At 51.6% G+C, this 57671-nt stretch carries 51 protein-coding genes and 3 pseudogenes (1 of these 54 running past the window's edge); 11 read left to right on the forward strand and 43 right to left on the reverse strand.

The window, feature by feature from the left end; translation table 11 throughout:
- Positions 1 to 126: 126 nt before the first annotated feature.
- From HOY33_RS18670 to HOY33_RS20720, 16 genes and pseudogenes are all read right to left on the reverse strand, one after another.
- Positions 127 to 591: a hypothetical protein gene (locus HOY33_RS18670; protein WP_172291638.1), complete on the reverse strand. Its 465-nt coding sequence runs from the start codon at positions 589 to 591 to the stop codon at positions 127 to 129.
- A 169-nt stretch (positions 592 to 760) separates the two neighbouring features.
- Complete coding sequence (locus HOY33_RS18675; protein ID WP_253906996.1) at positions 761 to 1195, reverse strand: hypothetical protein; 435 nt, start codon at positions 1193 to 1195, stop codon at positions 761 to 763.
- Between the two features lie 107 nt (positions 1196 to 1302).
- Positions 1303 to 1530, reverse strand: coding sequence for an AMP-binding protein (locus HOY33_RS20860; protein ID WP_370541774.1), 228 nt, complete (start codon positions 1528 to 1530; stop codon positions 1303 to 1305).
- 286 nt (positions 1531 to 1816) lie between these two features.
- On the reverse strand, positions 1817 to 3100 hold the full coding sequence (locus tag HOY33_RS18680; protein WP_172291636.1) for a condensation domain-containing protein: 1284 nt from the start codon (positions 3098 to 3100) through the stop codon (positions 1817 to 1819).
- A 10-nt stretch (positions 3101 to 3110) separates the two neighbouring features.
- Complete coding sequence (locus HOY33_RS18685) at positions 3111 to 4529, reverse strand: MFS transporter (RefSeq protein WP_172291635.1); 1419 nt, start codon at positions 4527 to 4529, stop codon at positions 3111 to 3113.
- 52 nt (positions 4530 to 4581) lie between these two features.
- Positions 4582 to 5166 carry an aminodeoxychorismate/anthranilate synthase component II gene (locus HOY33_RS18690; protein WP_172291634.1) on the reverse strand — a complete coding sequence of 195 codons (585 nt, stop codon included), beginning with the start codon at positions 5164 to 5166 and terminating at the stop codon, positions 4582 to 4584.
- Positions 5163 to 6560, reverse strand: a complete 1398-nt coding sequence (locus HOY33_RS18695; protein ID WP_172291633.1) for an anthranilate synthase component I family protein — start codon at positions 6558 to 6560, stop codon at positions 5163 to 5165. Before HOY33_RS18695 ends, HOY33_RS18690 begins: the two co-directional genes overlap by 4 nt.
- Positions 6557 to 7885 (reverse strand): phenylacetate--CoA ligase family protein, encoded by a 1329-nt coding sequence (locus HOY33_RS18700; protein ID WP_172291632.1) that lies wholly within the window; start codon positions 7883 to 7885, stop codon positions 6557 to 6559. Before HOY33_RS18700 ends, HOY33_RS18695 begins: the two co-directional genes overlap by 4 nt.
- A complete protein-coding gene (locus tag HOY33_RS18705) occupies positions 7878 to 13430 on the reverse strand; it encodes a non-ribosomal peptide synthetase (protein WP_216660578.1) in 5553 nt (1850 codons plus the stop codon). Before HOY33_RS18705 ends, HOY33_RS18700 begins: the two co-directional genes overlap by 8 nt.
- Positions 13431 to 13465: 35 nt before the next feature.
- Complete coding sequence (locus tag HOY33_RS18710; protein ID WP_172291631.1) at positions 13466 to 14575, reverse strand: DNA glycosylase AlkZ-like family protein; 1110 nt, start codon at positions 14573 to 14575, stop codon at positions 13466 to 13468.
- 173 nt (positions 14576 to 14748) lie between these two features.
- Positions 14749 to 15456, reverse strand: coding sequence for a flavodoxin family protein (locus tag HOY33_RS18715; RefSeq protein ID WP_172291630.1), 708 nt, complete (start codon positions 15454 to 15456; stop codon positions 14749 to 14751).
- A 47-nt stretch (positions 15457 to 15503) separates the two neighbouring features.
- Entirely contained in the window at positions 15504 to 16859 is a 1356-nt protein-coding gene (gene glyA / locus HOY33_RS18720) for a serine hydroxymethyltransferase (RefSeq protein ID WP_172291629.1), read from the reverse strand.
- An 11-nt stretch (positions 16860 to 16870) separates the two neighbouring features.
- Positions 16871 to 17875, reverse strand: coding sequence for an alpha/beta fold hydrolase (locus HOY33_RS18725; RefSeq protein ID WP_172291628.1), 1005 nt, complete (start codon positions 17873 to 17875; stop codon positions 16871 to 16873).
- Between the two features lies 1 nt (position 17876).
- Complete coding sequence (locus HOY33_RS18730) at positions 17877 to 18941, reverse strand: hypothetical protein (RefSeq protein WP_172291627.1); 1065 nt, start codon at positions 18939 to 18941, stop codon at positions 17877 to 17879.
- Between the two features lie 459 nt (positions 18942 to 19400).
- Positions 19401 to 19738 (reverse strand): annotated as a pseudogene (locus HOY33_RS18735) (Tn3 family transposase); the annotation flags it as partial.
- Between the two features lie 141 nt (positions 19739 to 19879).
- Positions 19880 to 20420 (reverse strand): annotated as a pseudogene (locus HOY33_RS20720) (transposase); the annotation flags it as partial.
- 221 nt (positions 20421 to 20641) lie between these two features.
- Between HOY33_RS20720 and HOY33_RS20525 the strand changes: the two are divergent.
- Positions 20642 to 20848 (forward strand): helix-turn-helix transcriptional regulator, encoded by a 207-nt coding sequence (locus tag HOY33_RS20525; RefSeq protein WP_370541775.1) that lies wholly within the window; start codon positions 20642 to 20644, stop codon positions 20846 to 20848.
- On the opposite strand, the pseudogene HOY33_RS20530 reads toward HOY33_RS20525, so the two are convergent.
- The 3 genes and pseudogenes from HOY33_RS20530 to guaB all read right to left on the reverse strand — a co-directional run.
- Positions 20847 to 20942: pseudogene (locus tag HOY33_RS20530) on the reverse strand (DUF4102 domain-containing protein); the annotation flags it as partial. The gene HOY33_RS20525 and the pseudogene HOY33_RS20530 overlap by 2 nt on opposite strands.
- A gap of 299 nt (positions 20943 to 21241) precedes the next feature.
- The gene (guaA, locus tag HOY33_RS18745) at positions 21242 to 22819 is read right to left on the reverse strand and encodes a glutamine-hydrolyzing GMP synthase (RefSeq protein WP_172291626.1); all 1578 of its coding nucleotides are present in this window, start codon (positions 22817 to 22819) and stop codon (positions 21242 to 21244) included.
- Between the two features lie 99 nt (positions 22820 to 22918).
- Positions 22919 to 24385, reverse strand: a complete 1467-nt coding sequence (gene guaB, locus HOY33_RS18750) for an IMP dehydrogenase (RefSeq protein ID WP_172291625.1) — start codon at positions 24383 to 24385, stop codon at positions 22919 to 22921.
- Between the two features lie 173 nt (positions 24386 to 24558).
- On the opposite strand from guaB, the gene xseA reads away from it, so the two are divergent.
- The 3 genes from xseA (at position 24559) to HOY33_RS18765 (ending at position 27432) form a co-directional block, all read left to right on the forward strand.
- Complete coding sequence (xseA, locus tag HOY33_RS18755) at positions 24559 to 25941, forward strand: exodeoxyribonuclease VII large subunit (RefSeq protein WP_172291624.1); 1383 nt, start codon at positions 24559 to 24561, stop codon at positions 25939 to 25941.
- 79 nt (positions 25942 to 26020) lie between these two features.
- A complete protein-coding gene (locus HOY33_RS18760; RefSeq protein ID WP_172291623.1) occupies positions 26021 to 27064 on the forward strand; it encodes a M4 family metallopeptidase in 1044 nt (347 codons plus the stop codon).
- On the forward strand, positions 27061 to 27432 hold the full coding sequence (locus HOY33_RS18765; RefSeq protein WP_172291622.1) for a protealysin inhibitor emfourin: 372 nt from the start codon (positions 27061 to 27063) through the stop codon (positions 27430 to 27432). The genes HOY33_RS18760 and HOY33_RS18765 overlap by 4 nt, the downstream gene beginning before the upstream one ends.
- On the opposite strand, the gene HOY33_RS18770 is transcribed toward HOY33_RS18765, so the two are convergent.
- The 11 genes from HOY33_RS18770 to ndk form a co-directional block, all read right to left on the reverse strand.
- Positions 27401 to 27631: a zinc ribbon domain-containing protein gene (locus HOY33_RS18770; protein WP_172291621.1), complete on the reverse strand. Its 231-nt coding sequence runs from the start codon at positions 27629 to 27631 to the stop codon at positions 27401 to 27403. The genes HOY33_RS18765 and HOY33_RS18770 overlap by 32 nt on opposite strands.
- Positions 27632 to 27652: 21 nt before the next feature.
- Positions 27653 to 28612: an AEC family transporter gene (locus tag HOY33_RS18775; protein WP_172291620.1), complete on the reverse strand. Its 960-nt coding sequence runs from the start codon at positions 28610 to 28612 to the stop codon at positions 27653 to 27655.
- 92 nt (positions 28613 to 28704) lie between these two features.
- A complete protein-coding gene (gene der / locus HOY33_RS18780; protein ID WP_172291619.1) occupies positions 28705 to 30198 on the reverse strand; it encodes a ribosome biogenesis GTPase Der in 1494 nt (497 codons plus the stop codon).
- 146 nt (positions 30199 to 30344) lie between these two features.
- The gene (bamB, locus tag HOY33_RS18785) at positions 30345 to 31526 is read right to left on the reverse strand and encodes an outer membrane protein assembly factor BamB (RefSeq protein WP_172291618.1); all 1182 of its coding nucleotides are present in this window, start codon (positions 31524 to 31526) and stop codon (positions 30345 to 30347) included.
- Between the two features lie 10 nt (positions 31527 to 31536).
- Positions 31537 to 32157 carry a YfgM family protein gene (locus HOY33_RS18790; RefSeq protein WP_172291617.1) on the reverse strand — a complete coding sequence of 207 codons (621 nt, stop codon included), beginning with the start codon at positions 32155 to 32157 and terminating at the stop codon, positions 31537 to 31539.
- A 13-nt stretch (positions 32158 to 32170) separates the two neighbouring features.
- Positions 32171 to 33445 carry a histidine--tRNA ligase gene (gene hisS / locus HOY33_RS18795; protein ID WP_172291616.1) on the reverse strand — a complete coding sequence of 425 codons (1275 nt, stop codon included), beginning with the start codon at positions 33443 to 33445 and terminating at the stop codon, positions 32171 to 32173.
- A gap of 136 nt (positions 33446 to 33581) precedes the next feature.
- Entirely contained in the window at positions 33582 to 34703 is a 1122-nt protein-coding gene (ispG, locus tag HOY33_RS18800; RefSeq protein ID WP_172291615.1) for a flavodoxin-dependent (E)-4-hydroxy-3-methylbut-2-enyl-diphosphate synthase, read from the reverse strand.
- 48 nt (positions 34704 to 34751) lie between these two features.
- A complete protein-coding gene (gene rodZ, locus HOY33_RS18805) occupies positions 34752 to 35756 on the reverse strand; it encodes a cytoskeleton protein RodZ (protein ID WP_172291614.1) in 1005 nt (334 codons plus the stop codon).
- Complete coding sequence (gene pilW / locus HOY33_RS18810) at positions 35746 to 36504, reverse strand: type IV pilus biogenesis/stability protein PilW (RefSeq protein ID WP_172291613.1); 759 nt, start codon at positions 36502 to 36504, stop codon at positions 35746 to 35748. Before pilW ends, rodZ begins: the two co-directional genes overlap by 11 nt.
- A 149-nt stretch (positions 36505 to 36653) precedes the next feature.
- Positions 36654 to 37850 (reverse strand): bifunctional tRNA (adenosine(37)-C2)-methyltransferase TrmG/ribosomal RNA large subunit methyltransferase RlmN, encoded by a 1197-nt coding sequence (locus tag HOY33_RS18815; protein WP_172291612.1) that lies wholly within the window; start codon positions 37848 to 37850, stop codon positions 36654 to 36656.
- A gap of 131 nt (positions 37851 to 37981) precedes the next feature.
- Positions 37982 to 38407 carry a nucleoside-diphosphate kinase gene (gene ndk, locus HOY33_RS18820; RefSeq protein WP_172291611.1) on the reverse strand — a complete coding sequence of 142 codons (426 nt, stop codon included), beginning with the start codon at positions 38405 to 38407 and terminating at the stop codon, positions 37982 to 37984.
- 358 nt (positions 38408 to 38765) lie between these two features.
- Here ndk and HOY33_RS18825 point away from each other — a divergent pair, with 358 nt between their 5' ends.
- The 4 genes from HOY33_RS18825 (at position 38766) to HOY33_RS18840 (ending at position 43471) form a co-directional block, all read left to right on the forward strand.
- Entirely contained in the window at positions 38766 to 40328 is a 1563-nt protein-coding gene (locus HOY33_RS18825) for a PTS transporter subunit EIIC (RefSeq protein ID WP_172291610.1), read from the forward strand.
- Positions 40329 to 40341: 13 nt separating this feature from the next.
- Positions 40342 to 41703, forward strand: coding sequence for a 6-phospho-alpha-glucosidase (locus HOY33_RS18830; protein ID WP_172291609.1), 1362 nt, complete (start codon positions 40342 to 40344; stop codon positions 41701 to 41703).
- A gap of 92 nt (positions 41704 to 41795) precedes the next feature.
- Entirely contained in the window at positions 41796 to 42647 is an 852-nt protein-coding gene (gene sseA, locus HOY33_RS18835) for a 3-mercaptopyruvate sulfurtransferase (protein WP_172291608.1), read from the forward strand.
- A gap of 35 nt (positions 42648 to 42682) precedes the next feature.
- Complete coding sequence (locus HOY33_RS18840; RefSeq protein ID WP_172291607.1) at positions 42683 to 43471, forward strand: MurR/RpiR family transcriptional regulator; 789 nt, start codon at positions 42683 to 42685, stop codon at positions 43469 to 43471.
- A 37-nt stretch (positions 43472 to 43508) separates the two neighbouring features.
- On the opposite strand, the gene sseB is transcribed toward HOY33_RS18840, so the two are convergent.
- The 11 genes from sseB to trmJ form a co-directional block, all read right to left on the reverse strand.
- Positions 43509 to 44306: an enhanced serine sensitivity protein SseB gene (gene sseB, locus HOY33_RS18845; RefSeq protein ID WP_172291606.1), complete on the reverse strand. Its 798-nt coding sequence runs from the start codon at positions 44304 to 44306 to the stop codon at positions 43509 to 43511.
- Between the two features lie 95 nt (positions 44307 to 44401).
- Positions 44402 to 45697, reverse strand: a complete 1296-nt coding sequence (gene pepB / locus HOY33_RS18850) for an aminopeptidase PepB (protein WP_172291605.1) — start codon at positions 45695 to 45697, stop codon at positions 44402 to 44404.
- 79 nt (positions 45698 to 45776) lie between these two features.
- Entirely contained in the window at positions 45777 to 45977 is a 201-nt protein-coding gene (gene iscX / locus HOY33_RS18855; protein ID WP_172291604.1) for a Fe-S cluster assembly protein IscX, read from the reverse strand.
- An 11-nt stretch (positions 45978 to 45988) separates the two neighbouring features.
- Positions 45989 to 46324 carry an ISC system 2Fe-2S type ferredoxin gene (gene fdx, locus HOY33_RS18860; RefSeq protein ID WP_172291603.1) on the reverse strand — a complete coding sequence of 112 codons (336 nt, stop codon included), beginning with the start codon at positions 46322 to 46324 and terminating at the stop codon, positions 45989 to 45991.
- A 2-nt stretch (positions 46325 to 46326) separates the two neighbouring features.
- Positions 46327 to 48177, reverse strand: coding sequence for a Fe-S protein assembly chaperone HscA (gene hscA / locus HOY33_RS18865; protein WP_172291602.1), 1851 nt, complete (start codon positions 48175 to 48177; stop codon positions 46327 to 46329).
- Positions 48178 to 48258: 81 nt separating this feature from the next.
- Positions 48259 to 48777: a co-chaperone HscB gene (gene hscB, locus HOY33_RS18870; protein ID WP_172291601.1), complete on the reverse strand. Its 519-nt coding sequence runs from the start codon at positions 48775 to 48777 to the stop codon at positions 48259 to 48261.
- A gap of 104 nt (positions 48778 to 48881) precedes the next feature.
- Positions 48882 to 49205 (reverse strand): iron-sulfur cluster assembly protein IscA, encoded by a 324-nt coding sequence (gene iscA, locus HOY33_RS18875; RefSeq protein WP_172291600.1) that lies wholly within the window; start codon positions 49203 to 49205, stop codon positions 48882 to 48884.
- 25 nt (positions 49206 to 49230) lie between these two features.
- Positions 49231 to 49617, reverse strand: coding sequence for a Fe-S cluster assembly scaffold IscU (gene iscU / locus HOY33_RS18880; protein WP_172291599.1), 387 nt, complete (start codon positions 49615 to 49617; stop codon positions 49231 to 49233).
- A 24-nt stretch (positions 49618 to 49641) separates the two neighbouring features.
- A complete protein-coding gene (locus HOY33_RS18885) occupies positions 49642 to 50856 on the reverse strand; it encodes an IscS subfamily cysteine desulfurase (RefSeq protein ID WP_172291598.1) in 1215 nt (404 codons plus the stop codon).
- Between the two features lie 113 nt (positions 50857 to 50969).
- Complete coding sequence (gene iscR, locus HOY33_RS18890) at positions 50970 to 51464, reverse strand: Fe-S cluster assembly transcriptional regulator IscR (RefSeq protein ID WP_172291597.1); 495 nt, start codon at positions 51462 to 51464, stop codon at positions 50970 to 50972.
- Positions 51465 to 51583: 119 nt separating this feature from the next.
- Positions 51584 to 52309 carry a tRNA (cytosine(32)/uridine(32)-2'-O)-methyltransferase TrmJ gene (gene trmJ / locus HOY33_RS18895; RefSeq protein WP_172291596.1) on the reverse strand — a complete coding sequence of 242 codons (726 nt, stop codon included), beginning with the start codon at positions 52307 to 52309 and terminating at the stop codon, positions 51584 to 51586.
- 119 nt (positions 52310 to 52428) lie between these two features.
- Here trmJ and suhB point away from each other — a divergent pair, with 119 nt between their 5' ends.
- The 3 genes from suhB (at position 52429) to HOY33_RS18910 (ending at position 55343) form a co-directional block, all read left to right on the forward strand.
- A complete protein-coding gene (gene suhB, locus HOY33_RS18900; RefSeq protein WP_172291595.1) occupies positions 52429 to 53232 on the forward strand; it encodes an inositol-1-monophosphatase in 804 nt (267 codons plus the stop codon).
- Between the two features lie 231 nt (positions 53233 to 53463).
- Complete coding sequence (locus HOY33_RS18905; RefSeq protein WP_172291594.1) at positions 53464 to 54546, forward strand: iron ABC transporter permease; 1083 nt, start codon at positions 53464 to 53466, stop codon at positions 54544 to 54546.
- Positions 54543 to 55343, forward strand: a complete 801-nt coding sequence (locus HOY33_RS18910; RefSeq protein ID WP_172291593.1) for an ABC transporter ATP-binding protein — start codon at positions 54543 to 54545, stop codon at positions 55341 to 55343. The genes HOY33_RS18905 and HOY33_RS18910 overlap by 4 nt, the downstream gene beginning before the upstream one ends.
- 67 nt (positions 55344 to 55410) lie before the next feature.
- Here the strand turns inward: HOY33_RS18910 and HOY33_RS18915 are convergent, their stop codons facing one another.
- Both HOY33_RS18915 and HOY33_RS18920 read right to left on the reverse strand, forming a co-directional pair.
- Complete coding sequence (locus HOY33_RS18915; RefSeq protein ID WP_172291592.1) at positions 55411 to 56538, reverse strand: ABC transporter substrate-binding protein; 1128 nt, start codon at positions 56536 to 56538, stop codon at positions 55411 to 55413.
- Between the two features lie 118 nt (positions 56539 to 56656).
- On the reverse strand, positions 56657 to 57671 hold the 3' portion of the coding sequence (locus HOY33_RS18920; protein WP_172291591.1) for a nickel/cobalt transporter. Its footprint extends 35 nt past the window's final position; only the last 1015 of its 1050 coding nucleotides appear in the window; its start codon lies beyond the right edge, outside the window — the gene reads right to left on this strand; it ends in the stop codon at positions 56657 to 56659.

A 57671-nucleotide genomic window follows, 5' to 3' on the forward strand; every position in this document is an offset into this window, starting at 1 on the left:
CAGGGCAAAAGCAATTTGCTCTTCAGTACAGCGGATCTTTTTCATGGCCGGATTGCCTCTTTTTTAAGGAAAAGAAGGGCAGAAAACTCCAGTTTAGCCTGGTCCTGTTTAATGGGAAGAGATCACTCAACCATAATAGTATTTATCATCAGACCTGAGCCAAACAGCAACTTGTATGGCCCCCATTCGCAGATCTGTATATTTTATCTCATCAAGTTCAATCTCCCATATGCATTTCACTTTATTTTTAAAAAAAGGGAATTTCTTCAGGTATTCTCCTTTTGCTATACTTAGCTGCTTACCATCCAATTTAGAAATACGACCTTTATATTGCACCCCTCTTTTAAATGGAAGGAATAAAGATGTTGAATTTATAGTACCAACAACACTATTATTTACAGTCATGATCTTTGAGTGCCTGGTATTTTCATTGGTTGACACCCAAAGACTCATGCTCTTTTCATTGAATTTAAAAAGGCAACTTGCAGGCCAAAAATCATCCTGACTATAAGTGCAAAGTGAAAGAAGGCTATTGCGATGAAGAAATTTACTAATTTTTCTATTGTTAACACCATTAGATATTAAACCCACTCCGCCACTCCTTTTTTAACAATTAAATTACAAAAACAAATGATTTTGACTAAGTCACTTTCCTATGAATGCCAATAACAACCTGTTCTCAAATGTTGTTGGATTACAATAATAATCATAGGTGACAAAAATTATAAATTTTTATCTTTCCCAAAGTACTATAAAACCATTAAACAAACAACTTGGCTATTTCTCTTCTATTACACTTACCATTTTCTAGTCTGAGGAATTGAGTTTCCACAAAAATAATTTTAGAAGGAATAATATAATTAGGTAACACCCTGGATAACTCCGTGCGAAACTGTTTTAATTCAATAAAATGAGAGGATTTAACGACCATACCAATAAATGAGTTTAAATTAACATTCGATTCATTATAGATAGCAACAGCCTCATCAATAAAATCAAGACGTAAAACTCCCGTCTCAATCTCCCTTAACTCAATACGATATCCGAAATATTTTATTTGGTTATCAACTCTACCTGAATAATAAAAACCGGCATCATCAGTAAATACTAAATAACCTGTTTTATACATAGTATCAGAATATTTATCATTCATAGGGTTTTGGATGAATTTTTCTTGCGTTTTTCCTTTACTCATCAAATACCCTTGAGAAACAGATGTCCCTCTGACTGACAAATCTCCACAACTTTAGGCTCTAGAGTGATACTCCCTTCATCCGTCAATATATACATTTCCATGTTAGTTCAAGGCAAACCAATTAGGACGTATTTATCTTCAGGTGATGGGATACTTTCAATGATATGATAGCAACAATCCACTGTAATTTTGGTAGGTCCATACATATTAGTGAACCGTACATGAGGGAAAAAATTCATCCATTTTCTTAGCACACTAACTGATAACACTTCGCCAGCACACAATATTTTCTTCAGTCTGAAAAGAAGGCGACCATGTCGCCTTTCTGTACCCAAATTTTTTGAAGATGATGATCAAATTCATCACTAAACCTATCCAACTAACTATATGTAATCGATTCATTAATGGAACCAATTTTATATTTAACTACAATCTTATGGGGATAATGTTTCATTGTTTCACGTAGATAATGTTGGACTGCACTAATCATAAAATCCCTCTTAAAAATATGATAATGACATAAGCTCCTACCAATTTTCATAAAAAAACTGAACATCAATATATGTACTGAACAGAGTTTATTCTGCCGATTGGAGGAGCCATCTTATTAAATAAGAACACTCATGTTTTTTTTAATATGATATCATCTAAAATAATAATCATCTGACTTAATATCTCTTTTGTATACTTACCATAGGAGTTAATATCGAGATCAAAACGACCTGATATATACTCCGTGTGTTCATCAAGGGTAATCTCGAACCCCACACGACATGTATCATTAGGTAACAGGTGAAGAACCATAAACTCAGACTCATCCAGTGCTATGGGAACCCCCTCTCGTTGTGAGTTCCAAGCATTGAACAACTGAGGATAAGGTAGTTCATACGCGGCAGTTCGTGCCGAAACCCCTTCAGGATACAGTGCCGAGGGTTCAATATCTTGCCGTCCTGCTGCGTCAATTACCGCACGTTGAAACTGATTAAGCTTAGTTACAAACGGTTCATCTGGTATATGGAGAGTTGTGACGGGGACTGTTGTAGACACTGGGCCAACAATAGTATGTTCATGCTGTCGCTGCCGATTAATAAATGGAACACCTGTAACAATAGTTGTTACTCCACTGACTACACTTATTGCGTGTTGAAAGGCAGAAAACAACAGCACAAATGGTGTAATACGACAGGCTTTTGCACTTGCATAGAGCTTTCTACGCGCTATTTTAGAATTGAATCTTATGCTCTGCATTTGCCCTATGGTACCAGGCGAAGTAGCCCGCAGCGCATCTATTCCATATGGACCAGCCTCAGGATAAGCAGCCAACTTATCCCGATTGCTTATCACTCTCTTTGACGTAAGGAATATTTCCTTCCTGGCATATTCCTGCCAATACCGGGATGAACTGGCTGGTTCTCCACGATAGAAATGAGCAATATCTTCAACCAGCAAGTCTATTGATGCGCCATCACAGGTAAAGACCCAAAAACCTATCCAGACATGTAATCCTTCATCATCCATCGTTGAAGCTATTCTGAGTCCCGGTTCACTTGCACGCTTTGAACGGTATGCAAGAAACGATTCGTCTGTAATTCCAGATTGTGTCGTACATAAATGCAGTTGCAGTATCTCATATAACATAGACTCACTCGGTGCCCGCCCAACGAGAGTGTCGCATTCAATATCGAATCGAGCGGCCAAAACAGGATGTCTGGCAAACGTTTCAACAACAGCGCTCAATACTTTTTCCGGCTTGCATCCAGAGGAAAAATCGAGGCGAAATGCACCAGAATAAGCCCGACCAGTTTGATCCAACATAGCTCCTATCCATTTTTCACGTAATCCTGTCGTGCATGGAATATCTATGAGTGGACCACTAACCGATGGGATTAAATAATTTTGAGTCATCGATTTTATCCTAATCTTTAAGATGTGAATAATCCGTTTCAAGTATCAGGGCGCTACGTGTAGTTCCGATAAAAATAGCTCCAACGCTCAACATTACAGCACCCAGCGCAAACGCAACGATGAATCCGTTTGCTCCAATGGTAGAAGCTTCATTAGTGAAAGCAATGGCGACAGTGGTCAATAACGTCACCCCTCCCACTTGAAATAACTGTTGTATTGTTGTTGCCATGCCTGATCCAGCACCCGCGTCATTATCGGAAAGTCCATTAGTCGCGAGTGATTGTGCGACAGGAGCAACACAACCAAAACCAATGGAGGTGACGAGCATGGCAGGCATCATTCCTATCCAATAGCTCTGAGTCGTTACTCCAATTGCAAATAACACAAAACCAATAGCTGAAATAGCGAGTCCTGTGATAGCGGCAATCCGTGCTCCCTTTTGCTTTGTGACTGACTGAGACATAAAAATACCAGGGAAAAAACCAAAACAGAAAGGTAGCCAGGCAAACCCAGTTTGCATAGGTGTCATACCGAGATAGTCTTGCAATAATAAAACACCAAGATAAAAAAGAGCTCCTGATGTACCAGCTTGAATCGCAACGATGGCATACCCTAAAAGCCGCGGTGAACGAGTCATCAACCGAGCAGGGATGATGCCATCTTCTGAGAACTTACAACGCTTAAGCACCAACATTATGCCCAATAGGCCTAATACAAATAGCATAAAACGGAGCCAATATAACTGTTCAATACCAGAACCGATCACACCTAAAACTATCGAGGATACAGCCGCTACTAGTGTTAATGCATTACCGAGATCTAAATGCGAACGTATCCGCTCGGAGAATTTTGGAATCAATATTACTGTTGCTACGGCAAGGAGTATAACTATTGGTACATTTATCCCAAAAACCCAACGCCATGAAAGATGTTCAGTGAGTATACCAGATAGCAGAACGCCTATAATTGACCCCATACCACCAAGTGCGGTCCAGATTGAAAAAGCCTTCCCACGCTCAGGGCCTGAGGGAAATAACAAAGAAACCATGGCTAACCCAGTCGCAGCAGCAAGAGCCTCGCCAACCCCCTGGCCAGTACGTCCTAAAATAAGTACAGAAACATTAGGTGCAACAGTTGCGACAAGAGAGAACAAACCAAAGATGGAGATGCCTATCTGGAATGTACGTAACACACCAAAAGCATCACCAATCTTCCCGCCAAGCAATAATAGTGATCCTGCCGCAATAAGATAAGCATTCACCACCCATGTTAAAGATCCATCGCTAAACCCTAGATCAGACTTGATTTGAGGTAATGCCACATTTACTACTGTGGCATCAAGCAGTAGTATGAATTGTATAATTGAAATAACACTTAACGCTTTCCATCTATTTCTATTCATTATTCCATTCTCTAATTTTTGAGTCATAATTTTGCTACTTATTCTATTACCTTAAAAAACTATCACCTATCTAATATAATTACGTAACAACATGATTGACTAATGACAATGAGTTTTCGACTATCCTTAATCCGTGATCTGTTCCGATACTTTCAGGATGAAACTGTACGCTTTCAATTGGACGTGTGCGGTGTCGTACCGCCATATTTACATTATCCTCCTCAGAATAGGCAGTAGGTAACAAGTCCCTCACCATCGCAAAGTTGGTAATAGCCAATGAGTGATAACGGACTACGTTTATTGGCGTCGGAATATTACGGAAAACACCTTGTCCATCGTGTTGTACTCGCGCGTACTTACCGTGTTCAACAGTAGGTGCGTGAAAGAGCTCCCCGCCAAAAAATTCCCCGATCGCTTGATGCCCCAAACATACACCAAAAATAGCTTGCTGTTTTTTCACTCTCAGGAGTATGTCCAAATAACCATGCTCCTGAGGTGTGCCTGGCCCGGGTCCCAAGACCAAGAGATCTGGCCTCCATTGCTCGTAATAGCTAATTGGGTCATTGTTGACTCGGATTACTTTCGTCTTTGCTCCGACCATCAGGTAATATTGTTCGATGACAAACACAAAACTGTCAAAAGCATCCACCAATAATACTTTCATGCGTTCACCACCATTGTTCGAGAAAACGAGTCAATCTTCGCACCTGTTTCATCCCACTCTGCCGCCGCTTGTGAGTCAGTAACAATTCCAGCGGCAGATTGCAATATATACCGGCCAGGATTTCCAATGATCGTCCGAATTGTCAGAGCGAAAACCCCGCTGTTCAAGCCCGTAATATATCCCGCACATCCGGTATATAATCCACGAGGCGCCCCTTCGAGCTCAGAAATGATTTCCATAGCACGAACCTTGGGAGCTCCTGTCATCGTACCTGCTGGGAAGTTTGCTATAATCAGATCCCATATATCGCACCCAGTGCGAATCTTAGTCTCAATCGTCGAAACTAAATGAAGGAGAGGTCCATAGGAGGTTACTTGCATAAAAGACGTTACTGCTACTCCGCCGGGAATAGCGCAACGAGCCAAATCATTACGTGCCAAGTCGACCAGCATCAGGTGTTCAGCGGCCTCTTTAGGGATGTTGTTTAAGCTCTCTCCTCTTTGATCCTTTTGCCTCATCGTCCCTGCTATCGGACGAACCTGGGCAACACCGTCTTGTACCCGAATCATGAGTTCTGGGCTGGAAGACACAATATGTTGGTTACCAATATCCAGGTAATACATGTAGGGCGCTGGATTAATTGACGCAAGACGCTCATAGAGATCTATCGGCGGAATAGTTGCACTCAATACAGCACGTCGACATAACTGCACCTGGTAGATATCACCAGCACGGATATACTCTTTCGCCCGCTCAACAGCCGCACTAAACACACTTTTCTCTGTCAGATCACGTATACAGCCCAAGTCCCAGTCCTTGACAGGCGGCGAACTCTCATTTTTTGTCAGGGCATCAAGTAACGTGGCAACATTCGAAACATCATTGGGGCTAAACTTCAATATATCGATTAGTGCCCCATTTTGCGCATCGTCATAACGAATCGTATATCGATAAACACGAAACAGGACTTCGGGGATCCCCTCTTCGATGTCCATGTCTGGTAGGTTCTCAATAAATCGAGCAGCGCTATATCCCAAGAGCAGTACCAACGGGTAGCCATCAGGCAATGCGAGACAGCGCATCACCTGTCGCAGGCGTTCCCACAAAGTTTGGGTCATATCATTCACGATTGCCCGATATGTATTGACATCACCCTCAAAAGGGCCACAGGTGTGTACATGCCAATTGCCATCTATCAACTTCAACTCGAATAACAGATCGACCATAAAGAGAGTTTGATTACCATCTACAGCCTGAGAACTTTCCCCTGTCTCAAACAAGGCAGGTTGAGGATAGAGGGAGAGTATGCGTCGCCGCGCATGAACTTTCGTCATCGCGTCGGGAACATTGCGGCGCTCCACAACCCACGAACTTTCTGATTGTGCCTCGCTCATGACGTTGATTCTTTCCTGTTGTCCTGAACCCTGGCATGCTTCCAGGAAATGTAAGCACCGGTCTCTGTTCTTGAATCTAAACGTTCGACCAACTGCAATCTGACCGGAACGCCAAAAAAATCTGCTAGCAGTTTCTGGACTTCATCCACCGATCTCGAACCAATATTTGCCGTCATCAAAACGTCAATCTCGTCAGTGCCATCTTTCGCCCTACTAACGTTGACCTGATACCCCCAAACCCAATCAGCTGATGTTAAAATAATCGACTCAATTGCGGCTGGGTAAACTTTACGACCCCCAATAGCCATAACATCATCAGCTCTACCGTATACTCGTAAGCAGCGGGAGTGATTACCGCAGCTGCAATGAGTTGCTGGCTGAAGACTAACCAAATCGCCGGTACAGAAGCGAATCAACGGTTTGGCCCCCGGAACCAACATTGTCAGACATAATTCACCCAATTCGCTGCCGAGTTCAGGTATAGGAAGTATTTCCGCCAGATAGTTCGTTTCAGATAAATGCAAGTTACCTTCAGGGCAACCCGTGGCGACCGCATGTGCTTCCTGTGATCCATACAGACCGTGAGTACATTGCGCCCCCCAAATCTTGCCAATGTTCACCAGCATCTCCGGTGTACATAACTCACCAAGAACAAGGATTTGTTTTACTGCTGTCTCACGTGGCTCGATACCGAGACTTACATACAACCGTGCAAGGGCAAGCGCTACTGCGGGGGAACAGATTAATGAGCGCACACCGAGATCCTTTATCAGTTGAGCTGCCTTATCCAACCCAACGCGGGGGCTCTCTGGCCACAGTCGAACAAATGGGATACCAAGATTCCGACAAGCTTCCCCATAGGTGTCCCCGAAGGCATACAACTCTGATGGCCCCATGATGGCAGTGAGCGCCTTCATCGTTCCGAAAGTTGATTGATACAACTTATTCATTGCGTATTGCACATAAGCCCCGCTTGTATCGGCATCTATTGGTGCTCGTGGACACGGTGTTGGCTTCCCAGTGGTTCCTGTCGTTTCGTAATACATCGCGATTTCATCAAACGGGGCGCTACAAACTGATATGCCAGCAGAACGTAAGTCCCCCTTCGTAGTGAAAGGCACATTTTCAAGGATTTTTAAGATACTCTGGGTCTTATTTTCCCTTTTCAGGTGCTCACGATAGAATGAGGAGCGATCTTTAACGTACTCAAGTACTTCCTGAATGTGCGATTCCCTCTTCTGAAGGAGACTTTGTGGTGTCGTATGCCGATTCAGATATGCTGTGACATGATCGAGCCATTTCTGGTGAGTCTGATTGCTATTCATAGTCCCCCCCAATGAACAAGCTATTGGCTAACTCATCTATCGTTTCGGTTAGCATGATGTTCTCCAGTGGAATGACAACCGACAACCTGGCTTCCAGTTCAGCCTTGATCCTTGTCGCGGACAGTGAATCCCCTCCCAAGTCGAAGAAGTTGTCTTCAGGCAACACAACAGGCTCAGACAATTGAGTGGAAATTACATGAATAACCTCCCGTAAGGTGCTCTTCCGGGATGTAATATTTGGCTCTTTCATTTCATTCCTCAATGCATTACGTAAGGCTAATACATCCACCTTCCCATTCTTCGATAAAGGGAGATGGGGTACATGCCGGATGGATTTTGGTATCATGTAGTTAGGCAGGTGTTGCGTCAGAGCCTTGATTATCACGGATTCAAGCATTGGTTCACCGAGATAGACCAATGCAATATTCTTAGGGTGTCCATTCTGGCCAGGTAATGAGAAGGCACAAGCACGGAATACTCCAACACAGGCCTCGGCAACCTTTTCAATTTCCCCAAGCTCAATTCTGAATCCGTTAATCTTGATCTGATTATCTAACCGCCCCAGGATTTCTATCTCGCCATTGGGCAGATAGCGCCCCAGATCCCCTGTACGATACATCCGCATGCCAGTTCGGGGATGGCGAATAAATGTGCGCTTGGTTAAATCTGGTTGACCAATGTATCCACATGACAATGAAATATCGCTTTCTACCAACATTTCACCAGGTACCCAGTCAGGACAATCACTCCAGTCATTAGCGACGATGTGATACTTAGAGTTCCGCATCGGCGTGCCATAAATAACTGTTCTGACAACGCTACCTTCCTGTTCGTTGATCTCATGAATCACTGACCAGTTAGTTGTTTCGGTAGGTCCACCACACGAAAACAGCCGGGCAGATGGGAAAAGCGTTCTGGCTCGAGGGAGTAACGATAATGGAATCCAGTCACCGGCCATTACGATGTTAGCGACCGAGGCCACAGCATACGTCGAACGGCCAATCTCAGCTACGCTGCATACGAGTTCCATAACGGCGGGAACACATGCCCAGAATGTGATTTCGTGCCTTTGAATCAATCGCAACCAGGAGTCCGGATCTGGCCCAGTTGCATGTTCTGGCACCACGACAGAACCTCCGTGCATTAACGGACCGAAAATATCGAAGACTGACATGTCAAAGTGGAATGCAGCAGAAGCCAGATGTCTGGTGGATGCATTCAAACCGAAGCGCTCGACCACGTCGAAAATATGGTTGATAACGGCTACCTCTGGAATTTCAACACCCTTAGGAGTTCCGGTAGAGCCAGAAGTGAAGATCACATACGGTGTATAACCTTTTCGACCCAGATCGCATGGCGGCAAATCAATATCCTGGTGTTGTTGAGCCAGGCCGCTGAGATCTGCAACTACCAGTTCAATCTTATGGATATTGGCAGGGAGTGTAATTTCAGGTAGAGCAATTGCTACTTGCACCCCTGCCTGCGTAAACATCGCACCTATACGTTCAGACGGTAGGTCAATATCTACAGGAACATAACCAACACCAGCCAACAGGCAACCATAAACGGTAGCATATTGTGTCATTCCTTTCGGTAGCACTATCCCGACAAATTGCTCATCGAAGGAACATGCCTGCCGGATCTGCGAACTGATATAGGCTGCAATATGACCGAGTTCACCCCAGGTATATGTCTTATAGGCGTCGATGACGGCGGGTTCATTTACACTCTCAGTAAGACGTTCCAGAAGCAAATCGCGCAAATGAACCTGAGGGACGATATAGCCCGTGTCATTGACCGCGTTTCGTACTTCAATCTGCTCGGGGGGGCGCAGGTCTGGCCGGGTGTTTTCCCAAATCTCGGGTTCGTCCGCCAACTGCTGCAACAATGAGCAGAAGGCACTATACATCGCCTGGATAACATCGGGGCGAATGACTCCTGATAAGTAATCCCATTTAAAGTACAGCGTCCCTTCTGACTCTCGTATCTGAACATCCAGGGTTACCTGCGGGGTTTGTGATACGCCAAAAACTTCGCGCCCTAAGCGAGCAACGTCATGTCGTCCGGGATGCCCAAGAAGGCTCGTCAACACCACAGGCATTAGTGGAACAAGCCCTGTTCGACGCAGCCTGGAGAGTTCACGTAATACCTCTACACCACTAAACAGTCGGTGATCAAGCGCTTCCCAAATTGCGTTCTGTAACCGTTTGCCGCGAACCTCGAGCGTATCACCGACACTGGCTTCATAAGGAACAAGGAGTGTATTTGTAAAATCACCCACCACGGAGTCAATATCATCACTCACGGGCATCCGATCCGAGACCGGGAAGTTCAATGTAAACTGATCTTCTTCACTCCAGGTACGTAACACCTCACATAGTGCCAGGGCGATAGCCCCTGACGGCGAAATATTCCTTTTCTGAGCCTGGGCTTTCAGGCGATTCCAGGTCTCTTTGCCAAGAGAACTTTCGTATCTTTCAAATCTTGCATCCGAATCAGAAACGCCCGATTCAAGCTGCGGTAACTTAGGAGCAACGGGTAATGTGGTTATTTTCTTTAACCAATACTCACGATCGGCACGATATCGCTCACTCAGAACAACTTTCTCTCTATAAGCAACATAGTCATGAAACGTGGTTTTAAGCTCAGGTAATTGGGGATTGTCCTCAAAATAAAAGTCGATGAGGTCGGGGATGATCACTTGGAAAATTGACCAGGCATCAGCGATCAACATATCGATACAGAAGTGCACCCTGCTTAAAGTCACATTAATCTGGCTTATAACAAACTGGAAAAGAGGCCATTGGGTTGTCCCGATCTCTTCATTAGCCATATGCAGGCGGATTTTATTGATTTCATTATCAATATCTTCCTGAGAAAGCTGACTCAAATCCGTAAACTTAACGGCTTGTTTTCCATGAAAAATGCCAATTTTCTGATGGCCGGCGGCATCAATTGTCATACGAAGCATTGAATGGCGCTCAACCAATAAACCAACCGCTCGCTCAAACCTTTCCTTATCCAGATCCTTTACTTCCCACTCGAAGTATCCCTGGCAACCAACACCACCATAGTCAAAATCAGCACCACGACCAATCCACAAAGCCTGTTGGCTCTCGTTCAGATTGAAAGGCTCCAACTGTTGGTTATCTGGAAGATGCTTAAACGTTGGCAGGTCGGTGTAGTGTGAGGTGTTAGCCAAATATATAAGATTCGAAAGAGTAGGATTTTCAAGGAAAGAACTCATCTCAACATGTATGCTATGCTGGCAGGCAAGTTCTCCCATCATGCGCATCGCACGTAATGAGTCCCCACCGGAATTGAAAAAATTGGATTCAAATGTCGCCTCATCACATCGAGTCCAGGTCAACCAGCATTCACGCAACACCATTTCATTTTCAGTTATGGGAGTGAAGACCGTTTGATTCACATTTCGCGCTAATGTATGAACTTGTAAAGATGCGTAATCCACCTTACCGTTGCTGCCTAACGGTAATATGCTTGTAACAATCTGACTTGGCTGAGCCGAGGGTTGAAGTTGCCCCCCAAGATGTTTACGTACTGCATCTTTAACACCTGTTGCTCCCTGGATCTGTTCAATAAATAATACCAGTGTCGTACCAGTGTCATCACTCAAGCAGGTAGCTGCTGCTTTAGCCACACCAGAAACCTCGAGAGCAGAGATCTCCACCTCTGTGAGATCTACGCGGTGCCCGCGAATTTTTACAACCGTATCTGTTCGACCAAATATTTCAACAGTCCCATCCAGATGCATCCGAGCTCTATCACCCGAAACATATTGCATAAGTGAGGTTTTATCTAACCTGTTCGGATGAAAAGATTTCTTGGTTTCTCCCGCATTGAGATAACATACCGATAGCGTTTCACCTGTAATGATTAACTCACCGACGCAGTTTGCAGGAAGTTCTTGCCCATAATCATCGACCACATACATGTTCGCCCCGCGCACTGCGCGACCTACAGATGGCAATAATGTTCGACGTGCCGCTGAAAGATCCTCAATTGACACGACGGCAGCCTCAGCAGATCCGTAGACATTAAGCACCCGATAGTTGAGATTCGCAGGTTGCCACTGTTTACACCTCTCACCCGCGATCAGCATCGTGCGTAGATCTGTTGCCAGTCCGCCGCCAGCCCATAAAGCTTCAGCGATTGATGTCATGACTAACGAATGTGTGATCTTTTGCTTAGAGAGCCAAATGGCCAGTAACCTTACATCTTGTAAAACCTCAGACGAGGGAATACAGACCACCCCGCCAGCGCACAATATCGGCAGAGGGTCAACTTCAACCATCCCGTACCCTGGTGATGATAGCCATGAACCTCTGGAGCGTTCTTCCAAACCAGCATGATTAATAATGGCGTCAAGCGTTACACCTATTCCACTATAAGATAGACAGACAGCTTTCGGACGGCCGGTGGATCCTGATGTTCCCGCTATGAAACATACTTCATTAGTCGTTCCAATCCCCGTATCGACTTCCCATTCAATTTGCTGCTGTGAGCCATATTCTTTGTTTATGATCAGTACGGGGACATTGGCAAGATCATAAGCTCTACTGACTAGGCTGCCGGCAGAAAAAACTGCGACCGGGTCACATTCATTAATGAATGTGCGTATCCGCTCGTCTGGATGAGAAGGATCGATCAGTACGCAAGTCCCTCCCATACGCTGAACGGCAATGATAGAAACGAGATGCCGCCAACCCCTATCTAAAAATAGCGCGACACAAGGGGGCGATGATCGATGAGGAAACTGTTCGTTTAACTGTTTTATCAGCTGTGCTGAAGCGGCCCACACCTCGGCGTAAGTCAAGGTTTGACCACATGTATCATCCACAATCGCTGGAGATGTAGGTCTCTCCTGCACATGTTTGAAAATGCGTTCGATCATTGACTTGCGCTGCCTTGGTTCAGATATATAGTGCTTAGGCAGGGTATTCGTTTCAGGAGTTACCCCACAGCTCAAGACGCGGGCGCACGCAAAACTCGCAACCCTACACAGGTGCGTTCGCGCAGTTTGTTCGATACGGTTTTCTGGTAAAGACAATACATACCGCTCGTCCTTGGCTGACAACCAGACTAATGATTGGGCGGCAGGTTTGGTTTGCCCATCAGTAACCTCAATATCCACACCGTTAATTTCATCATGCCTTACCCGTTCTGCGGTTTGGCGTAAATGACAAATATAAGCACGCGTATCATCCGTACGGCATAACTCAGCCGCATCGATTTCAAGGTAACTAGCGACACCATTAACATTTATTCCAACTGTGACCCTACCTTCAGTACTGAGCAATGCCCCCAACATGGCCGCCGTCGTTACGAGGTCTTCTATTGAAGTGGTGAGCCCATTAGGCAGGCTAATAATTTCCTCTACGCGTTCCAAAGACGAAGACTTGGTCCCTTTACACTCGAATGCCTCCCATATAGAGCGAACATTCTTTGGAGTCTTCCCAGACAAACTTTCAGTCAAATGCTGTAAATCTGGTTTTTGAGGTACTAAAGTCATCTCATTTGCCATGTTATCCTGCCTTACTTATTGTTGGCGTTTTATAGTTAATTCTCTTGATACTGGAGAGTGCCAATTCTGTTCGTCCATACAGAGGCGGCTTCTTTAAGGATTTTTTGCTCATGGTCAGAAACCTGTGACAAATCTATCCAGATAGAGCGATTGCCCCCTTTAGCAATGGTGCGCCAGGTAGCCACAGCTCGGGCACCAATCATCACAACAGGTCGCCCATTCCCTGCGGAGTCATACCCTCCGATCTGATTAAGCCCAAGACAATCGCGTTGCATAGAACCGGGCGCATACCCCATAACCAGAGGATCCCAGGCGGGGAGAAATCGTACCTCTGCGCCAGAGTGTTGGTCGGCACATGAAATGTATTGTTGAAAACGATCCCGCTTACTGGCGCTTATCCACATTTCAGCGCCAATTTCGTATGCCCCTGCTCCCTCTATGTATAAGCGTGCGCTCCCCTTCGACACCCCCAGCCACCAGGCAAGATCGCCTACAGTTACCGGCCCATAATGTTCAATGTAACGACAGGCAATCTCACGCAGTAATTGCTCACGGTTGGAAGGCTTGTCCTCGAAAGAGAGTAAAGAATCAGGCGCAGCAACATACAACCACCGACTGGACCAAGGATTCGCCGGAGGGGTCCGAATTATTACCCCTTGATAAGTAGCGACGGTCGTACATGCCCGAATTTGAGAGCCGACCAAGCCAAGGGCATAACCGATATCTTTCTGCTGGACGGGTGAACAGCGAGTGAATTCAATTAGATCAGGTAGTATTCGTTGATAATCATCCAACGTAAGTCCGGCTTCGGTTAATCTCCACTCATGGCTGGCTAGCGGTAGACGGGTTGCGCCAAAAACCTTGGACGCCAGAGTGTGTGGGAGTAGAAACTTTGAACGTCGCATTCCAGGTATTCGCACTAAGCCGGGATCTGTTTCCATAGCAATGGCTTCATCCCGTTTGACATTACCGTTCCGCGCCATCAAGGCTAGCCAACTAGTAGGCCGGGACGAATATATTCCCGCATAAGCCTGAGATATTTCTGTAATGGTTGAATTTGAGAAACGTTCGAGATGCTCCACCGCAATCCACTTTGCCAAATAGCTGTGAAATATACTCCCTCCGCCTATTTTCCTTCCCGTCATTTTTTATTATCCCTTGAGTGTAAATAATATTTAAATCAAAAAAACAAAGCTTAACTCCATTGAAAAATTATCATAATTCCTCGCATATATTTCCGGAGGGTAAATACGTGAAATATTTTTGATATTACGTCCTTTGGATAATACAAAGGAAATAGATCATATAAACCAGATAATCATTCTATATTTTTGCTTTGATACATATTGGGCTTTGGCGGGACATAAAACTTACCATCCTTATTCACACGATGCCGTTCCCCTGGCTCAGCAACCTGAAGCGCAACCCGTCCTGTAAGTTGCTCATACTCACGCATAAGACGTGTCATTGAGACCATTCGATCAATCATCCGGCGCATCATTTCCATGCCTTCGCTATCTCCCAAAACCTCACCTTTTTTGTCACCGACGAGCATCGCTGGGAATCCGTATCCAACCATAATCATTCGGTTCAAAAGCGCACATTGAAGCATCTGATTGTATACCTCGACGTGCCCCATACGCCTGCCGGTCACTATGATCCCAGCCACTTTGTTAGTTAGCGTACGATTATGGCGCAGGAATCCAGTACCAACCCGTTCTAGAAACGCAGACATCAGAGGAGTTGGGCCAAATCCATGCACTGAACTCGCGAAGATCACTCCGTCACTCGCTTCCATAAGCCGAACAGCACGTGCTGAATCATCATTCTGTTCGCACGGTTCGTTTCGAAAATTACAATCTCCACATGCACCACAAGGTTCAATTTGAGCATCAGCCAGAGAGAATACTTCCAGACTAATACCTTGTTCTTCCAAATAGTGGCCAGCCCACTCCAATGCGCGAGCATTATTCCCATCGATGCGCTCCGATCCATTAATAGCGGCATATCTAATTTTATCTTTCATATTCCTTCCTTTTAGAGTGTGAATACTCTACTTGGCAAACCGTGAAATCAACGGCGCATATAATTAATCAATGGATATGCGGCGCATAGTGCAGCGGACTCCGAGCGGAACTGTTCCCGTAAGGCCGAAGCCAGCGAGAACTCCTGTTCTCCTGTTGGCTCTACCGCTTTCAAAATCCGGCAAACTAAATCAACGACCTGATGGCATCCATGTTCGTCGAAATGACGTTGCGCCAGAGAACCTGTACCGATTCTTAGCCCACTGGTGACAAATGAAGAGCGGGTCTCTCCCGGCACACGGTTCTTATTCACAACAATTCCGCACTGCTCCAAAGCTGATTCAGCGATAGAACCTGTCATGCCACCAGATAGGCGGATCAAAATCGTGTGATTTTCCGAACGTCCCCCTATGACTTCATAATCTTTTGAATGAAACGCATTGACTATAGCGTCAGCCGTTATCCTGATTCGCCCCATGTAAGCATCAAATTCAGGTGACATTGCATAGCCAAATGCAGCCGCTTTCGCAGCCATCATATTGACAGCAGGAGCCCCTTGCATTTTTGGGAAAACGGCCTGCTCCAGGATACGGCTGAAGGTCACTTTTCGGCCCGGGACGAACTCATCAGCATCCCGTCCGGACATGATTAATCCTCCCCGGGGACCTGCCAATTGTTTATGTGTACATGTCGTGGTTACATGTGCGGCATTGATCGGACTTGGGTGCCGTCCTGTAGCCACAAGACCGGCAATATGCGATATGTCAGCAAGTAGAATCGCCCCCACTTCATCAGCAATTTCCCTGAATCGTTCGAAATCCACAATCCGCGAATAGGCAGTAGCACCACAAATGATTATGCGTGGGTGATGGGCATGAGCTAACTTACGCACCTCTTCATAATCAATCACTCCTTCAGTAGTCGTTCCATATCCAATTGCTTTGTAATAAGTCCCCGAGAATGTGACAGGGCTACCGTGAGTAAGGTGACCACCATAATCAAGCGACATTCCGAGTAAAGTATCTCCAGGCTTAAGTAATGCTGACAATACCTGGTAGTTTGCACTTGAGGCCGAATGAGACTGAACACCCGCGTACTGTGCACCAAACAGTTCTTCAGCCCTTTTAATCGCCAAAGACTCGACCAAATCGACGTTCTCACACCCAGCATGATAGCGTCGACCTGGGGTTCCTTCGGCTGTGACATTAACTAACGCGGAAGCCGATGCAGCAAGCGTTCTTGGTTCTACTGCACAACAAGATGCAACCAGCGAAAGCGTTCGGTGCTGCCGCATAACTTCAGTGTCCAGAATAGTTGCTAATTCGGGGTCTTCAGTCTGGAGATCAATCTGGCCTTTCCCTAGCAGTTCAACCTGACTTTGTAGCAAGTTATTACCGTTTGCCATTATGCTTCCTCTTACGATCTAGGTGTTCTTAATAAACAATGTCCTTCGAATGACAGAACTGCATCAGCAACCTCATCTGGGTGCGTACTTAAAAAATAGTGATCGCCTCCAGCCAGACTCTTTGAGTCAACAACATCAATAAAGCGCCGCCAATGCTCTATGATGTCGGCATGATGAGAGGTCGGGGTAACAGGATCTTCATCACCCAACAACACCAGAGCTGGCACTCCACGAGCAGGTTTTTTAGCTAGGGTTCTGTAAGCAGTTGCAGCAATACGATGGTCTCTACGGCCTCTGGAGAGCATCGCGTGAATTTCTGCACTCTCCAGCCCAGAAAATGCGCCTATGGATCTGAGGAATTGCTCCCATGAGTCATCAGATGTTGCATCGGCTTCTTGAATTGCAGCATCCGGGTCATCCATTGGCTTCGCCGCTGCAACAATCAGAGACAGGTGATTTTCAATAGGTTCTAAAGCCGAAGCGATACAGGCCGCAGTCGCTGCCCCAGCGCAATGGCCGTAAATAATGAGGTGTTTGGCATCAATTTTTTCGATCTCAGCAGCAATAATATTAATAAGCAAAAGAAATTCTGATTCTTTAACAAGTTCAATATCACCAAAATCCACCCCAAAAACTCGTACATCATGGTTCCTACGAAAAAGATCCTGATATGCTGTTGGATCTCCCCCACCAAACGGCACACCAATGACGACTGTTGACCCGCAAGCTGAGGCATTGTCATACAGAGGGACCAGTCGTAGCTGAGTTTTTCCTTGTCCTGAGAGAATGAATTTCGCTAAATCTTCAACTGTTGGGTGTTCGAAAAAAGTGACCAGTTGAAGATCATTCCCTAACTTTGATATGGCACGAATCGCATCAAAAGAGTCGCCTCCAAGTTTGAAAAAGTTATCACTTGAGGCAATATTTTTTATTCCAAGGACTTCACTAAATATATTAGTTATGCGCTGCACTTCATCTGCAAATACTCTCTTATATATTTCAACGTTATTAGTCATTTTATTTCCTTCTTTCCGACAGGGCTTCAGTAAGGTTAATAAGCAGGTTATTGACGGCAGACCTACTACAAAAAGGACCTTCCATATCTAACCGGAACTCTGATGAATTTATGCGCTGAATATTTATTCCAACGGGGAAAATGCTACCCACTACTTGCGATGAAGGAATCCCTCGTGGCATAGAACCATTGATAAACAATTCAGACGCACGGCAACACCTCAAAACCTCAGACATAGCTGAATGATATCGGATACAACTCTCTAAGCTGGTTTGCAGGTAATTCATTGCACCTGTATTCACAGGAAGAGCAACAAGGCCGGTCATCATGCCTATTGCTGCCGATTCGTACGGTAAACGCCAGTCATGAGACGAACACGCTATACTACCTTCTGAAATAACGCCGGCATCACACAAATAAGGCAATATTTTATTGAGTAGTGACACTTCATTATTAGTGCTACCAACCTTTATCCTTCTGTGTATATTTATTCTTGTGCATTTCTTATTCCACGCTATTGGCCCTGTTTGTGACAGTCTGACTGGTATCATCGATTGATACGACACGCATTTTTCGGTTTTAGCCAGAATACGTTGTCGTTCTATATAGTTCCGATATAACAACCTGCCCTGATTCATATTTTTCAGCGCAATATCTGACTTACCAACGCAAAACACATTAACAATATTTTTAATCAAACTAAGAGTTTTTTCATCTGCCAAAGCATGATGGATTGAAAGGTAGTACCGATTATAATCGTTAGTTACTACTTTACATATTGCAAATAAGGCCGCACCATTTTGGACCGATAACTGGACTTGACGTATAGCTTCACAATTTGTTGCATCTGGAACTTCTCTGAATTCAGTATATTTAGCAAGTTCTTCTCCCCAGCCAGCAACTATAAATTCGTGTAATATCTCATCGCTAAGAGTCCTTTCATTTTCTACTTCTATAATTGTAGTTACTGATTGTGAGACACCTGAATTATAAGCATGGGCAACGACTGCTTTAGCCTCAGCACTTAGCGATGCATTAATTAGCGTTTGCATCATATCAGGCTGCATTACTCCGCACTATTAGATTAATAATGTAATAATTTTTATGCATAATCATTGTCCTGAAGCCAAAAAAAACCGTCGCCTCGCTACCTGGCGACTTTCTCCGTTCTTTCTATTAGATAAACTCTTTTCCTGAGAGGGGCAGATGCTATCAGCCATCAAAAATATATCAATATTTTTTATTTATCCGTATATAAACCACTTTAGCGAAAAACATTATCATTCACTAAAATTAATATAATTAATGGTAAAAAACACTAAATTTATTAAGTATATGGGGGTATTGTTTTTATTTTTAAATAAAATAAAGAATTTAAATTCAATGGGAATAATCAACGAAATTTGATTTAAATCTAAAAAATAGCATATGAAATTTATGATTCTTAACATTGGTGCAATTTTTAACCAAGAATTAAATTGCCACGGCTAATCGAGGTTTGAGGACGGCCGATGTAAAAAACCACACTAAGGAGATAATTCATTGTTTGTATTTAAATTCAATGATCTCAACACCTGTCATAATATCTTCCGGTAACGTGAACGAATGCCCCAGCATGTTGATATGACCATGCATCAGGGCAAAAGTCGTGTGATATGCTCTTCTTCAGGATCCAGCGACGATAATCCTCATCATCAATAGAGTTAAGAAGATACCGTTCTCTATTAACTCTTCCAGCCTCCTTTGTCGTCTGTGTCAGCCCTGACGGTTGGGTGCTTCGCAACAGCGATCGGATGAGCGCTGACGCATAAATGGTCCCCAGTTTCAGCGAACCGACACCAGGCATCATCCCATCACAGTAGCTTCTCCATCAGGAGGCGGTCATTATGCCGGAATGCTGGTTTTAACTGAAATAGGTTCAGATGTATGCTGTTACCGCCCCCGCCGCCATCCTGGTAAGTGTCAAGGTAGTTGGCACCCCCAGTTGATTGAAGCTACCTGTTTTTTCCCGCTCTGGATTCAGCATTACTGTTCCTGTCGATTGCCAGTTTCGTGTCCTTCCTGACCAGCATTCAGAACGCTACGCTTTTGCCTTTTAGTATACTTCATCCCGTTTCTTCAACAGCGCACTATCTTCGCCTCGGTGCCGTTGGCCCGGCGTCATCATACCTGATGCCGCTATGCCGATGGTTTTCGTTGTGCCGCTGCGTAAAACACTCTCCCCATTCCCGTGCCTCATCCAGCTTGCTGAACCCCGATGACGGCTACTGCTGTACATATTTCAGCGTCCTGAACAGGAATTCCACATACGCGTTATCGTTACTGACCCTTGGCCGGTTTGAGACGGTGTTATTGCCAACTCATAAAGCTTCATTTGCAACGTCTGTGACTTCACCGCCGTGCCATTATCGGCATGCAGTACCGGCGCACCGCCAGCATCCCTCCCTCAGAACCGTGCGCTGTATCAGCTCTGCCGCCGGTTCGCCACTTTCTGTTTCATGTACTTCATATCCCACGATTTTACGACTGAAGATGTCTTCTACCAGAAGGTAGCCGAAGATGAGAGATATCCAGCGCAACCACCAGAGATTAAAACAGGCACCACGGAACGGGATTCCAATAGAGCATCACCTTTCCTCGGTACTAAAGCCTACGAAGCGCTGCCACAATATTCCCGGCATTGCCCCTTCCCTTTCGCCGGACTATCCAGATCCAGCGCCAGGAGTTGCGTCAAATCGTACCGTTATCGGAAACAACGATCTACGAGATGGAACGTCGTGGAGAATTTCCACAGCGTTTCAATCTGACGCCGCGTTGTGTCGTATGGGATCTGGATGAAGTAGAAAAATGGATTGAAGCACGCAAACAAGCTGCGCTCACTGGTTCAGCAAGAACGGCAATTAAGCCCGATATTCATTTACGAAAACCCCGCCCGGACGAGCGGGGTCGCATAAAAACCGACAGTCTTGGTTAGCATTAGCCACCATGACATACATGCCGTCCCGGTCGGAAACCTTGTACAGTCTGGCTTTGGGCTTGAGATTGCGTAGTGCGGTGTCGGTGAGCATCGCGCTTTCCTCCTGTTCAATGGCGGTTTTTACCGTCAGGGGTCAGGAAGTCTGAAGATGCCCCGAAAGCCGCGTCATGTCTCGCTTTTGGAAGGAATTTTTACCGTCATGACCGAAAAAGAATCAATCATCAACGGGAGGGTCATAATCCGGGTCTCTTGTTTTACCGTCGCGTCTACCGCCAGCCTGTTCCGCTGGCCGGCGATAGTCACCGATAGTCGCCATAACCCATTTATTTATAAATCAAACTGTTATGGCGATTTTTCGCTAGTTGGCGATAGTTCCTGAAGAACTTTGGATCACTCCCACTCAATCGTCGCCGGCGGCTTGCCCGATACGTCGTAAACCACGCGGGAGATGCCATCCACTTCGTTGATGATGCGGTTGGATACGCGGCCGAGGAATTCGTAAGGCAGGTGCGCCCAGTGAGCGGTCATAAAGTCGATGGTTTCTACCGCCCGCAGGGCGACTACCCAGTCATATTTACGACCATCGCCCATGACGCCGACGGAACGAACCGGCAGGAAGACGGTAAATGCCTGGCTGACCTTGTTGTACAGGTCGGCTTTATGCAGTTCTTCAATGAAGATCGCATCGGCGCGACGCAGCAGGTCGCAGTATTCTTTTTTCACTTCGCCCAGTACGCGCACGCCAAGGCCCGGCCCCGGGAACGGATGACGGTATAGCATGTTGTACGGCAAGCCCAGTTCCAGACCAATCTTGCGCACTTCATCTTTGAACAGCTCTTTCAGCGGCTCAACCAGACCCAGTTTCATCTCTTTCGGCAGGCCGCCGACGTTATGGTGAGACTTGATGACGTGCGCCTTACCCGTTGCGGAAGCCGCGGACTCAATCACGTCAGGGTAGATGGTGCCCTGCGCCAGCCATTTCACTTCAGACTGCTTGCTGGCTTCTTCGTCAAAGACTTCAACAAACACCCGACCAATGATTTTACGTTTCGCTTCCGGTTCATCCACACCGGCCAGCGCGCTCAGGAAACGATCTTCCGCCGGTACGTGAATAATGTTCAGACCAAAGTGGTCGCCAAACATTTCCAGTACCTGATCGGCTTCGTTTAAACGCAGCAAGCCGTTATCCACAAATACGCAGGTCAGACGATTGCCGATGGCGCGGTGCAGCAGCATCGCGGTTACCGAGGAGTCTACGCCGCCGGACAGACCAAGGATCACGCGATCGTTCCCCACCTGCTGGCGCAGACGCGCTACCGCGTCGTCGATAATCTTGGCGGGCGTCCACAGAGCTTCACACTGGCAGATATCACGGACAAAGCGCTCTAACATGCGCTGCCCCTGACGGGTATGGGTCACTTCCGGGTGGAACTGCACGCCGTAAAAATGTTTTTCTTCGTTAGCCATAATGGCGAACGGACAGGTATCGGTGCTGGCGACGGTCACGAACCCGTCGGGGATCGCCGTGACTTTATCGCCGTGGCTCATCCAGACATCCAGCAGCGGCGCGCCAGCGGCGCTCAACGCATCCTGAATATCACGCACCAGCAGGCTGTCGGTTTTCACTTCCACCTGCGCATAGCCGAACTCGCGTTCGTTGGAGCCTTCAACCTGGCCCCCCAACTGCATCGCCATGGTCTGCATGCCGTAGCAAACGCCTAAAACCGGTACGCCGGCCTGGAAAACATATTCCGGCGCGCGCGGGCTGTTAAATTCAGTGGTACTTTCCGGGCCGCCGGAAAGGATAATCCCGTTAGGATTGAATTCGCGGATCTGCGCTTCAGTAACATCCCATGCCCAAAGTTCACAATAAACGCCCAATTCACGGATACGCCGTGCAACCAGTTGCGTGTACTGCGAGCCGAAATCCAGAATAAGAATGCGGTGTTGATGAATATTTTCTGTCATGAGAGGCATATTCCAAATGCGAATAATATAAAAGCTAAAAAGTAAGTAAACCCGGCGAATATTACCGGGTTTAACTGTTTAAATCAGCCGACAAATACCTTATGAACCCATACGGTAATTCGGTGATTCCTTGGTAATGGTAACGTCATGGACATGGCTTTCCTGAATGCCGGCGCCGCTGATGCGCACAAACTCAGCCTGCGTGCGCAGCGCATCTATCGTGCCGCATCCGGTCAGACCCATACAGGAACGCAGACCGCCCATTTGCTGGTGGACAATCTCTTTCAGGCGGCCTTTGTAAGCCACGCGGCCTTCAATACCTTCCGGCACCAGCTTGTCCGCGGCGTTGTCGCTTTGGAAATAACGATCGGAAGATCCTTTGGACATCGCGCCCAGCGAACCCATGCCGCGGTAAGATTTGAAGGAACGGCCCTGATACAGTTCGATTTCGCCGGGAGACTCTTCCGTTCCCGCCAGCATCGACCCCACCATCACGCAGGCGGCGCCCGCGGCAATCGCCTTGGCGATATCGCCGGAAAAACGAATACCGCCATCGGCGATAACCGGAATACCGGTGCCTTCCAGGGCCTCAACCGCATCGGAAATAGCGGTAATTTGCGGCACGCCGACGCCGGTAACGATACGGGTGGTGCAAATGGAACCCGGGCCGATACCGACTTTCACCGCGCTGACGCCCGCGTCCGCCAGCGCTTTCGCACCGGCTCCCGTCGCCACGTTGCCGCCGATGATTTGCAGATCCGGGTATTTGGCGCGGGTTTCGCGGATACGCTGCAATACGCCTTCGGAATGACCGTGCGAGGAGTCAATCAACAGCACATCAACCCCTGCCGCGACCAGCGCATCAATACGTTCTTCGTTGCCTTCGCCGGCGCCGACCGCCGCCCCGACTCGCAAGCGACCGTGCTCATCTTTACAGGCGTTGGGTTTACGCTCGGCTTTCTGGAAATCTTTTACGGTGATCATGCCGAGCAGGTGGAATTCATCGTCGATAACCAACGCTTTTTCCACACGTTTTTCATGCATTTTTTGCAGCACGACGTCACGCGCTTCCGCGTCTTTTACCGTGACCAGACGTTCTTTCGGCGTCATCACGGCGCTGACCGGTTTTTCCAGATCGGTGACAAAACGCACGTCACGGCCGGTAATAATCCCCACCAGCTCGTTGCTTTCCGTCACAACCGGATAACCCGCAAACCCGTTACGTTCGGTCAGCTCTTTTACCTGACGCAGCGTGGTGGCGGGCGTAACGGTTTGCGGATCGACAACCACACCGCTTTCATATTTTTTAACGCGGCTGACTTCTTCAGCCTGACGCTCAATGGACATATTTTTATGAATAAATCCCAGACCGCCTTCCTGAGCCAGCGCAATCGCCAGATTGGATTCCGTTACGGTATCCATCGCCGCGGATAGCATAGGGATATTCAGACGGATGGTTTTCGTCAGTTGGGTAGTCAAATCAGCCGTGTTAGGCAGGACAGTAGAGTGTGCGGGAACAAGGAGAACGTCGTCAAACGTCAGTGCTTCTTTAGCGATACGTAACATGGGCAATATCTCACCAAGGTGGATGTTAAGAACGGATAAAATATTGCCGTGGCATTATACAGAGCGTAACCGGTTGCCTCCAGCACTATTTTTAATAAAATGCTTGATTACCTGTTGCAGGCAGGTAGTATCGATCAATTAAGTCACTGTTTTAAAATTTGATCTGGCTCACAATGTCTCAATTTCCCTCCTCTGCAATTTTTACCGTCAGCCGCCTGAACCAGACGGTTCGGCAACTGCTGGAAATGGAAATGGGCCAGATATGGCTTTCCGGCGAAATCTCCAACTTTTCTCAGCCCTCATCCGGCCACTGGTACTTCACGCTGAAAGATGAACGCGCGCAGGTACGTTGCGCCATGTTCCGCAACAGTAACCGCCGCGTCACCTTTCGTCCGCAAAACGGTCAGCAGGTACTGATACGCGCGGCGATCACGCTGTACGAACCCCGCGGCGATTACCAACTGCTGGCGGAAAGTATGCAGCCGGCGGGCGACGGGCTGCTGCAACAGCAGTTTGAGCAATTAAAACAGCGCCTGGCCGAAGAGGGGCTTTTCGATCAGCAGTTTAAACAGGTATTGCCGAGTCCGGCCCGACAGGTCGGGGTGGTGACCTCCGCCAGCGGCGCGGCGCTGCATGATATTTTGCAGGTATTGCAACGGCGCGATCCTTCGCTGCCGGTGGTGGTCTACCCCACCGCCGTACAGGGCAGCGAAGCGCCGCTGCAAATTGTGCGCGCCATTGAACTGGCTAACCGGCGTAATGAATGCGACGTGCTGATCGTCGGCCGCGGCGGCGGTTCGCTGGAGGATTTATGGAGCTTTAACGATGAGCGCGTCGCCCGGGCGATTTTCGCCAGCCGCATTCCCATCGTCAGCGCGGTCGGCCATGAAACCGATGTCACCATCGCCGATTTTGTCGGCGATTTACGCGCCCCGACGCCTTCCGCCGCGGCGGAGCTGGTCAGCCGCAATCAGCTTGAACTGCTGCGCCAGATACAATCCCAGCGTCAGCGGCTGGAAATGGCGATGGATTATTATCTGGCCCAGCGCAATCGCGAGTTTACCCGCTTAAACCATCGCTTACAGCAGCAGCATCCGCAGCTTAGGCTGGCTCGCCAGCAAACCCAACTGATTAAACTGCGCCAGCGGCTGGATGAGGCTATGCAGTTACAGCTCAGGCAACTATCGCGCCGCAGTGAACGTATACAACAGCGCCTGATTCAGCAACAGCCGCAACCGAAAATTCATCGTGCGCAGCAACGCTTGCAGCAGTTACAGTATCAGATGCGGCATGCCATTGAACGTCAGCTCAATCAGCACAAACAGCGATTGGGCGTCGCCTGCTCGCATCTGGAAGGCGTCAGCCCGTTGGCGACGCTGGCGCGCGGTTATAACGTTACCACCACGCCCGATGGACGGGTGCTGAAGAACATTGCCCAAACTGCGCCGGGCGATACCTTAAAAACCCGCCTGCGGGATGGCTGGATCGAAAGCCAGGTCACTGCGCTAGTGGCGGAAAAGTCGACGGCACCAATAGTCAAAAAGCGCCGAACCTAGCGCCTGCTTCTGGGTTATACTTACGGCTGTAGCTGAACGTCTGAATTGCCGATGACCACCTTCTCAAGGAGATAGAGGTATGAAGTCCAGACCGATTCACAGCGTAATCCCTCCCTACATCTTGCATCGTATTATCGCTAATGGTTCAGAGGCCGAGCGTCACTGCGCCCAGCAGACCTTAATGCATGTTCAGTCTCTGATGGTAACCACGCATCCCAGACCGGCGCCTCACGCGCTGGCTGTCGCGGGTCAGGCGCACCGCGAGATTTATGATGCGGAAAACCAGCAGCAGTTGCCTGGCAAACAAGTGCGGGCGGAAGGACAAAGCAGCAACGGCGATATCGCCGTCGATGAAGCCTATGATTACCTGGGCGCCACCTATGATTTCTTCTGGCGGACGTTTCAGCGAAATTCGCTTGATAATCAGGGGCTGACGCTCGCCGGTACGGTACATTACGGTCAGGATTATCAAAATGCGTTCTGGAACGGACAACAGATGGTATTCGGCGACGGCGACGGCAAAATCTTCAACCGCTTTACTATCGCCATCGATATCGTGGCGCATGAACTGACGCATGGCGTGATAGAAAGCGAAGCGGACTTAATCTATTTCAGACAATCCGGCGCTCTGAACGAATCGCTGTCCGACGTTTTTGCATCCATGGTAAAACAATTTCACCGCGGGCAAACCGCGGAGCAGGCAGACTGGATGATTGGCGAGGAGTTGCTTGCCGAGGGGATCCACGGCAGCGGTCTGCGCTCTATGTCGAATCCGGGAACGGCCTATGACGACCTGCTGCTGGGAACGGATCCGCAGCCGGCGCACATGAATGACTATATCAACACCCGCGAAGACAACGGCGGCGTACACCTGAACTCCGGGATACCGAATCGGGCGTTCTATCTGGCGGCAAGCGAACTGGGCGGTTATTCCTGGGAAAAAGCCGGCAGAATCTGGTATGACACGCTGTGCGATAAATCTTTGCCGCAGAATGCCGATTTTGAGGTTTTTTCCCGCCTTACCATCCACCATGCCGCACAGCGTTTCGATCGGGCCGTCGCCGATATCATTAAACAATCCTGGGAAAAAGTAGGGGTGGTATCGACGATGGATAACGTATGAAAACCCTGCCTGAGCTTACCGATGACGCCATTGTCGAGCTGGCGCGCGAGGGAGGGATTGCCTGGCTGCCCAAACTGGCCGGGCAGCGACGTTTCGCACTGGCGACGATGCCGTCGGCGGAGCGGGAGCGTCTGTGCCGCGCGCTGCGCGACGCGCTCCCGCAAGCCAGAGAACCCGGCGAGCCGGACGGCCCCGGCCGCGGCGATCAGTTCTATTACCGCATTCACATCAGCTATAGCCACCCGCAAAAGAATCAGTATGCCGAGGCAATTTTACTGATCCCGGAGCAGTCCGCGCCTAAGGAGTTGGAAGCGCTCTGGCGCAATGGCACATCCATCACCGATCGACAGGAAGATAGTCGAAAATGACGCGCTTGCTGGAGATCAGCCCGTGCCCTTGCTGGCAAAAATAGTCCAGCGCCCCGCAGGCTTTTAACGTCTGAAGCTCGTGCCGGCATTCGGGACAATATGCCGCGCGCCGATAACGCTGCCGGCAGTGAGGACAACCGAACACATCGCCGTTTTGCCACGTCATCGCGTGGTGGCATTGTGGACAGATGGCTTCCATTTTTTCTCCTCTCTGAAATACCTAAATCACACCCAGCGAACGTAAGAAATAGAGTCCCAGCGCGATGACAAAGAACGAACCTGCGGTGGTTAAGCCAATAATATTGGCCGCCAGCGTCGCATTTCCGCCCATTGCCCTGGTCATGACATAGCTGCCCGCCGCCGTCGGCGTGGCGGAAAACAGAAAAATAACGCCGAGCGTCACCCCGCGAAAACCTACCAGCCATCCGCCCAACGTCAGTATCGCCGGCACGATCAATAGTTTAGCCGTGGAAGAGAGCAGTGCGACATTGGACGATCGGAACATACTACGCCAGTCAAGGCTGGCGCCGGCGCACAGCAAGGCTAACGGCAGAGCCAACGAAGCGATAAAACTTCCGGTCTGATGGATCACCCCGGGCATCGGCAGCCGGCTTTGTGAATAGAGCAATCCGCTCAGTAAGCCGATAATCAGCGGATTGGTGGCGATACTCATCAACAGTTCACGCTTGCTGATGCCCTGACCGTGCGATTTATTATGCAGGCTGCGCGTCAGGGTGATCACCGACAGCGCGTTAAACATAATCACCGTGACAATCAAATACAGCGATCCGACGGCTACCCCCTCTTCGCCATAGGCGCTCATGGCAAACGCCAGCCCCATAATTCCGGTATTCGATCGAAATCCGCCCTGAACAAAAACCCCACGCTCGGTCGGTTCTTTAACCAAACGAATAGCCGCCACTTCAAGCAGCAGAAAGGTGGCCAGCGTACCGATAACGCCGTAAATGACCAGCGGCAGTTGCTCAATAATCGACTGGTGGTTGGTGGCCACGCTGAAAAACAGCAAGCACGGGAGAGATAAATTGAATACCAGTCGCATGGCTGAATCGCAAAAGGCATCGTTCAGCATGCCTATTTTCCGCAACGCCATTCCCATCAGCAGCATCAACAGATTCGGCATTGTAACGTTAAATGCAAAACTCCAGGTTTCCCAAGACATAAATGCCCTTAATGATTCAGCATGATCGCCATTCAATCATGGTCGCTACTCAACAATGCGGGGCGAATATTGCTATCCGCCCCGCTTATTCATTATTTGCTCTTTTTAAGATGCTGCATCAAACGTTTACGCTTGCGTAACTGGTTTGGCGTCAATGTGTTGCGCTTATCCGCAAAGGGGTTTTCCCCCTCTTTGAACTGGATGCGGATCGGCGTTCCCATCACATCCAGCGAGCGGCGGTAGTAATTCATCAGATAACGTTTGTAGGAATCGGGCAGATCTTTGACCTGATTACCGTGGATCACCACAATCGGCGGGTTGTAGCCGCCGGCATGCGCATATTTAAGCTTCACCCGGCGCCCACGTACCAGCGGCGGCTGATGGTCGTCCGCCGCCATCTGCATAATGCGGGTCAGCATGGAGGTGCCCACCCGGCGGGTGGCGCACGTGTAGGCTTCAATCACCGACTCGAACAGATTGCCCACGCCGCTGCCATGCAACGCCGAGATGAAATGAATACGGGCAAAATCGATAAAGCCGAGGCGCAAATCCAGCGTTTCCTTGACTTGATCGCGAACGTCCGGTGATAGGCCGTCCCACTTGTTGACCACGATCACCAGTGAGCGCCCGCTATTGAGGATAAAGCCCAATAATGAAAGATCCTGATCGGAAATACCTTCACGGGCGTCAATGACCAGCATCACAACGTTGGCGTCTTCAATCGCCTTCAACGTTTTAATCACCGAGAATTTTTCAACCGTATCGGTTACTTTGCCGCGTTTACGCACCCCGGCGGTATCGATCAGCACATATTCTCGTTCATCACGCACCATCGGAATGTAAATACTGTCACGCGTGGTGCCCGGCATATCGTAAACCACCACGCGCTCTTCACCCAGAATACGGTTGGTCAGCGTGGATTTCCCCACGTTGGGGCGGCCGACGATAGCCAGCTTGATCGGCAGATCTTCCGGGTTAAAATCGTCTTCCTCCGCCTCGGCTTTTTCAGCACCCTGCTCTTGTGCAAGCTGCTCCGCCCAGTAAGCGGCGTTCTCTTCTTCTTCCGTCAGTTCAACAGAGGCGGACTCATCGCTCTGCACAAACGGCAACAGCACTTTTTCCAGCAAGGAGGTGACGCCGCGTCCGTGGGAAGCCGCTATCGGATAAATCTCCCCCATTCCCAGCGAATAGAAATCGCCGATGACGGTATCGGGGTCAATACCGTCCGTTTTATTGGCGACCAGAAAAGTTGCTTTCTGGCGGCTGCGCAAATGTTGGGCGATGCCCTGGTCGGCGGGCATAAGTCCCGCACGGGCATCCACCATAAACAACACGATGTCGGCCTCTTCAATCGCCACCAGCGACTGCCCCGCCATTCGGGTTTCCACACCGTCTTCCGTGCCATCGATGCCGCCGGTATCGACGATGATAAACTCATGGCCTTCCACTTCTGCACGGCCATACTTGCGGTCACGCGTCAACCCCGGGAAATCCGCCACCAATGCATCACGCGTACGCGTTAAGCGGTTAAATAAAGTGGATTTCCCCACGTTCGGACGTCCGACCAGCGCGACGACAGGTATCATTGTTACAACCTCATTACTTATATTTCAATACGTTACAGCGAAATTACTCGCTGACGATAAAAGACGAAACGGCCCCTGATACTGTCAGGAGCCGTTGGGGGATCGTATCTGCAACCGGCAGCGATCCAAAGGTTCTGTCTTCTTAACTAGCGGGTGAAGGCGTAAACTTCGCCGTTCTTCGCCTGAATAAGCAGCTTGTCGCTGGCGATCACCGGCTTGCTCAGGAAACCTGAACTATCCACTTTTTGCTGAACCACAAAGCGACCGTCCGACGTATTCAGCCAGTGCAGATACCCTTCGGTATCCCCTACCACCAGATAGCCGTTATACAGCACAGGCGCCGTCAGGTTACGGTGCAACAACTCGCTCTGACGCCACAGATTCACTCCGCCGTTGGTGTTCAACGCCACAACGCGGTCATCCTGATCGACCAGATAAATGCGGTCGCCATCAACGATGAAATCGTGCACCGAACCCAGTTCCCGTTTCCACAAGATCTGACCGGAACGCAGATCCAGCGCCGTCATGTTGCCGTTATAACCCAGCGCGTACACGACCTCGCCCACAACAACCGGCGTGGTATCGACATCGTTCAGGCGATCGATTTCAGTCGCCCCGCTGGGTTGTGAAATACGCTGCTGCCAGATTAACTGGCCCTGTTCGATCAGCACCGCATTGACCCGGCCGTTATCGCCGCCGACGATGGCCGCGCCAAACGCCGTGGTCGGCGCCGATTCGCCGCGCAAAGAAAGCGTCGGCATATCCAGATTAACCGTCCACTTAATCGCGCCATCCGTTTCATCCAGCGCTTGCAGCATCCCATTGCTGGTATGAACCAGCACGACGCCATCGCTGCTTACCGGACGCGAAAGCACTTCGCCCGCGACGTTGGTTTGCCATACCGGGGAGCCGTCTTCGGCGTTCAGCGCAAATACCTGCGCTCTTTCACTGCCGACATAAACATGATTACCCGCGACCGCGACGCCGCCGGATAATAACGCCGGTGTATTGCGCGAAAGGAAGCCGGTTTTTTCCGACAGATCGGCATGCCAGATTTCAGTGCCGCTGTTGAGATCGAGCGCTTTTACCGTCCCGCGGCGATCGGCGGCAAACACCCGATCGCTCTGCCAGGCCGGGTGCAGATTGGAATAGAACTCGCCGATGCCGCTCCCTACGGAACGGCTCCACACCTTCGTCGGCGTGAACTGATTTTCCACCGTCGGCAATGGAGACATGGTCACGACATCTTCCTCGCTGTTAAACAGCGAACATCCGCTCAGCAGGGCGACGGAAACCAGTCCTACCAGAAGTGTTTTACGCAGTTGCATGGAATTCCTCTTAGCTGGACAGGTTGTTCAGTTTCATACGCAGCAATGCTTGCAATGCCTGCGGTGGATTAGCGGCCAAACCTTTATTATAAGCTTCGCGCGCGGCCTGATTATCCCCTTTGCTGGCCAGGGCGTCACCACGAACTTCCGCCGCCAGAGCCACCCAGCCGTCTAACTTGACGGCATCCAGCGTTTTCAACGCTTCATCGGCTTTTTGCTCTTGCAACTGGATCCGCGCCAAACGCAGATTCACCAGAGACAGCAAATCGGCATCTTTGGTTTGGGACTGCGCGTGCGCCAGCTGTTGTTCCGCTTTGGCAAAATCATTTTGATCGACATAATGACGCGCCAACTCCAGCGAGGCCAGCACGCCGTAGTTGTTTTTATTTTCAGCGGCAAATTTCTCCGCTGACGAGATATCTTCAACTTTACCGCTCGCCAGATGGTCGCTGATTTGCTGATAAGATGTTGATGACGCCAGTACGCTGTTGCTTTGGTGATTCAGCCAAAAGCGCCAGCCAATCAGCGCGCCGACACCCAGCACAACGCCCACAACCAACGCCTTGCCGTTTTCAGCGAGGAAACGACGCAACGCATCAACCTGCTCATTCTCTGTGGTATAGACTTCCACGGTGTCTCTCTCCTTAATCCAGTAACGTTGCCAGCCGCGCGGCGACGTCGGCCTGTGCCAATGTATCCTGCTCGCCATTGGTCAGATTTTTTATCACCACCTGACCAGCCGCCACTTCGTTTTCGCCTAATACCAGCGCAATGCGCGCGCCCCATTTATCGGCGCGGGTAAATTGCTTTTTAAAATTGCCGCCGCCGTAGTTGGTCATCAGTTTCAGTTGCGGCAGCGTATCACGTAATTTCTCCGCCAACTGTATGGCCGCCAGTTGCGTTCCCTCGCCGGACGAAATCAGATAAACATCGACTCCCGGGTGGGCCTTAAACTCAGGGTTGACGGACTGCACCAGCAGAACCAACCGCTCCAGTCCCATCGCAAAGCCCACGGCAGGCGTCGCATGTCCGCCCAGTTGCTCGACCAGGCCGTCATAACGCCCGCCGGCACAGACCGTGCCCTGAGCGCCCAGACTGGTGGTTACCCACTCAAACACGGTGCGGTTGTAATAATCCAGACCGCGAACCAAACGCGGATTAACGGTATATGGGATACCGGACTGCGTTAAAAGTTCACCCAATGCCTCAAAGTGCGCCCGGGATTCATCATCAAGATAGTCGGTCAGCGCCGGCGCATCGTCCAGCAACGCCTGAATCTGGGGATTTTTAGAATCCAGCACCCGCAGCGGATTGGTATACATACGGCGCAGGCAATCTTCGTCCAACTTTTCTTTATGCTGTTCGAGGAAAGCGATCAGCGCTTCACGGTATTTCGCCCGCGCGTCCAGCGAGCCAATCGAATTCAGTTCCAGCCTAACATGCTGTGAAATACCCAGCGCCCGCCACCAGCGGGCAGTAAGCAGAATCAACTCGGCGTCGATGTCCGGCCCTTGCAGACCAAAAACTTCACACCCCAGTTGATGAAACTGGCGATAGCGGCCTTTCTGCGGGCGCTCGTGACGAAACATCGGCCCGAGATACCACAGGCGCTGCTCCTGATTGTAGAGTATACCGTGTTCGATACCGGCGCGAACGCACGAAGCGGTGTTTTCAGGGCGCAACGTCAGACTGTCGCCGTTGCGATCCTCAAAGGTGTACATCTCTTTTTCAACCACATCGGTGACTTCACCGATGGCACGTTTAAACAGCGAGGTCTGCTCAACGATAGGGGTACGGATTTCACTGTAGCCGTAGCTGCCGAGCACCTGTTTCAAGCTGTTTTCAATACGCTGCCACAATGCCGTTTCGGCCGGGAGGTAATCGTTCATGCCGCGAATGGCTTGGATATTTTTTGCCACGTCTGTTCTCTATCCGTTTTTCAAAAAATAAACCCGATTATAGGGGGATTGGTGTCGCATCTTCAATGCACAGGTTCCCCATCGGGTTCAGGAATCATACTTATGCGGATGGCGGCCCCAAGCCGCACCGGCACGGTTATTTATCGACCAGATTTACCGTAATGCGCTGGCTTTCATCCATCATCGAAGCCTTGGCACGAATTTTCGCTTCAAGCTGGTCGATCATCTGTTCGTTGTCGAAACGTTCTCGCTGGCGCACGCCGTCTTCATAGAAGCCGCTCTTATTGTGCCCGCCGGTCACGCCGATGGTGGACACCAATGCCTCGCCCGGCCCGTTGACCACACAACCGATAATCGATACATCCATGGGCGTGATGATATCTTCCAGCCGTTGCTCCAGCGCGTTGACCGTACCAATCACGTCAAACTCCTGCCGCGAACAGGTCGGACAGGCGATAAAATTGATGCCGCGAGCACGGATACGCAACGATTTCAGAATATCGAAGCCCACTTTAACTTCTTCTACCGGATCGGCGGCCAGCGAAATACGTAAGGTATCACCGATCCCTTCAGATAACAGCAGACCCAGTCCTATTGCCGATTTAACCGCCCCGCTGCGCGCCCCGCCGGCTTCGGTAATCCCCAGATGCAACGGCTGATCGATACGGGCGGCCAGCAACCGATAGGACTCCACGGCCAGAAAAACATCGGACGCTTTCACGCTGACTTTAAACCGATCGAAATTGAGGCGATCGAGAATATCAACATGGCGCATGGCGGATTCCAGCAACGCTTCCGGCGTCGGCTCGCCGTACTTCTCCTGCAAATCCTTTTCCAGCGATCCGCCGTTGACCCCGATACGAATCGGGATATTGTAATCACGCGCACAGTCGACAACGGAACGAATACGTTCTTCATTACCGATGTTGCCGGGGTTGATCCGCAGGCAGTCGACGCCGTATTCCGCCACTTTCAGCGCGATACGATAGTCAAAATGGATGTCGGCGACGAGTGGGACATTGACTTGCTGTTTGATAAGTTTGAACGCTTCGGCCGCATCCATGGTGGGAACGGAGACGCGCACAATATCGACGCCGACGCGTTCCAGTGATTTGATTTGATTAACCGTCGCTTCAACATCAGTGGTTCGGGTGTTGGTCATGGACTGCACCGCAATCGGCGCGCCGTCACCAACAGGCACCTTACCGACGTAAATCCGCTTTGATTTCCGACGGGTTATGGGTGCTGCGTTATGCATTACTTCTTCTCCAAAATTGCAACATCGCGGGCACGGGTAAAACCGGTGTTATTCCGCCGCCAACGTCAGACGCGCAACCTGACTGCTTCTCACAAACCGGCTTAAATCGACCGGCTTACCTTGAAATTGAATCTGTACCGCAGCCGGCGCGCCGATTCTCAGTTGGTAGGGCGCTTGACCGCTCAGGCTTAGAGCGCCGCCATTACGTTGCATGCCGCTGAACAGTTTTTTTCCGCTGGCGTCCGTAACCTCCAACCAGCAATCAGCATTGAAATTCATCACCAGCGCCGGGGCGGCGACAGCAGCCTGGCTATTGTCAGCGGATGCGGTGTCGGTCGCCGGCGCCGTGGCGTTCCGGCTCAACAACGCATCATCCGCCGCCGACGGCTGCGGTGAAGACATGGAGGGTTCTGGCGTCGTCGCAGACTGTGCGGCGGAAGGGGGAACGGATTCGCTGTTCTCAGGCGCGGAATTGGCATTGGCGGCATCCGTCGGCACCTCCGCCGGAACGGAAGGCGCAACCTCGGAAACATCCGGCTCCTGCGGCTCGCTGTTACCCATCAACGGCACGGACTGACCTTCACTCTGCGCCTGCATCGAACTGGCGTGGTCGACCATGGTGTTGATTTCCTGCCGCTGCGCCTGATGGTTCTGCCACCACCACGCCCCGGTCAACCCCAGGACGACAAGCACCACCAGCCAGGTGAAGGTCATTAACCAGCCATCCCGCTTTTTGCGGCTTTTGCCTAAGGAAAAACTTTGCATCGGAGCGACGTTGGATACTCTGGGCGCCACATGCTTGTCCAGCATCGGCAACAGTTCATCCTCGGGCAAGTGGACTAACTTGGCATAAGAACGGATATAGCCACGTAAAAACGTCGGCGCCAAATCGGTTGGCGTATTACCTTCTTCAATTTCACGAACGGTGGAAAGCTTAAGGCATAAACGTTCAGCGACAGTCTGCTGGGTCAATCCCAGACGCTCGCGCGCCTGACGCAGACGTTCGCCAGGAATGGTTGATTCTTTATTATCTTGAGTGGCTTCAGTATTCATTAGCTAAGAACTGCTGGTACTGTTTAGATTGTGGAAAACTTCGCGCCAGCCATTTGCCATAACGGTCAATATCGCCATCACGGCCCGCCAACGCGGCGAAACGAATCTGTAACCATAAACTTTCGGCGCTGACCGGAAGAATATGCTGATAAACATCCAGAAGCAATTGAGCCTGCTCGTGTTTTCCCGCGGAAAACTGTTTATCCGCTTCTGCCAGAAGCATGTCGCCTTTCGCGGGATCATACTTCAGCGCCCGACTTAATACGCTACGCGCATTATCATTCTGCCCTGCTTTGAAAAAGCAATATCCGGCATTTTCCAACGCATCGGCAACCTGACGGTAATCAGGGAGTTGCGCCGCGGCGCTAAACTGTCGCTGCGCCGCTACATACTGCCCTAAACCACACAGAAACGCACCGTAATTATTCATTACGCCACCGTTTTCCGGCGCCAGCCTCAATGCCGATTGATAACGCTGTTCGGCCGCCTGATTTTCACCTATCCGCTGCTCATAAAGCGCCATGCCTAATTGCGTACGATAGTCTTGCGGCGCGGCTTGCAGCGCTTTTTCAAAATTCTGGCGAGCGGCATCAAGGTTGTTGCGAGCCAGATACTCCAGCCCCAACTGCAAGCGGGTTTGCGCCAGCGCCGGGTTTACCGCTTCGCGGGGCGAATGCGCGCACCCCGCCGACAGCACGGCCGCGACGGCCAACAACCACCCTTTTCCCTGTGTTAACTGTTGCGTCATTCCTGACTCCCTTCCTTGCCGTCCCGGCCTTCACACAAAGTGTATGTTACCTTAATCCATGCCCGGTCGCAGCCATCTCTGAATAGATAGGTATGATAAGCCCCGGGAAAGTATTGATGACGCCAATGGCTAACCGGGACAATCAGGTATCAGACCGTTTTAACCATGATAGGTTCACCGGCCATTTTTTTCTTCAGCGTGCGCTTGGTTCTGTCTACGACTTCACCCGCCAGTTGTCCGCAGGCGGCATCGATATCATCGCCGCGGGTTTTGCGCACAATCGTCGTAAAGCCATATTCCATGAGAACTTTGGAAAAACGATCGACACGGCTGTTTGAGCTGCGGCCATAGGGCGCGCCGGGGAACGGGTTCCACGGGATCAGGTTAATCTTGCACGGCGTGTCTTTCAAACATTCCGCCAACTGGTGAGCGTGCTCGGTGCCGTCATTAATGTGGTCAAGCATCACGTACTCCACCGTGACGCGTCCCTGATTGGCATTGGATTTCTCCAGATAGCGCCGCACCGCGCTCAGGAAGGTTTCGATATTGTATTTCTTATTAAGCGGCATGATTTCGTTACGAATTTCATCGTTCGGCGCATGCAGGGAGATCGCCAGCGCAACGTCGATCATATCGCCCAGCTTATCCAGCGCCGGCACCACGCCTGACGTTGACAACGTCACCCGGCGTTTGGAGAGGCCGAAACCAAAATCATCCAGCATGATCTCCATCGCCGGCACCACGTTAGTCAGATTGAGCAGGGGTTCGCCCATGCCCATCATCACCACGTTGGTAATCGGACGCTGGCCGGTGACTTTGAACGCGCCGATAATTTTCGCCGCCCGCCACACCTGGCCGATGATTTCAGAAACGCGCAGGTTGCGGTTAAAACCCTGCTGCGCCGTTGAACAGAATTTGCATTCCAACGCACAGCCAACCTGAGAAGAGACGCACAGCGTCGCCCGATCTTCTTCCGGGATATACACCGTTTCCACCCGCTGGCCGCCAACCAGGATCGCCCACTTGATGGTGCCGTCCGAGGAGCGCTGCTCCTCCACCACTTCCGGCGCGCGAATCTCGGCGACCTGCTGTAATTTGGCGCGAAAAACCTTATTGATGTCCGTCATCTGCGTGAAATCATCACAGCAGTAGTGATAGATCCACTTCATCACCTGATCGGCACGGAACGGCTTCTCGCCCAATGAGGCGAAAAACTCGCGCATTTGCTGACGGTTAAGATCCAGCAGATTTATTTTTTCCGCCCCGGATTTGGCGGATTGGGGAATATTGGCGGACGCCGGCGAAAATTCGGACACGGTTTGCTCAGCTACGATTTGTTCAGACATAGGAACTCTTGGCCTCGTTATTACACGTTATGGCTCGAAGGATAATAAAGAAATGCCCTGGATAAGCCTGTGCTCATCCAGGGCGCAGCATTGTACAAAGTTTAAAGCAGGTAAGCTACTTTAGTCGACCTTCAACGCGGGCAGATTTCATCGGCGCTGAAAAAATAAGCGATTTCGCGCTGCGCGGACTCGATGGAATCCGAACCGTGTACCGCGTTCTCAGTGAAGCTGTCGGCATAATCGGCACGCAGCGTACCGGCCAGCGCGTTCGCCGGGTTGGTGGCTCCCATGATATCGCGGTTACGCTGAACGGCATTCTCGCCTTCCAGCACCTGTACCATGATCGGCCCGGAGATCATGAACTCGACCAGTGCGTCAAAAAACGGTTTGCCCTGATGTTCGGCATAAAAGCCTTCAGCCTGTTCACGAGTCAGATGCAGCATCTTGGCCGCCACAATGTTAAAACCCGCGCTTTCAAAACGCGCATAAATGGCGCCGATGGCATTCTTTGCCACGGCATTGGGTTTTACGATGGAAAAGGTACGTTCTACCGTCATATTGACCTCATTCAAAACTATCAGATAGCAGCCGGATTGAGGGAATTATAATCCCGGCCAGTGAAAGTGGCGCAGATTATAGGGTGACCCGCAGCACTTGCCTATCAGAGACGTAACATTTTTTTAAAAAAATATTATCTTATCTCCTACCTTATTATCGGTTCTCCCCCTCTGCATTTCTTCCCTCTCGGCAGAACCGCAAGGTTGTAACAAATCATCGACGATCACAGTTCTGAGCGTTACTTGTAACCTTATGCGTTATTTGTTTTTAAAACAATAAGATAACTGGAAAAACCTATTCATTCACTGCTAGCCTTGCCCCGTACCTCCCCAACAATGGCCACCAAGAGAGCAAATAATGAAAAGAGCGGTCAATGCATTGCAGAATTTCGGTAAATCACTGTATGGGCCAGTGCTGATTTTACCGATTGTCGGGCTGTTTATCGCCTTTGGTAATGTGTTTGGTAACGGCAATCTGGCCGGCTACATCCCCCTACTCAATCATCCGCTGATCCAGGATTTTGGTCAGTTGGTATCTAAATCCGCCGTGGCGATCCTGGTCAATCTGGCGCTGGTGTTTGCCGTCGGCATTCCGATTGGCCTGGCAAAGCGCGACAAAGGCTACGCCGCGCTGATCGGTCTGGTGACGTTTATCATTTTCATCAATGCGATGAATATTACGCTTCAGCTACAGGGGAAGCTGGTGCCTGCCGCCGAAATGCGCGCCGCCGGCCAAGGCATGGTGCTGGGCGTTCAGGTGCTGGAAATGGGCGTTTTCGCCGGCATTCTGATCGGCGCCTTCGCCGGATATCTGTATAACCGTTATTCCAGCAAACAGTTTGACGGCGTGATGGCTATTTACTCCGGTCACTGTTTCGTGGCGATTCTAGCGATCCCGCTGGCGATCGCCCTCGGCTTTGTGATGAGCGCCATTTGGCCTTTTGCCCAGCAGGGGATCAGCTATCTGGCGTTCGCCATTAAAGGCGCCGGGCCGTTCGGCGTGGCTATTTATGGCTTCCTGGAGCGTATCCTGATCCCGACCGGGTTACACCACCTGGTTTACACCCCGTTCCTGTACACCGAATTAGGCGGTTCGGCGGAAGTGTGCGGCAATCTGTATCAGGGCGCCCGTAACATCTATTTTGCGGAGATGGCTTGTCATAGCGTCAAACAGCTGAGTCCGACGGTCGCCTGGGATGCGCGCGGCATCAGTAAAATGTTCGGTCTGACCGCCGCGGCGCTGGCCATGTACGTGACCGCCAAACCGGAAAAACGGCTGGCGGCCAAAGCGATTCTGATCCCCGCCGCGTTTACCTCTTTCCTGCTGGGCGTGACCGAACCGCTGGAGTTCTCTTTCTTATTCGTCGCCCCGCTGCTGTTTGTGGTGCACGCCGTACTGACCGGCCTCGGCATGATGCTGTTCTATGTGCTGGGCGTCCATGCCATCGGCGCCAACGGGGTGATCGACTTCCTGCTGTATAACCTGCCGCTGGGCATTGAGAAGTCCAACTGGCCGATGTATATCGTGGTCGGATTGATCATGTCGGTTATTTACTTCTTCGTCTTCCGCTCCCTGATTCTGTATTTCGATATGCCGACGCCAGGGCGTGAATCCGATGAGGAACAGACCAAGCTGTACTCGAAAACAGAGTATCAGGCCAAAGCGCAACAGCAGGTGAAAGACGACGCCCGTCTGCTCGGCGTCACCATCATCGCCGGACTCGGCGGCAAACCCAATATCGAGGTGGTGGATAACTGCTATACCCGTCTGCGGGTGACCGTCATCGATCCCGCCATTGTTGACGAAAACCAGTTGAAAACCACCGGCGCCAAAGCGGTTATCCGTCAGGGCAACAACGTACAGGTGGTCTACGGACTGCACGTCAAAACCATTCGCGAAGCAGTTGAAAATGCGCTTTAACAGGAGACCGATCATGACCAAACCCCCATTCATTCTGACTATTGCCGGTGGCGGCAGCACCTATACGCCAGGCATCGTAAAAAGTCTGATGGTGCGCCTCGCCGATTTCCCGCTGGCGGAAATACGCCTGTACGACATTGACGGCCCGCGTCAGGACACCATTGCCCCGGTGGTTGAAAAAGTGATCCGCGACCACAGCAACGACATTGTTTTTACCGTCACCACCGATGCCGAAACGGCGTTCAGCGGCGCAAACTTTGTCTTTGCCCAGATGCGCGTCGGCCAATATAAAATGCGCGAGCAGGATGAAAAAATCCCGTTGCGCCACGGCGTCGTCGGCCAGGAAACCTGCGGCCCCGGCGGGCTGGCCTATGGCTTACGCACGATTCTGCCGATGGTCGAACTGATCGATCTGGTCGAACGCTATGCCCACCAAGACGCCTGGATCGTCAACTATTCCAACCCGGCGGCGATTGTCGCCGAGGGCATCCGCCGCCTGCGCCCACAGGCGCGGGTGCTGAATATCTGCGATATGCCGGTTGCGGCGATGCGTAATATCGCCGCGGTGCTTGGGGTTAACCGCGAAGATATCACCGTGGATTATTTCGGCCTTAACCACTTTGGCTGGTTTACCCGGGTATTGGTGGATGGCGTCGATCGTTTGCCGGAGTTGCGTAAGCATATTGCCCGGTACGGGTTACTGACCGCCGATGCCGCCGATACCGATCCGCAACATTCCGATCCCTCCTGGGTCAAGACCTGGCGCAACATCAAGCCGATCATGGATCATTTCCCCGAGTTCGTGCCCAACCCTTACCTACAGTATTATCTGATGCCCAATCAGATCGTTGAACATCAGGATCCGAACTACACCCGTGCCAATGAGGTGATGGACGGACGCGAGAAGAAACTCTTTACCGCCGCCGCCGGCTATAAAGAAACCGGGATTTTATCGGATGCGTTCCACGTTGGCGTACATGGCGCGTTTATCGTTGATGTGGCCTGTTCGCTGGCCTTTGACCTGCGTCAGCGCCATCTGGTGATTGTGGAAAACAAAGGCGCGATTGCCAATCTGCCTTACGACGCCATGGTGGAAGTGCCTGCGTATATCACCGCGCAAGGGCCGGAGCCGGTTCGCATGGGTAACGCGCCGCAGTTCCATCGCGCCTTGCTGGAGCAACAGTTAGCCTCGGAGCAGTTGCTGGTCGAGGCCACTCTGGAAGGCAACTATGAAAAAGCGCTACAGGCTTTTACGCTCAATCGCACCGTTCCCACCATGCAACACGCCAAAGCCATTCTTGACGAGATGATCGCGGCCAATCGCGAATACTGGCCTCGGTTGAAACAGGCTTACAGCAACGGCGTCGCACAATAACGACGCGCTTGTCGGGACAGGATAAATCGCTGACAATGAATCTATAATTTCACAGCGGGGCTGAATCCCTCAGCCCCAGCGTGGGGGGTTCCATGTCAGCTTCTTCTTCTGAATTATTTGTTACTGCCGCCTGGCTTGCCGGGCATCTTGACGATAGCGATATCATCCTGCTTGACGCCCGCATGTTGCCGCCGGGAGAGACGACCCGCGATATCCACGCCGAATACCGTGCCGAACATTTACCCGGCGCGGTATTTTTTGATATTGAAACCTTGTCAGACCGGCACACGCCGCTGCCGCACATGATGCCCGACGGCGACGATTTTTCTCACGCGATGGGCACGCTCGGCGTCAGCGATCGGCGGCATCTTGTCATCTATGACGAAGGCAATCTGTTCTCCGCCCCGCGCGCCTGGTGGATGCTGCATACGTTCGGCGCGGCGCGGATTTCGATTCTGGCCGGCGGATTAGCGGGCTGGAAACAGCAAAACCTGCCGCTGGAGCAGGGAAATGTTCAACGCCCCGCCCAGTCTTTTCATGCCCGGCTTAACGCCTCGGTCATTCGCCAGCGTGACGAAGTGCTGGCGATCGGCCGGGATAAATCGGCACAAATTGTCGATGCCCGCCCCGCCGCCCGTTTTAAAGGGGAAGTGGATGAACCACGTCCGGGGCTGCACCGCGGTCATATTCCGGGCAGCCTGAACGTTCCCTGGACCGAGCTGGTCGCCAATGGCGTGCTGAAGCCCAACGCTGAACTGGCGACCATCTTGCACAAGTACGGCGTGGATTTCAGCCGGCCGGTGGTCGCCAGTTGCGGTTCAGGCGTAACCGCCGCGGTGGTGGTGCTGGCGCTGACGGTGCTTAATGTCCGGAATGTCGCCTTATACGATGGCTCATGGAGCGACTGGGGAAGCCGCGATGATGTCCCTATCGCGCTGGATTGATTTCCCGGCTGCCGTGAAGGTTTCAGGAGCAACACATGGATAATCGGCTGGCATCGTTGATGCAGCACGGTCAGGACTTAACCCGCGCCGAATATCGCGTGCTGGCCTTTATCGCCGAACACGCCTCGATGGTGGGTAAAATAACGGTGCGTGAACTGGCGCAGAAAACCTACGTTTCCACCGCGACGATCATGCGTCTGTGCCGGAAAATAGGCTTTAGCGGGTACAGTGAATTTATCTACCACTGCAAACAGCTACTGACGGACAATCCTCGCTTATCGCCGGCGGCCGCGCCTTTGCCGGCCGATGGTCATATTCCCGCTGCATTTCAGCATTTTATCGACAATTATCAGCGATCTTTTTCCTATATAACCACCGAGGATATGGCCGCGTTCAGCCGAATACTGCGTCAGGAAAGTCACTTTTTCCTCTACGGCGCCGGATTTTCTCATCTGTTCGCCGAGTATCTGGCAAAAAAGCTTCAGGTGCTGGGCAAAGATGCGTTCTCGTCCGGGCTGGGAGACAGCAGGGGGATTTTTCTCAACAATGCGCCAAAATATCAGGTATTTATTGCCATATCGCGTAGCGGTGAGACGGAGCAGGTACTGGATAAAGCGCGTATCGCCAGGACGATTGGGATGCAGGTGATCGCTTTTACCCGCGCATCCTTGAATTCGCTGGGGGAACTCGCCGATTTGCATTTTAAACTGTATGACGATGCGGTTCACTATGCGGCGGAAGCGGGCGAGATCAGCTCGTTCGAATCCAATCTGGTGATGCTGATCGATCTGCTGTTATTGCAGGCCACAACGGCGGATAATTAACCGCCGTTGCGCCGCCAGAAAGAGGCTTATTTCGGCGTCAGGCGCGCCCCGTGCTTTTGAAGTCGCGCAGGAAGCTGCCCCATTTACGCTCATAGAACGGCGTGGTGTGTTTTATCAGATAGTGACTGACGCCCGGCTCCCCCTCTTTCACCAGACATAAATCGACAGGCCGATCATCCGGCGCCGTATCGCTGGCGACGCTGCCCGCGGCATGAATGAGTTCGTCCACCTCATCCGTATCGACGTCCAGACCGATTATCAGATGCGGCTCCTGCTCGCCGGCCTCGTGGATCTGGGCCACAAACGCCCGACGGACATGGCGGTATTTGCTAAACAACTGCGTCAGCGAATCAATCATCTGCACCGGCTTGTCGGCAGGCTGACTGAGCAGTACCTCGGTATCTTCTTCCACCACCCGCCGCTGCACGAATCCGTGGCCTTCGCCGGAGAGCATATGCTCCACTTCCTGCGGCAGAAACTCTTTGCCGTAAGGCAGTTTGGGATTGAGAAACAGCGTGGCGCCGAGCGTAAGCTCAAACAGCGAACGCGCCGGTAAAGCCAGGAATGACTGCTCTTCAGTGATAGCTTGCTGAAGCGCGTCCAGTGAAGAGAAAAAAGGAATGACGGAAACGCCATCGGCCTTTTCCCAATGCTGGATCTGCACGTTGCTGCCGGCATGCAGGGTTTTCTCCCCCGGCGCGTCGCTTTCATCGCTGTTGCCTAGCACAAACACCGTCGCGTCCAGCAGTTGGCTGAAAAATTCAGGCCGATGCGCCGGCTCGGTCGCCGCCAGTATCAGCACCTCTTCCAGTTTGTTTTGTGGCGAAAAATCCATAACGTTCCTCAACCCGCACTGCGTTAAAAACCGGGCAATTGACCCGGTTTCATCTATCCTACGTTGACATGATAATAGCGCTGACCGGCCCTTGACTAGCCGGCCTTGCTAAGCAGTAAATTCGCCAGCGTTCGCACCCCCAACCCGGTGGCGCCCGTCGACCATTGCTCCACCGCCCCTTTACGGTAGGTGGCCGAGCAGTCAATGTGCAGCCAGCCCTGCTGATAGCGCTTCACAAAGTGAGACAGAAACGCGGCGGCCGTGCTGGCGCCCGCGCCGTATGCCGCACCGGCGATGTTATTCAGATCCGCAAAACCGGACGGCAACTGGCTGCGGTGGAATTCTTCCAGCGGCAAACGCCAGAACGGTTCGCCTTCCTGTTGGGCGCTTTGCTGTAAAGCCGCCGCCAGTTGATCATCAAAGCTGAACAAGGCGTGATAGTCGTTACCCAGCGCCGTTTTCGCCGCGCCGGTCAATGTCGCGCAATCGATAATCCATTGCGGATTCTGCTCTGAGGCATCAATCAAGCCATCGGCCAGCACCAGACGCCCTTCCGCATCGGTATTCATCACTTCAACGCTCTTGCCATTGCGATAACGGATAATATCACCCAGCTTGAACGCATTGCCGCTGACCATATTGTCGGCGCAGCACAGATACATTTTAACCCGCTGTTGCAGCCCGCGGGCCACCGCCAGCGCCAGCGCGCCGGTCACCGTGGCCGCACCGCCCATATCCGACTTCATGGAATCCATAAAGCCGCTGGGCTTCAGGCTGTAACCGCCGGTATCAAAGGTAATTCCTTTACCGACCAGACAGGCGAACACCGGCGCATCCGGGTTGCCCGTCGGATTGTAGTCCAACGCCAGCAGTACCGGCGCGCGCTCGGAGCCGCGGCCGACGGTATGAATACCGGCGTAGTTCTGCTTGCGCAGATCGTCGCCTTTGGTGATCCGATAGCTGATGGCATCGCCGGCGACGTCGCACAGCAGGTCGATGGCCCGGGTGGCCAGTTGTTCCGGCCCCAGATCGTCAGCCGGAAGGTTGATGGTATCGCGTACCCAGTCAACGATCTTCAGGCGGTCGTCCAGCTCTTTTCTGTCCGCCTCATTCAGTTCAGACCAGTCAACCGTGCGTTGCCCTTTTGGCCCGCGGAATCCCTGCCAGAATGCCCAGTTGCTTTCCAGATCCCAGCCGTCGCCGGCCAGCTTGACCTGTTTGATACCCTGCCCGTCGATTTTGCGGGCGGCGCGTTGGATGGTCGCCAACCGGGCGTTGCCATTCAGATGAATGGTCATCCCGCGATCGTTCACGCTTAACGGCGCCTTCTCTCCCCAGCGCGCATCAGCGGGTTGATCGGAGAGTGAAATCAGCATAGCTTCGCTTGTCATAATTCTGCTCCAGATTGTTCTTTATACCCGTCATCGCACGAAAATAAGCGGGCCGCCGTAAGGCAGCCCGTGACGTCAACTATTCCGCTTCATCCAACCAGACCAGCAGGATCGCTTCCAGAATTTTCTCGCTGGAAGCATCGGGAAGATCGTCAAACTCTTCCAGATCGCAGATCCATTGGTGCATATCCGTAAAACGAACGGTTTTTGGATCGATATCGGGAAATTGGTCATAAAGCGCCTCGCCAATGGCGCGGCTGTCGGTCCATTTTAATCCCATAGCCACTCCTGTCAGTGTTCACGAGCATGATTAATCGTGTAACGCGGGATTTCAACCACCAAATCCTCATCCGCAACGCACGCCTGGCATCCTAACCGGCTTTCCGGTTCCAGCCCCCAGGCTTTATCCAGCATGTCATCTTCGTCTTCCGTACTTTCGGCCAGAGAATCGAACCCTTCGCGGACGATGCAATGACAGGTCGTACAGGCACAGGATTTCTCGCAGGCATGCTCAATTTCAATCCCGTTGCGCAGCGCCACATTCAGAATGCTTTCTCCACGCTCTGCTTCCAAAACCGCCCCATCAGGACACAGATCCTGATGCGGCAGAAAGACAATCTTAGGCATATTTACACCTCGTCCACAGAATGGCCCGCCAACGCACGACGAATAGACGCATCCATTCGACGGGCCGCAAACCCCTGGGTTTGTTGATCTAATTTTTTTATCGCGGCGTCAATCGCCGGCGCATCCGTTCCCGACATCGCCTGCTGCAAATGTTCGACGGCCTCGGCAATGGCGGCTTGCTCATCGCTGGTCAGCAAATCGGCATCGGAAGCCAGCGCGCCGTGTAAGCTCTCCAGTACCCGGGCGGCATCGACTTGCTGTTCCGCCAGCATACGGGCGCCCACGTCGCCCTGCGCGTTAAGCATAGAATCTTTAATCATGGCGGCGATTTCAGTATCACTCAGTCCGTAAGACGGCTTGACCTGAATAGAGGCTTCGACCCCGGTCGATTTCTCCATCGCCGTTACGCTCAGCAGACCATCGGCATCAACCTGAAAGGTGACGCGAATGTGCGCGCCGCCGGCGGGCAACGGCGGCAAACCGCGTAACGTGAAGCGGCCCAGCGAACGGCAGTCCGGCACCAGTTCGCGCTCCCCCTGCAAAACATGGATCATCATGCCGCTCTGACCGTCTTTGAATGTGGTGAACTCCTGCGCTCTGGCTACCGGAATGGTGGTGTTGCGCGGGATGATTTTCTCCACCAGCCCGCCCATGGTTTCCAGCCCCAGGGAAAGCGGAATCACATCCAGCAGCAGCATTTCGCTGTCCGGCTTATTGCCGACCAGAATGTCCGCCTGGATCGCGGCGCCGATCGCCACCACTTTATCAGGATCGATGGAGGTCAGCGGCGTGCGGCCAAAGAACGCGCCCACCTGCTCGCGCACCAGCGGTACGCGGGTGGAACCGCCGACCATCACCACTTCCCGCACCTCATCCGGCGTCACGTCCGCATCTTTCAGCGTGCGTCGACATGCCAGCAGCGTACGCTTGACCAGTGAGGCGATTAGCGTATTGAACCGGGCGCGGGATAGCTCACCTCGCCAGCCGGCAACCTCGACATTAACCGATTCCGCCATGCTTAACGCTATCTTGGCCTGTATCGCCGCTTCCCGTAAGGCATGCTGCAAATGGTGATCGTCTCTGGCGGTAATACCCGCCTGCTCGCGCAGCCATTCCACCAGCAGATTATCGAAATCATCGCCGCCTAACGCAGAGTCGCCCCCTGTCGCCAGCACTTCAAATACGCCGCGGCTCAGGCGCAGGATAGAAATATCGAACGTGCCGCCGCCCAAGTCGTAAACGGCGATGACGCCTTCTTTAGCGGCATCCAGACCATAGGCGATCGCCGCGGCGGTCGGTTCATTCAGCAGCCGTAGTACGTGCAGACCGGCTAAACGGGCGGCGTCTTTGGTGCCCTGACGCTGCGCATCGTCGAAATAGGCCGGAACGGTGATCACCGCGCCATCCGGCATAGCGCCCAATGCTTCCTGCGCCCGCTGCGCCAGCGCCGACAAAATATCCGCCGACACCTGCACCGGATTGCGGTTGCCGGCCGGCGTTTGAATTAACGGCAGGCCGTTATCGCTGACCTGATATTGATAGGGTAAATGCGGATAGCGCTGCCGGACGTCAGCCAGAGAACGCCCCATCATCCGTTTTACCGAACTGATGGTGTTGACAGGATCGCCGGCCGCTTTTTCACGGGCTTGCCATCCTACCTCATGCCCAGCGGCATGATAGTGGACAACGGACGGCAGCAGATCGCGGCCTTCGCCGTCCGTCAGAGTTTGCGCCTCGCCGCTGCGCACGGTGGCAACCAGAGAATGCGTGGTGCCTAAATCAATGCCGACAGCCAGACGCCGCTGATGCGGCGCCGCGCTGAGGCCCGGCTCGCTAATTTGTAATAAGGCCATATTGAGCTTCCATCAATTGGCTGGCGGGAAGCACGATACGTTGTAATTTGACGCATCATCCATCTCCGCCGGATTAAAAACTTATCTGTCCAGCAATTGTTCTTCGAGTTGTTCAACCTGCTGCCGGAGTTTGTCTAAAAAACGCAGTTTACGCACCGTGTCGGCGGCATCGGCCCAGCTTTCGCTCGCCAGCTCGCCGCGCATTTGCCCGCTGCGTATAACCAGCATGGCCTGCAACCGTTCAGCGAATTCAGCCAGCGCCGCTTCGGCGTCGGAACGGCGCTCAATGGCATCCAGTTCTTCACGCAGTTCAAGCTGTTCCATCAGAAAAGCGGTGTCGCGTAAGGTATGCTGCTCGTTGCTTAAATCAAAACCGTGCAAAGATAGCATATACTCCGCGCGTTTCAGCGGATGTTTCAACGTCTGATAGGCATTATTGATCGTCGCGGCCTGCTGCAATGCCAACAGGCGATCCCGTTCCGGGCTCGCCGCAAAACGATCGGGGTGAAACTGCCGTTGCAGTTCCTGAAAGCGGGAAACAAGCAGGCCGCCATCCACATCATAGCGAATCGGCAGCCCGAACAACGTAAAGTAATCCATAGCGTACTCTGGGGGTTGTGGGTAATCGCCGTCATTTGCCGCGGTTTCTGCCGATCAACGACCGGAAGAAACCGGGAAAGCGCGTTCAATACCCCGGGATGCGGTCAGACGTTAAAGCTCTCGCCGCAGCCGCACTCGCTTGAAACATTCGGGTTATTGAATTTGAAGCCTTCGTTCAGGCCTTCCTTGACGAAATCCAGTTCGGTGCCGTCCAGGTAGACCAGGCTTTTACCATCGATAATGACCTTAACGCCTTTGTCTTCGAACACCACGTCATCAGCATTCACGTCATCAACAAATTCCAGCACATACGCCATACCGGAACAACCCGATGTCCGCACGCCAAGGCGCAGGCCAAGACCTTTACCCCGGTTCGCCATAAAGGCATTAACACGTTGCGCAGCGCTGTCGCTCAGGGAAATCGACATATAACAACCTCGGAATTTTTCTTAACTACTTGGCTTCGCGTTTACTTTTGTAATCCGCGATAGCGGCCTTAATGGCATCTTCAGCCAGAATAGAGCAGTGAATTTTTACCGGCGGCAGCTCGAGTTCTTCGGCAATCTGGGTGTTTTTAATCGCCTCCGCTTCGTTCAGCGATTTGCCTTTCACCCACTCGGTTACCAGTGAGCTGGAGGCAATGGCCGAGCCACAGCCATAGGTCTTGAAACGAGCGTCTTCAATGATACCCTCATCATTGACTTTGATCTGCAACTTCATCACATCGCCGCAGGCCGGCGCTCCCACCATGCCGCTGCCGATGCTGGGATCGGCATTATCAAACGATCCCACGTTGCGTGGATTTTCGTAGTGATCAATTACTTTTTCGCTGTAAGCCATAATCGTCGTTCCCCGTGCTGCGAATTAATGATGAGCCCATTCGATGCTGCTGATATCCACGCCTTGTTTAAACATTTCCCACAGAGGGGAAAGATCGCGCAGACGGCCAATAGACTTGCGCACCAAATCAATGGTGTAGTCGATCTCTTCTTCCGTGGTGAAACGCCCCAGAGAGAAGCGGATCGAACTGTGCGCCAGCTCATCGTTCATCCCCAACGCGCGTAAAACGTAGGAGGGTTCCAGACTGGCGGAGGTACAGGCGGAACCGGACGATACGGCCAGATCCTTGAGCGCCATAATCAGCGACTCGCCTTCAACATAGTTGAAGCTGACGTTCAGGATGTTGGGCGCGCCCTGTTCAAGCTCACCATTCAGATAGACTTCTTCGATATCCTTGATACCGTTCCACAGACGGTCGCGCAGCGCTCGCAGACGCGCCGCTTCGGCGACCATTTCCTCTTTGGCGATACGATACGCTTCGCCCATACCCACGATCTGGTGCACAGGTAAAGTACCGGAACGCATTCCGCGTTCATGACCGCCGCCGTGCATCTGCGCTTCGATACGAATACGGGGTTTACGGCGTACATACAGCGCACCGATGCCTTTCGGGCCATAAATTTTATGACCGGAGAAAGACATCAAATCCACTTTAAGCTGGCTCAGGTCGATGGGCAATTTGCCCACGCTCTGGGTGGCATCGACGTGGAACACAATCCCGCGGCTACGGCACATTTCGCCGATGGCCGCGATATCCTGCACCACACCGATTTCATTATTCACGTGCATGATGGAAACCAGAATGGTGTCATCACGTAGGACGGCTTGCAGCGCGTTCAGATCGATAATACCGTTACGCTGCGGCGCCAGATAAGTGACCTCGAACCCTTCACGCTCTAACTGACGGCAGGTGTCCAGCACGGCTTTATGTTCTGTTTTGCTGGTAATGATGTGTTTGCCTTTCTTCTGATAGAAGTTTGCAGCGCCTTTAATCGCCAGGTTATCTGCTTCCGTCGCACCAGAGGTAAACACAATCTCACGGGGATCCGCACCCACTAATTCAGCAATTTGATTACGGGCGATATCGACAGCCTCTTCCGCCTGCCAGCCAAAGCGGTGGGAGCGGGAAGCCGGGTTGCCGAAAGTACCGTCCAGGGTCAAAAACTGCATCATTTTTTCAGCTACGCGCGGATCAACCGGCGTGGTGGCTGAATAATCCAGATAAATCGGTAACTTCATTGCTCATAAACTCCGTACATCACTTCAAAACGTGCAAATTGTTTTATTTATAATGGGCTATCCCTGCCCCTAGCCCTTCGGGCCAACGCGATGCGTTGTTAAAATATGATTTTTCAGGCGCGTAAATTAACGTTGATCGTGTCTTGTATACGTCCGTTGGCGGTACGGCGCGTATCGGCTTCCTGACGATCCGCAACGTCCAATACTTCCTGGTTATTGACCAGTTCATCCAACGTTATATTGTTCAAAAAGTCGGTGATCCGATCGCTCAGATCGCGCCACAGGGTGTGCGTCAGACAGCGTTCGCCGCCCTGACAGCTTTCTCGCCCCTGGCAACGCGTCGCGTCCACCGATTCGTCGACGGCGGATATCACCGCGCCCACGGCGATTTCATTGGCATGTTTACCCAGCAGATAACCGCCACCCGGGCCGCGGACACTGGCGACCAGTCCGTTTTTACGCAGGCGGGAAAACAGTTGCTCCAGATAGGAGAGCGAAATACCCTGACGCTCGGAGATATCGGCCAGCGGAACAGGGCCTTCTTTGGAATGCAGAGCCACATCGAGCATGGCGGTAACGGCATAGCGGCCTTTAGATGTCAGTCTCATGATAGTGGTACCTGTAAATAAAACATGTATTATTGAAACATGTATTGGCAAAACGTGGTTTGAGTCTGACATTCCCGAGTATTTTAGTCAACTATTTAACCCAGTAAACCACTCAAGTATTATTCAGGGTTATTTTTCTGAACCGAACTCAAGATTCCGCGCAGGATATTCAGCTCCTGACTCTCCGGCTGCGCCCGGGTAAACAGCCGACGCAGCTTATTCATCACCTGCCCTTGATGCGCCTGCCGAATAAAGCCGGTTTGCAGTAATGTCTGTTCAAGATGCTGATAGAAACGCTCCAGATCGTCCACCAGCGGGTAAGGCGTTTCGTCGTGCTCTTCCTTGCCGGCCTGCAAACGGTCCAGATGTGCGACGCGCACTTCATAAGCCAGGATCTGCACCGCCATCGCCAGGTTTAACGAGCTATATTCAGGATTGGCGGGAATGGCGACATGATAATGGCATTTCTGCAACTCATCATTGGTTAATCCGACGCGTTCGCGGCCAAACACCAGGGCGACCGGCGCGTGTTCCGCTTCCCGGGCGCTCCGCGCTCCGCACTCCCGCGGCTCCAGCATCGGCCAGGGCAACGTACGCGAACGCGCGCTGGTGCCCACCACCAGACCACACCCCTCGAGCGCCTGATCCAGCGTATCGACCAGGGTCGCGTTGCCAATGACATCACTGGCGCCGGCGGATAAGGCAATCGCCTGCGAATCGGGTTTTACCAGCGGATTAACCAGATAAAGCTTACTCAAACCCATGGTTTTCATCGCTCTGGCAACCGATCCCATATTGCCGGTGTGGGATGTTTCAACCAAAACAATGCGAATATTGTGTAACATGCGGACTCTGTAATGCGAGGAGGAAAGCGGAATATTCTAACACAAACTTAGATATTTTCCTTTTCCCCTGCTATAATGCGCACCGCTTTCCGTTCTTTAACATTCCAGTGGACAATACCATGCATCCGATGCTCAACATCGCTATACGCGCTGCGCGTAAAGGCGGTAATTTAATTGCTAAAAATTACGAAACCCCTGACGCCGTAGAAGCCAGTCAAAAAGGCAATAATGATTTTGTCACCAACGTTGACCGGGATGCCGAGCGTCTGATCATTGAAGTCATCCGTAAGTCTTATCCGCAGCACACCATCATTGGTGAAGAGTGCGGCGAGCTGGTCGGCGACGATCGGGATGTGCAATGGGTTATCGATCCACTGGATGGCACCACCAATTTTATCAAACGCCTGCCGCACTTCGCGGTTTCCATCGCCGTGCGCATGAAAGGCCGCACTGAAGTTGCCGTAGTTTACGATCCCATGCGTAATGAACTGTTCACCGCCACCCGCGGTCAGGGCGCGCAGTTGAACGGTTATCGTCTGCGCAGCAGTAATGCCCGCGATCTGGACGGCACAATATTGGCTACCGGTTTCCCGTTCAAAGCGAAACAACACGCGAAAAGCTATATCAACATTCTCGAAGCCCTGTTTACCCAATGCGCGGACTTCCGCCGTACGGGTTCCGCCGCGCTGGATCTGGCCTATGTTGCCGCCGGCCGCGTTGACGGATTCTTTGAAATCGGCCTGAAGCCCTGGGATTTTGCCGGCGGCGAACTGCTGGTGCGTGAAGCGGGCGGCGTGGTAACCGACTTCGTCGGCGGTCACAACTATCTTTCTTCCGGTAACCTGATCGCGGGTAATCCACGCGTCGTCAAATCCCTGCTGGCAACCATCCGCGACGAACTTAGCGACGCGTTGAAACGTTAATCGTCCCCCCTCGTTGGTCGCGTCAGCTGTCTGGCGTACGCGACCAACGTGACTATTTTTCTTTCCGCCTGAATCCGGTATACACATTGCCTGACTTTAATATGATGATAATAGTTATCAGAATCATTACAATTGATAGCATTGTTATTGAGGATTGATGTGCCCTCGCCTGCGCGATCGGGATCATCCGTTGCAACGCGCGGCGCCGGGAAAAAAGATGAGTAATTTTTCATGAGTGTGACGACTGAACCGAATATCCGCGATGCCGCCAACGATAACAGCGCCGTTATAGACGACTATCGCGCTATTATCCGGCGTCGCGTGGTTATCATGACGATACTACTGTTGATTATTTTCGGCTCTTTGCTGCTGGACTTCACCATGGGGCCTTCGGGACTCTCGCTGGAAGTGTTATGGCAGGCGCTGACCGATCCCGCCAGCGCCGATGCGGGCACCCGCGTTATCGTCTGGGATATCCGTCTGCCTTATGCGCTGATGGCGATTATCGTCGGGCTGTCACTGGGTCTGGCCGGCGCGGAAATGCAAACCATCCTGAATAACCCGCTGGCCAGCCCCTTTACGCTGGGCGTGTCGTCAGCGGCCGCATTTGGCGCGGCCCTCGCCATCGTGCTGGGCATCGGTATTCCCGGTATTCCGGCCCAGTGGTTTATTTCCGCCAATGCTTTTTTGTTTGCCCTGCTTGCCGCGCTGCTGCTGGACGGTATTACCCGCTGGACACAGGTCTCCACCTCCGGCGTGGTGTTGTTCGGCATCGCCCTGGTGTTTACCTTTAATGCGCTGGTGTCGATGCTGCAATTCATCGCCAATGAAGACACGCTGCAAGGATTGGTCTTCTGGACGATGGGCAGTCTGGCGCGCGCGTCCTGGGAAAAACTGGGGATTCTGCTGCTGGTGCTGATCGCCGTTATGCCGTTGTCGTTCATGAATTCCTGGAAACTCACCGCCTTGAGACTGGGTGAAGATCGCGCCGTCAGTTTTGGCATCAATGTGCGCCGGTTACGTTTGGCGACGCTGCTGCGCATCAGTATTCTGTCGGCATTGTCAGTGGCTTTCGTCGGCCCGATCGGCTTTATTGGCCTGGTCGCGCCGCACATTGCCCGGATGATATTTGGCGAAGATCACCGGTTTTATCTGCCGGCCAGCGCGCTAGTGGGGGCGCTGGTGCTTTCACTGGCCTCCGTGGCCTCGAAAAACCTGATCCCCGGGGTGATTATTCCGGTCGGCATCGTCACCTCGCTGGTCGGCGTGCCGTTCTTCCTCAGCATCATTCTGCGTCACAGAGGAAATGTATGAGTAATCAGACACCGTCGGGATTACGCGTATCTCATTTCTGCGCCGGTTATCCCAAGCGCCAGGTGATTCGCGATCTGTCCGTTCCCTTGCTGCCCCGGGGGAAAATTACCGTCTTGCTGGGGCCGAACGGCAGCGGTAAATCCACGCTGTTGCGCGCCATGGCCGGATTAAACCCGTCACAGGGCGAACTCTGGCTGGATGACGACAACCTGATGCAACTGCCGTTTGCCAAACGGGCGGAAAAAGTGGTTTATCTGCCGCAGTCTTTACCGCCCGGCGTACATCTGCACGTATTGGAATCCATTATTGTCGCCCAGCGCGCCTCTGGCGGCCTGCATAGCGCCAATAGTCAGGCTGAGGTGATGACGCTGCTCAAGCGGTTGGGCATCGAACATCTGGCGCTAAGCTACCTGGATCAGCTTTCCGGCGGACAAAAACAATTGGTCGGGCTGGCGCAGTCATTAATTCGTCAGCCGTCGCTATTATTATTGGATGAACCCCTCAGCGCATTGGATCTGAATTACCAGTTCCATGTCATGGATCTGGTTCGCCGGGAAACACGCCAGCGCGGCATCATTACGATTGTCGTGGTGCATGATATCAACATTGCGTTACGCCACGGCGACCACGTGCTGATGCTGCAAAATGGCAACCTGATTGCCGATGGGGCGCCGGCCGAGGTTATCAGTCCGGCGAGTCTGGCTGAGGTCTATGGCGTCAAAGGACGTATCGAACGTTGCTCACAGGGTGTGCCGCAGGTGATTATCGACGGATTGGTCACCGAACCCACCGTTTAATCAGCCTGATTGAATTAATAAAAAAAGCGCCGACCATTTTCTGTCAGCGCTTTTTTTTATCCGTCAGTCAGGATTTTGCCGGCAGCGTCACCCAGTAACCCGGCTGATAAGGCAACGGCAGGAACTTCTCATGAAAAGTACGGAACGTGGCATCGGGATCGATATCGCTGAATAATTCAGGATGCAGCCATTTTGCCATCACCTGAATCGCCACAAATTGATAAGGACTATCATAGAACTGGTGCCAGATGGCATGCGCATTGCCGTTGCTGGCGACCGGCAGCGTTTTAAACGCCGCCCGCTCCATCAGCTTTTGCAAACGCTGCAAAGCGACTTTCTGGTCTGCGCCGGGGCCGACGCCCACCCAACCGTTAGCCGTATTGTAGTTTTCCCAATTGGCGCCGGTCACAATGACGACGTCCGGCCGTGCGCTGATGATCTGTTCCGGGTTGAGCGTACCGAAAGTACCGGGGATCAGATCCTTGGCGATGTTCTCTCCCCCGGCGACGTCAACCATGCGCCCGAAATTTTCGTTGCCGAACGACATACAGCATTCATCTTCATAGCCGCCCGCGCGATCGATCATTACTTTCGGGCGAGGCCCCTGATAATTTTTCAAACGTTCAGTGACTATTTCAATCTGCTGGCGACGGAACTGAATAATCTCATCCGCGCGCTGAGGCTTACCCAGCAGTTGTCCCATGATGTGAATGCTTTTTTCCGCATTCTCAAACGGCTTTTCGCGAAAATCGATAAACACCACCGGAATACCCAATGAGCCGAGTTTCTCAATCAGCTTGCCTTCGTCGGTCGCCGCTTTGGATTCCAGATTCATCAGCACCAGATCGGGCTTTAACGTCAGCGCCTGCTCAACGTTGAAGGTGCCGTCTTTGGCCCCGCCAAAGGTCGGCAGCTTTTTGATTTCCGGATATTTGTTTTCATAGGCCAGATAGCCATCGTAATCGGCTTTCGGCAGATCGTCACGCCAGCCCACCACGCGCTGGAACGGCGCCTCGGTATCGAAAGCCGCCAGCAGATATATTTGCCGCCCCTCGCCTAAAATGATCCGTTTAACCTCCGATTTCATTTCAACCTTTCTGCCCGTGACATCCTCAATAACTATCGGGGCGGCGCTGACGGCAAAAACGCTGCTTAAGCTCAACATGGCGACAACCGAACACAGCCATTTTCTCATTATTCCCTTCTCCGGTTAAGGTTATAAATAATAACCATTATCATTTGCGCCGGATGATATAGCGTTGATGTTAAACACGGCAATCTATTTTTATAAATGCGTTAAGAAAACGTAAAGACTAGCCAGAGAAAGGACGGATGCCGACGCTGATTGCAGGTTGCGCACTCAAATACAACAGTACGCCGGTTCCAAGCAGAATAAGGCCGCCGACCAGTGACAGCAGCGGCCAGGCGACGCGCTGCCAGGCGGGCGGCGTACGGTGACGACTCAAACGTTCAATGAAACCACGGCAATAAAACACCAGCATCGCCAGCGCCGAGATAGTCAATGCCGTTCCCAACGCCATAGCCAGCGCCGAAGCCACGCCCCAGAGAAAAACCCCAATCACTTTGGAAAACAGCAGCACCAATATGGCTCCGGAACAAGGACGCATGCCCATCGCCAACACGATCGCCAAACGCGTACGCCAGCTACTGGCTCGGCTGAGTTCATCATGGTCGGGCAGGTGCCGATGCCCGCATCCACAATGTTCATCATGTTGATGAGGCCTGGCATGCTTGAACGGGATCGCCGGACGACTGCCAGACGGCGTGACCCGCAAAATAGCCGGCGATCGGGGTCGCCGGAAGATAGCGGCGTATAATCGTTTCGTCGCACGGAAACACAGCGCCGCGCCCAACAAGGCGATCAAGATGAAACTGCCCTTCTCCATCCAGAAACTGCTGTTATGCAGCGTCCGGCTGGAAAGCTGTAAAAAAACCAGCACCACGGTAACCAGCAGCACCGCCACTAATCCCTGAACCAGGGAAGCGGCAAACGTCAGCTTCAGGCTGCTTTTCAATTTCGACGGATGGGTGGCAAGATAGGTCATGATGATCACCTTGCCATGACCCGGCCCGACGGCATGTATCACGCCATAAAGCAGGCTGAAAACCATCAGACCGAGTCCGGCCTGCTGCGGCCGGGATGCGACCATTTGCAGCAAATGCGCCATCTGCTGGTGTAACGATTTCTGCCAGACCGCGCTTTGCAGCAGTATTTGCGGCCAATAGCCCAGCACCCAGTAAAACGTCAGCGCCAGCAACAGCAGAAACAGCCACAGCGGCCATAGACCAGACAAGCGGCTAAAAAAC

The organism is Brenneria sp. hezel4-2-4 (assembly GCF_013155275.1).
Classification (GTDB): Bacteria; Pseudomonadota; Gammaproteobacteria; order Enterobacterales; family Enterobacteriaceae; genus Brenneria.

What these genes read in the sequence shown, in the direction of transcription:
- HOY33_RS18675 (WP_253906996.1), bottom strand. Translation starts at nt 1,195, where the DNA reads ATGAGTAAAGGAAAAACGCAAGAAAAATTCATCCAAAACCCTATGAAT.
- HOY33_RS18680 (WP_172291636.1), bottom strand. Translation starts at nt 3,100, where the DNA reads ATGACTCAAAATTATTTAATCCCATCGGTTAGTGGTCCACTCATAGAT.
- HOY33_RS18685 (WP_172291635.1), bottom strand. Translation starts at nt 4,529, where the DNA reads ATGACTCAAAAATTAGAGAATGGAATAATGAATAGAAATAGATGGAAA.
- HOY33_RS18690 (WP_172291634.1), bottom strand. Translation starts at nt 5,166, where the DNA reads ATGAAAGTATTATTGGTGGATGCTTTTGACAGTTTTGTGTTTGTCATC.
- HOY33_RS18695 (WP_172291633.1), bottom strand. Translation starts at nt 6,560, where the DNA reads ATGAGCGAGGCACAATCAGAAAGTTCGTGGGTTGTGGAGCGCCGCAAT.
- HOY33_RS18700 (WP_172291632.1), bottom strand. Translation starts at nt 7,885, where the DNA reads ATGAATAGCAATCAGACTCACCAGAAATGGCTCGATCATGTCACAGCA.
- HOY33_RS18705 (WP_216660578.1), bottom strand. Translation starts at nt 13,430, where the DNA reads ATGGCAAATGAGATGACTTTAGTACCTCAAAAACCAGATTTACAGCAT.
- HOY33_RS18710 (WP_172291631.1), bottom strand. Translation starts at nt 14,575, where the DNA reads ATGACGGGAAGGAAAATAGGCGGAGGGAGTATATTTCACAGCTATTTG.
- HOY33_RS18715 (WP_172291630.1), bottom strand. Translation starts at nt 15,456, where the DNA reads ATGAAAGATAAAATTAGATATGCCGCTATTAATGGATCGGAGCGCATC.
- glyA (WP_172291629.1), bottom strand. Translation starts at nt 16,859, where the DNA reads ATGGCAAACGGTAATAACTTGCTACAAAGTCAGGTTGAACTGCTAGGG.
- HOY33_RS18725 (WP_172291628.1), bottom strand. Translation starts at nt 17,875, where the DNA reads ATGACTAATAACGTTGAAATATATAAGAGAGTATTTGCAGATGAAGTG.
- HOY33_RS18730 (WP_172291627.1), bottom strand. Translation starts at nt 18,941, where the DNA reads ATGCAGCCTGATATGATGCAAACGCTAATTAATGCATCGCTAAGTGCT.
- HOY33_RS20525 (WP_370541775.1), top strand. Translation starts at nt 20,642, where the DNA reads ATGGAACGTCGTGGAGAATTTCCACAGCGTTTCAATCTGACGCCGCGT.
- guaA (WP_172291626.1), bottom strand. Translation starts at nt 22,819, where the DNA reads ATGACAGAAAATATTCATCAACACCGCATTCTTATTCTGGATTTCGGC.
- guaB (WP_172291625.1), bottom strand. Translation starts at nt 24,385, where the DNA reads ATGTTACGTATCGCTAAAGAAGCACTGACGTTTGACGACGTTCTCCTT.
- xseA (WP_172291624.1), top strand. Translation starts at nt 24,559, where the DNA reads ATGTCTCAATTTCCCTCCTCTGCAATTTTTACCGTCAGCCGCCTGAAC.
- HOY33_RS18760 (WP_172291623.1), top strand. Translation starts at nt 26,021, where the DNA reads ATGAAGTCCAGACCGATTCACAGCGTAATCCCTCCCTACATCTTGCAT.
- HOY33_RS18765 (WP_172291622.1), top strand. Translation starts at nt 27,061, where the DNA reads ATGAAAACCCTGCCTGAGCTTACCGATGACGCCATTGTCGAGCTGGCG.
- HOY33_RS18770 (WP_172291621.1), bottom strand. Translation starts at nt 27,631, where the DNA reads ATGGAAGCCATCTGTCCACAATGCCACCACGCGATGACGTGGCAAAAC.
- HOY33_RS18775 (WP_172291620.1), bottom strand. Translation starts at nt 28,612, where the DNA reads ATGTCTTGGGAAACCTGGAGTTTTGCATTTAACGTTACAATGCCGAAT.
- der (WP_172291619.1), bottom strand. Translation starts at nt 30,198, where the DNA reads ATGATACCTGTCGTCGCGCTGGTCGGACGTCCGAACGTGGGGAAATCC.
- bamB (WP_172291618.1), bottom strand. Translation starts at nt 31,526, where the DNA reads ATGCAACTGCGTAAAACACTTCTGGTAGGACTGGTTTCCGTCGCCCTG.
- ispG (WP_172291615.1), bottom strand. Translation starts at nt 34,703, where the DNA reads ATGCATAACGCAGCACCCATAACCCGTCGGAAATCAAAGCGGATTTAC.
- rodZ (WP_172291614.1), bottom strand. Translation starts at nt 35,756, where the DNA reads ATGAATACTGAAGCCACTCAAGATAATAAAGAATCAACCATTCCTGGC.
- pilW (WP_172291613.1), bottom strand. Translation starts at nt 36,504, where the DNA reads ATGACGCAACAGTTAACACAGGGAAAAGGGTGGTTGTTGGCCGTCGCG.
- HOY33_RS18815 (WP_172291612.1), bottom strand. Translation starts at nt 37,850, where the DNA reads ATGTCTGAACAAATCGTAGCTGAGCAAACCGTGTCCGAATTTTCGCCG.
- ndk (WP_172291611.1), bottom strand. Translation starts at nt 38,407, where the DNA reads ATGACGGTAGAACGTACCTTTTCCATCGTAAAACCCAATGCCGTGGCA.
- HOY33_RS18825 (WP_172291610.1), top strand. Translation starts at nt 38,766, where the DNA reads ATGAAAAGAGCGGTCAATGCATTGCAGAATTTCGGTAAATCACTGTAT.
- HOY33_RS18830 (WP_172291609.1), top strand. Translation starts at nt 40,342, where the DNA reads ATGACCAAACCCCCATTCATTCTGACTATTGCCGGTGGCGGCAGCACC.
- sseA (WP_172291608.1), top strand. Translation starts at nt 41,796, where the DNA reads ATGTCAGCTTCTTCTTCTGAATTATTTGTTACTGCCGCCTGGCTTGCC.
- HOY33_RS18840 (WP_172291607.1), top strand. Translation starts at nt 42,683, where the DNA reads ATGGATAATCGGCTGGCATCGTTGATGCAGCACGGTCAGGACTTAACC.
- sseB (WP_172291606.1), bottom strand. Translation starts at nt 44,306, where the DNA reads ATGGATTTTTCGCCACAAAACAAACTGGAAGAGGTGCTGATACTGGCG.
- pepB (WP_172291605.1), bottom strand. Translation starts at nt 45,697, where the DNA reads ATGACAAGCGAAGCTATGCTGATTTCACTCTCCGATCAACCCGCTGAT.
- iscX (WP_172291604.1), bottom strand. Translation starts at nt 45,977, where the DNA reads ATGGGATTAAAATGGACCGACAGCCGCGCCATTGGCGAGGCGCTTTAT.
- fdx (WP_172291603.1), bottom strand. Translation starts at nt 46,324, where the DNA reads ATGCCTAAGATTGTCTTTCTGCCGCATCAGGATCTGTGTCCTGATGGG.
- hscA (WP_172291602.1), bottom strand. Translation starts at nt 48,177, where the DNA reads ATGGCCTTATTACAAATTAGCGAGCCGGGCCTCAGCGCGGCGCCGCAT.
- hscB (WP_172291601.1), bottom strand. Translation starts at nt 48,777, where the DNA reads ATGGATTACTTTACGTTGTTCGGGCTGCCGATTCGCTATGATGTGGAT.
- iscA (WP_172291600.1), bottom strand. Translation starts at nt 49,205, where the DNA reads ATGTCGATTTCCCTGAGCGACAGCGCTGCGCAACGTGTTAATGCCTTT.
- iscU (WP_172291599.1), bottom strand. Translation starts at nt 49,617, where the DNA reads ATGGCTTACAGCGAAAAAGTAATTGATCACTACGAAAATCCACGCAAC.
- HOY33_RS18885 (WP_172291598.1), bottom strand. Translation starts at nt 50,856, where the DNA reads ATGAAGTTACCGATTTATCTGGATTATTCAGCCACCACGCCGGTTGAT.
- iscR (WP_172291597.1), bottom strand. Translation starts at nt 51,464, where the DNA reads ATGAGACTGACATCTAAAGGCCGCTATGCCGTTACCGCCATGCTCGAT.
- trmJ (WP_172291596.1), bottom strand. Translation starts at nt 52,309, where the DNA reads ATGTTACACAATATTCGCATTGTTTTGGTTGAAACATCCCACACCGGC.
- suhB (WP_172291595.1), top strand. Translation starts at nt 52,429, where the DNA reads ATGCATCCGATGCTCAACATCGCTATACGCGCTGCGCGTAAAGGCGGT.
- HOY33_RS18905 (WP_172291594.1), top strand. Translation starts at nt 53,464, where the DNA reads ATGAGTGTGACGACTGAACCGAATATCCGCGATGCCGCCAACGATAAC.
- HOY33_RS18910 (WP_172291593.1), top strand. Translation starts at nt 54,543, where the DNA reads ATGAGTAATCAGACACCGTCGGGATTACGCGTATCTCATTTCTGCGCC.
- HOY33_RS18915 (WP_172291592.1), bottom strand. Translation starts at nt 56,538, where the DNA reads ATGAGAAAATGGCTGTGTTCGGTTGTCGCCATGTTGAGCTTAAGCAGC.